General features: G+C 66.9%; 64 protein-coding genes and 2 tRNA genes (2 of these 66 only partly in view). 44 read left to right on the top strand and 22 right to left on the bottom strand.

Annotation, left to right across the window (positions count from 1 at the left end; genetic code table 11):
* On the bottom strand, positions 1 to 240 hold the 5' portion of the coding sequence (locus tag AC3WLD_RS01460) for a GFA family protein (RefSeq protein ID WP_492555122.1). The gene continues 99 nt to the left of window position 1, outside the view; only the first 240 of its 339 coding nucleotides appear in the window; it begins with the start codon at positions 238 to 240; the stop codon falls past the left edge of the window.
* Complete coding sequence (locus AC3WLD_RS01455) at positions 237 to 935, bottom strand: NAD-dependent deacylase (RefSeq protein WP_492555121.1); 699 nt, start codon at positions 933 to 935, stop codon at positions 237 to 239. The genes AC3WLD_RS01460 and AC3WLD_RS01455 overlap by 4 nt, the downstream gene beginning before the upstream one ends.
* A 104-nt stretch (positions 936 to 1039) precedes the next feature.
* On the opposite strand from AC3WLD_RS01455, the gene dapB reads away from it, so the two are divergent.
* From dapB to AC3WLD_RS01435, 4 genes are all read left to right on the top strand, one after another.
* Positions 1040 to 1786, top strand: coding sequence for a 4-hydroxy-tetrahydrodipicolinate reductase (gene dapB, locus AC3WLD_RS01450; RefSeq protein WP_492555120.1), 747 nt, complete (start codon positions 1040 to 1042; stop codon positions 1784 to 1786).
* Positions 1787 to 1896: 110 nt separating this feature from the next.
* Positions 1897 to 3087 (top strand): M48 family metalloprotease, encoded by a 1191-nt coding sequence (locus tag AC3WLD_RS01445; protein ID WP_492555119.1) that lies wholly within the window; start codon positions 1897 to 1899, stop codon positions 3085 to 3087.
* A complete protein-coding gene (gene nth, locus AC3WLD_RS01440) occupies positions 3084 to 3809 on the top strand; it encodes an endonuclease III (protein WP_492555118.1) in 726 nt (241 codons plus the stop codon). Before AC3WLD_RS01445 ends, nth begins: the two co-directional genes overlap by 4 nt.
* On the top strand, positions 3806 to 4207 hold the full coding sequence (locus AC3WLD_RS01435) for a hypothetical protein (protein WP_492555117.1): 402 nt from the start codon (positions 3806 to 3808) through the stop codon (positions 4205 to 4207). The genes nth and AC3WLD_RS01435 overlap by 4 nt, the downstream gene beginning before the upstream one ends.
* 10 nt (positions 4208 to 4217) lie before the next feature.
* On the opposite strand, the gene AC3WLD_RS01430 is transcribed toward AC3WLD_RS01435, so the two are convergent.
* Together AC3WLD_RS01430 and aroC are read right to left on the bottom strand one after the other, a co-directional pair.
* Complete coding sequence (locus AC3WLD_RS01430) at positions 4218 to 5519, bottom strand: dicarboxylate/amino acid:cation symporter (RefSeq protein WP_492555116.1); 1302 nt, start codon at positions 5517 to 5519, stop codon at positions 4218 to 4220.
* 187 nt (positions 5520 to 5706) lie between these two features.
* Positions 5707 to 6774 carry a chorismate synthase gene (gene aroC, locus AC3WLD_RS01425; RefSeq protein ID WP_492555115.1) on the bottom strand — a complete coding sequence of 356 codons (1068 nt, stop codon included), beginning with the start codon at positions 6772 to 6774 and terminating at the stop codon, positions 5707 to 5709.
* Positions 6775 to 6961: 187 nt separating this feature from the next.
* Between aroC and AC3WLD_RS01420 the strand changes: the two genes are divergently transcribed.
* From AC3WLD_RS01420 to AC3WLD_RS01410, 3 genes are read left to right on the top strand one after another with little or no spacing between them, the layout of a single operon-like run.
* Positions 6962 to 7273: an antibiotic biosynthesis monooxygenase family protein gene (locus AC3WLD_RS01420; RefSeq protein WP_492555114.1), complete on the top strand. Its 312-nt coding sequence runs from the start codon at positions 6962 to 6964 to the stop codon at positions 7271 to 7273.
* Entirely contained in the window at positions 7270 to 7641 is a 372-nt protein-coding gene (locus AC3WLD_RS01415; RefSeq protein ID WP_492555113.1) for an ArsC family reductase, read from the top strand. Before AC3WLD_RS01420 ends, AC3WLD_RS01415 begins: the two co-directional genes overlap by 4 nt.
* Positions 7642 to 7684: 43 nt before the next feature.
* A complete protein-coding gene (locus tag AC3WLD_RS01410; protein ID WP_492555112.1) occupies positions 7685 to 8098 on the top strand; it encodes an acyl-CoA thioesterase in 414 nt (137 codons plus the stop codon).
* On the opposite strand, the gene AC3WLD_RS01405 is transcribed toward AC3WLD_RS01410, so the two are convergent.
* On the bottom strand, positions 8086 to 8373 hold the full coding sequence (locus AC3WLD_RS01405) for a TM2 domain-containing protein (RefSeq protein ID WP_492555111.1): 288 nt from the start codon (positions 8371 to 8373) through the stop codon (positions 8086 to 8088). The genes AC3WLD_RS01410 and AC3WLD_RS01405 overlap by 13 nt on opposite strands.
* A 4-nt stretch (positions 8374 to 8377) precedes the next feature.
* The gene (ubiG, locus tag AC3WLD_RS01400) at positions 8378 to 9238 is read right to left on the bottom strand and encodes a bifunctional 2-polyprenyl-6-hydroxyphenol methylase/3-demethylubiquinol 3-O-methyltransferase UbiG (protein WP_492555110.1); all 861 of its coding nucleotides are present in this window, start codon (positions 9236 to 9238) and stop codon (positions 8378 to 8380) included.
* A gap of 79 nt (positions 9239 to 9317) precedes the next feature.
* Between ubiG and AC3WLD_RS01395 the strand changes: the two genes are divergently transcribed.
* Together AC3WLD_RS01395 and AC3WLD_RS01390 are read left to right on the top strand one after the other, a co-directional pair.
* Positions 9318 to 10574, top strand: a complete 1257-nt coding sequence (locus AC3WLD_RS01395; protein WP_492555109.1) for an aspartate kinase — start codon at positions 9318 to 9320, stop codon at positions 10572 to 10574.
* A gap of 199 nt (positions 10575 to 10773) precedes the next feature.
* Positions 10774 to 11784: an NAD(P)H-dependent flavin oxidoreductase gene (locus AC3WLD_RS01390; RefSeq protein ID WP_492555108.1), complete on the top strand. Its 1011-nt coding sequence runs from the start codon at positions 10774 to 10776 to the stop codon at positions 11782 to 11784.
* Here AC3WLD_RS01390 and AC3WLD_RS01385 read toward each other — a convergent pair.
* The 3 genes from AC3WLD_RS01385 to AC3WLD_RS01375 all read right to left on the bottom strand — a co-directional run bounded on the left by AC3WLD_RS01385 (position 11781) and on the right by AC3WLD_RS01375 (position 13838).
* A complete protein-coding gene (locus tag AC3WLD_RS01385) occupies positions 11781 to 12473 on the bottom strand; it encodes a hypothetical protein (protein ID WP_492555107.1) in 693 nt (230 codons plus the stop codon). The genes AC3WLD_RS01390 and AC3WLD_RS01385 overlap by 4 nt on opposite strands.
* Positions 12470 to 13078, bottom strand: coding sequence for an HNH endonuclease (locus AC3WLD_RS01380; protein WP_492555106.1), 609 nt, complete (start codon positions 13076 to 13078; stop codon positions 12470 to 12472). Before AC3WLD_RS01380 ends, AC3WLD_RS01385 begins: the two co-directional genes overlap by 4 nt.
* Positions 13079 to 13202: 124 nt before the next feature.
* Positions 13203 to 13838 carry an SOS response-associated peptidase gene (locus AC3WLD_RS01375; protein WP_492555105.1) on the bottom strand — a complete coding sequence of 212 codons (636 nt, stop codon included), beginning with the start codon at positions 13836 to 13838 and terminating at the stop codon, positions 13203 to 13205.
* 28 nt (positions 13839 to 13866) lie between these two features.
* Here AC3WLD_RS01375 and AC3WLD_RS01370 point away from each other — a divergent pair, with 28 nt between their 5' ends.
* Entirely contained in the window at positions 13867 to 14628 is a 762-nt protein-coding gene (locus AC3WLD_RS01370; protein WP_492555104.1) for a class II aldolase/adducin family protein, read from the top strand.
* A gap of 142 nt (positions 14629 to 14770) precedes the next feature.
* Positions 14771 to 15328, top strand: a complete 558-nt coding sequence (locus AC3WLD_RS01365) for a (2Fe-2S)-binding protein (RefSeq protein ID WP_492555103.1) — start codon at positions 14771 to 14773, stop codon at positions 15326 to 15328.
* On the opposite strand, the gene AC3WLD_RS01360 is transcribed toward AC3WLD_RS01365, so the two are convergent.
* Positions 15306 to 17378, bottom strand: coding sequence for a TonB-dependent receptor (locus AC3WLD_RS01360; RefSeq protein ID WP_492555102.1), 2073 nt, complete (start codon positions 17376 to 17378; stop codon positions 15306 to 15308). The genes AC3WLD_RS01365 and AC3WLD_RS01360 overlap by 23 nt on opposite strands.
* A gap of 136 nt (positions 17379 to 17514) precedes the next feature.
* Here AC3WLD_RS01360 and arsC point away from each other — a divergent pair, with 136 nt between their 5' ends.
* Entirely contained in the window at positions 17515 to 17859 is a 345-nt protein-coding gene (gene arsC / locus AC3WLD_RS01355; RefSeq protein ID WP_492555332.1) for an arsenate reductase (glutaredoxin), read from the top strand.
* Between the two features lie 187 nt (positions 17860 to 18046).
* Here arsC and AC3WLD_RS01350 read toward each other — a convergent pair whose 3' ends face one another.
* The 3 genes from AC3WLD_RS01350 to AC3WLD_RS01340 are packed head-to-tail and all read right to left on the bottom strand — an operon-like array spanning position 18047 to position 19949.
* Positions 18047 to 18172, bottom strand: coding sequence for a hypothetical protein (locus AC3WLD_RS01350; protein ID WP_492555101.1), 126 nt, complete (start codon positions 18170 to 18172; stop codon positions 18047 to 18049).
* Between the two features lie 41 nt (positions 18173 to 18213).
* The gene (locus tag AC3WLD_RS01345) at positions 18214 to 19356 is read right to left on the bottom strand and encodes a M14 family metallopeptidase (protein WP_492555100.1); all 1143 of its coding nucleotides are present in this window, start codon (positions 19354 to 19356) and stop codon (positions 18214 to 18216) included.
* Positions 19353 to 19949 (bottom strand): DUF4136 domain-containing protein, encoded by a 597-nt coding sequence (locus AC3WLD_RS01340; RefSeq protein ID WP_492555099.1) that lies wholly within the window; start codon positions 19947 to 19949, stop codon positions 19353 to 19355. Before AC3WLD_RS01340 ends, AC3WLD_RS01345 begins: the two co-directional genes overlap by 4 nt.
* 212 nt (positions 19950 to 20161) lie before the next feature.
* Between AC3WLD_RS01340 and galE the strand changes: the two genes are divergently transcribed.
* Positions 20162 to 21163: a UDP-glucose 4-epimerase GalE gene (galE, locus tag AC3WLD_RS01335; RefSeq protein WP_492555098.1), complete on the top strand. Its 1002-nt coding sequence runs from the start codon at positions 20162 to 20164 to the stop codon at positions 21161 to 21163.
* Here galE and AC3WLD_RS01330 read toward each other — a convergent pair.
* A complete protein-coding gene (locus AC3WLD_RS01330) occupies positions 21157 to 21912 on the bottom strand; it encodes a hypothetical protein (RefSeq protein ID WP_492555097.1) in 756 nt (251 codons plus the stop codon). The two genes, galE and AC3WLD_RS01330, sit on opposite strands and share 7 nt — an antisense overlap.
* A 168-nt stretch (positions 21913 to 22080) precedes the next feature.
* Between AC3WLD_RS01330 and ykgO the strand changes: the two genes are divergently transcribed.
* The 4 genes from ykgO (at position 22081) to AC3WLD_RS01310 (ending at position 24547) form a co-directional block, all read left to right on the top strand.
* Positions 22081 to 22206 (top strand): type B 50S ribosomal protein L36, encoded by a 126-nt coding sequence (gene ykgO, locus AC3WLD_RS01325; RefSeq protein ID WP_003046794.1) that lies wholly within the window; start codon positions 22081 to 22083, stop codon positions 22204 to 22206.
* A 126-nt stretch (positions 22207 to 22332) separates the two neighbouring features.
* Positions 22333 to 22947 carry an HAD family hydrolase gene (locus AC3WLD_RS01320; RefSeq protein WP_492555096.1) on the top strand — a complete coding sequence of 205 codons (615 nt, stop codon included), beginning with the start codon at positions 22333 to 22335 and terminating at the stop codon, positions 22945 to 22947.
* The gene (trmB, locus tag AC3WLD_RS01315) at positions 22944 to 23663 is read left to right on the top strand and encodes a tRNA (guanine(46)-N(7))-methyltransferase TrmB (RefSeq protein WP_492555095.1); all 720 of its coding nucleotides are present in this window, start codon (positions 22944 to 22946) and stop codon (positions 23661 to 23663) included. Before AC3WLD_RS01320 ends, trmB begins: the two co-directional genes overlap by 4 nt.
* Positions 23664 to 23779: 116 nt before the next feature.
* Positions 23780 to 24547 (top strand): sulfite exporter TauE/SafE family protein, encoded by a 768-nt coding sequence (locus AC3WLD_RS01310; RefSeq protein WP_492555094.1) that lies wholly within the window; start codon positions 23780 to 23782, stop codon positions 24545 to 24547.
* A 1-nt stretch (position 24548) separates the two neighbouring features.
* On the opposite strand, the gene AC3WLD_RS01305 is transcribed toward AC3WLD_RS01310, so the two are convergent.
* The 3 genes from AC3WLD_RS01305 to AC3WLD_RS01295 all read right to left on the bottom strand — a co-directional run bounded on the left by AC3WLD_RS01305 (position 24549) and on the right by AC3WLD_RS01295 (position 28975).
* Positions 24549 to 24998 (bottom strand): protein tyrosine phosphatase family protein, encoded by a 450-nt coding sequence (locus AC3WLD_RS01305; protein ID WP_492555093.1) that lies wholly within the window; start codon positions 24996 to 24998, stop codon positions 24549 to 24551.
* 4 nt (positions 24999 to 25002) lie between these two features.
* Entirely contained in the window at positions 25003 to 27264 is a 2262-nt protein-coding gene (locus AC3WLD_RS01300; protein WP_492555092.1) for an NADP-dependent malic enzyme, read from the bottom strand.
* 94 nt (positions 27265 to 27358) lie between these two features.
* A complete protein-coding gene (locus AC3WLD_RS01295; RefSeq protein ID WP_492555091.1) occupies positions 27359 to 28975 on the bottom strand; it encodes a hypothetical protein in 1617 nt (538 codons plus the stop codon).
* 108 nt (positions 28976 to 29083) lie between these two features.
* On the opposite strand from AC3WLD_RS01295, the gene mutS reads away from it, so the two are divergent.
* Positions 29084 to 31660, top strand: a complete 2577-nt coding sequence (gene mutS / locus AC3WLD_RS01290; protein WP_492555331.1) for a DNA mismatch repair protein MutS — start codon at positions 29084 to 29086, stop codon at positions 31658 to 31660.
* 29 nt (positions 31661 to 31689) lie between these two features.
* Here mutS and AC3WLD_RS01285 read toward each other — a convergent pair whose 3' ends face one another.
* Positions 31690 to 32949 carry a NupC/NupG family nucleoside CNT transporter gene (locus tag AC3WLD_RS01285; protein ID WP_492555090.1) on the bottom strand — a complete coding sequence of 420 codons (1260 nt, stop codon included), beginning with the start codon at positions 32947 to 32949 and terminating at the stop codon, positions 31690 to 31692.
* An 88-nt stretch (positions 32950 to 33037) separates the two neighbouring features.
* On the opposite strand from AC3WLD_RS01285, the gene AC3WLD_RS01280 reads away from it, so the two are divergent.
* The 7 genes from AC3WLD_RS01280 (at position 33038) to AC3WLD_RS01250 (ending at position 37924) form a co-directional block, all read left to right on the top strand.
* Positions 33038 to 33706: a queuosine precursor transporter gene (locus AC3WLD_RS01280; protein WP_492555089.1), complete on the top strand. Its 669-nt coding sequence runs from the start codon at positions 33038 to 33040 to the stop codon at positions 33704 to 33706.
* 70 nt (positions 33707 to 33776) lie between these two features.
* Positions 33777 to 34682 carry an acetylglutamate kinase gene (argB, locus tag AC3WLD_RS01275; protein ID WP_492555088.1) on the top strand — a complete coding sequence of 302 codons (906 nt, stop codon included), beginning with the start codon at positions 33777 to 33779 and terminating at the stop codon, positions 34680 to 34682.
* Positions 34683 to 34720: 38 nt separating this feature from the next.
* Positions 34721 to 35254 carry a hypothetical protein gene (locus tag AC3WLD_RS01270; RefSeq protein WP_492555087.1) on the top strand — a complete coding sequence of 178 codons (534 nt, stop codon included), beginning with the start codon at positions 34721 to 34723 and terminating at the stop codon, positions 35252 to 35254.
* 145 nt (positions 35255 to 35399) lie between these two features.
* Positions 35400 to 35690 (top strand): YggT family protein, encoded by a 291-nt coding sequence (locus tag AC3WLD_RS01265; RefSeq protein ID WP_492555086.1) that lies wholly within the window; start codon positions 35400 to 35402, stop codon positions 35688 to 35690.
* The gene (gene folD / locus AC3WLD_RS01260; protein WP_492555085.1) at positions 35687 to 36577 is read left to right on the top strand and encodes a bifunctional methylenetetrahydrofolate dehydrogenase/methenyltetrahydrofolate cyclohydrolase FolD; all 891 of its coding nucleotides are present in this window, start codon (positions 35687 to 35689) and stop codon (positions 36575 to 36577) included. The genes AC3WLD_RS01265 and folD overlap by 4 nt, the downstream gene beginning before the upstream one ends.
* Positions 36578 to 36617: 40 nt before the next feature.
* Entirely contained in the window at positions 36618 to 37307 is a 690-nt protein-coding gene (locus AC3WLD_RS01255) for a YybH family protein (protein WP_492555084.1), read from the top strand.
* Positions 37307 to 37924, top strand: a complete 618-nt coding sequence (locus AC3WLD_RS01250) for a MarC family protein (protein ID WP_492555083.1) — start codon at positions 37307 to 37309, stop codon at positions 37922 to 37924. Before AC3WLD_RS01255 ends, AC3WLD_RS01250 begins: the two co-directional genes overlap by 1 nt.
* An 85-nt stretch (positions 37925 to 38009) precedes the next feature.
* Here AC3WLD_RS01250 and AC3WLD_RS01245 read toward each other — a convergent pair whose 3' ends face one another.
* Together AC3WLD_RS01245 and AC3WLD_RS01240 are read right to left on the bottom strand one after the other, a co-directional pair.
* The gene (locus AC3WLD_RS01245) at positions 38010 to 38636 is read right to left on the bottom strand and encodes an LON peptidase substrate-binding domain-containing protein (protein WP_492555330.1); all 627 of its coding nucleotides are present in this window, start codon (positions 38634 to 38636) and stop codon (positions 38010 to 38012) included.
* A gap of 5 nt (positions 38637 to 38641) precedes the next feature.
* A complete protein-coding gene (locus AC3WLD_RS01240; RefSeq protein WP_492555082.1) occupies positions 38642 to 39550 on the bottom strand; it encodes a tetratricopeptide repeat protein in 909 nt (302 codons plus the stop codon).
* A gap of 178 nt (positions 39551 to 39728) precedes the next feature.
* Here AC3WLD_RS01240 and AC3WLD_RS01235 point away from each other — a divergent pair.
* The 12 genes from AC3WLD_RS01235 to AC3WLD_RS01180 all read left to right on the top strand — a co-directional run bounded on the left by AC3WLD_RS01235 (position 39729) and on the right by AC3WLD_RS01180 (position 47340).
* Positions 39729 to 39803: transfer RNA gene (locus AC3WLD_RS01235), tRNA-Gly, on the top strand.
* A 210-nt stretch (positions 39804 to 40013) separates the two neighbouring features.
* Positions 40014 to 41189: an acetyl-CoA C-acyltransferase gene (locus AC3WLD_RS01230; protein WP_492555081.1), complete on the top strand. Its 1176-nt coding sequence runs from the start codon at positions 40014 to 40016 to the stop codon at positions 41187 to 41189.
* A 379-nt stretch (positions 41190 to 41568) separates the two neighbouring features.
* Positions 41569 to 42723: a tyrosine-type recombinase/integrase gene (locus AC3WLD_RS01225; protein ID WP_492555080.1), complete on the top strand. Its 1155-nt coding sequence runs from the start codon at positions 41569 to 41571 to the stop codon at positions 42721 to 42723.
* Between the two features lie 344 nt (positions 42724 to 43067).
* On the top strand, positions 43068 to 43559 hold the full coding sequence (locus AC3WLD_RS01220) for a hypothetical protein (protein WP_492555079.1): 492 nt from the start codon (positions 43068 to 43070) through the stop codon (positions 43557 to 43559).
* Between the two features lie 100 nt (positions 43560 to 43659).
* Positions 43660 to 43848 carry a helix-turn-helix domain-containing protein gene (locus AC3WLD_RS01215; protein ID WP_492555329.1) on the top strand — a complete coding sequence of 63 codons (189 nt, stop codon included), beginning with the start codon at positions 43660 to 43662 and terminating at the stop codon, positions 43846 to 43848.
* Positions 43849 to 44032: 184 nt separating this feature from the next.
* The gene (locus tag AC3WLD_RS01210; protein WP_492555078.1) at positions 44033 to 44236 is read left to right on the top strand and encodes a hypothetical protein; all 204 of its coding nucleotides are present in this window, start codon (positions 44033 to 44035) and stop codon (positions 44234 to 44236) included.
* On the top strand, positions 44233 to 44523 hold the full coding sequence (locus AC3WLD_RS01205) for a hypothetical protein (protein WP_492555077.1): 291 nt from the start codon (positions 44233 to 44235) through the stop codon (positions 44521 to 44523). The genes AC3WLD_RS01210 and AC3WLD_RS01205 overlap by 4 nt, the downstream gene beginning before the upstream one ends.
* A 148-nt stretch (positions 44524 to 44671) precedes the next feature.
* Positions 44672 to 45319: a hypothetical protein gene (locus AC3WLD_RS01200; RefSeq protein WP_492555076.1), complete on the top strand. Its 648-nt coding sequence runs from the start codon at positions 44672 to 44674 to the stop codon at positions 45317 to 45319.
* Positions 45320 to 45321: 2 nt separating this feature from the next.
* Entirely contained in the window at positions 45322 to 46011 is a 690-nt protein-coding gene (locus tag AC3WLD_RS01195; protein ID WP_492555075.1) for a hypothetical protein, read from the top strand.
* Positions 45956 to 46102 carry a hypothetical protein gene (locus AC3WLD_RS01190; RefSeq protein ID WP_492555328.1) on the top strand — a complete coding sequence of 49 codons (147 nt, stop codon included), beginning with the start codon at positions 45956 to 45958 and terminating at the stop codon, positions 46100 to 46102. The genes AC3WLD_RS01195 and AC3WLD_RS01190 overlap by 56 nt, the downstream gene beginning before the upstream one ends.
* An 84-nt stretch (positions 46103 to 46186) precedes the next feature.
* The gene (locus AC3WLD_RS01185) at positions 46187 to 46876 is read left to right on the top strand and encodes a MerR family transcriptional regulator (RefSeq protein ID WP_492555074.1); all 690 of its coding nucleotides are present in this window, start codon (positions 46187 to 46189) and stop codon (positions 46874 to 46876) included.
* Positions 46873 to 47340, top strand: coding sequence for a PIN-like domain-containing protein (locus AC3WLD_RS01180; RefSeq protein WP_492555073.1), 468 nt, complete (start codon positions 46873 to 46875; stop codon positions 47338 to 47340). The genes AC3WLD_RS01185 and AC3WLD_RS01180 overlap by 4 nt, the downstream gene beginning before the upstream one ends.
* A gap of 377 nt (positions 47341 to 47717) precedes the next feature.
* Here the strand turns inward: AC3WLD_RS01180 and AC3WLD_RS01175 are convergent.
* Positions 47718 to 47794, bottom strand: a tRNA-Arg gene (locus tag AC3WLD_RS01175).
* A gap of 110 nt (positions 47795 to 47904) precedes the next feature.
* Between AC3WLD_RS01175 and AC3WLD_RS01170 the strand changes: the two genes are divergently transcribed.
* From AC3WLD_RS01170 to AC3WLD_RS01160, 3 genes are all read left to right on the top strand, one after another.
* Positions 47905 to 48336 carry a hypothetical protein gene (locus AC3WLD_RS01170; protein WP_492555072.1) on the top strand — a complete coding sequence of 144 codons (432 nt, stop codon included), beginning with the start codon at positions 47905 to 47907 and terminating at the stop codon, positions 48334 to 48336.
* 237 nt (positions 48337 to 48573) lie between these two features.
* The gene (locus AC3WLD_RS01165; RefSeq protein WP_492555071.1) at positions 48574 to 49080 is read left to right on the top strand and encodes an MmcB family DNA repair protein; all 507 of its coding nucleotides are present in this window, start codon (positions 48574 to 48576) and stop codon (positions 49078 to 49080) included.
* 2 nt (positions 49081 to 49082) lie between these two features.
* Positions 49083 to 49448: a YkvA family protein gene (locus AC3WLD_RS01160; RefSeq protein WP_492555327.1), complete on the top strand. Its 366-nt coding sequence runs from the start codon at positions 49083 to 49085 to the stop codon at positions 49446 to 49448.
* Between the two features lie 110 nt (positions 49449 to 49558).
* On the opposite strand, the gene AC3WLD_RS01155 is transcribed toward AC3WLD_RS01160, so the two are convergent.
* On the bottom strand, positions 49559 to 49717 hold the full coding sequence (locus tag AC3WLD_RS01155) for a DUF1289 domain-containing protein (protein WP_492555326.1): 159 nt from the start codon (positions 49715 to 49717) through the stop codon (positions 49559 to 49561).
* A 274-nt stretch (positions 49718 to 49991) separates the two neighbouring features.
* On the opposite strand from AC3WLD_RS01155, the gene AC3WLD_RS01150 reads away from it, so the two are divergent.
* The 4 genes from AC3WLD_RS01150 to AC3WLD_RS01135 form a co-directional block, all read left to right on the top strand.
* Positions 49992 to 51500, top strand: coding sequence for a DEAD/DEAH box helicase (locus AC3WLD_RS01150; RefSeq protein ID WP_492555070.1), 1509 nt, complete (start codon positions 49992 to 49994; stop codon positions 51498 to 51500).
* A gap of 164 nt (positions 51501 to 51664) precedes the next feature.
* Positions 51665 to 52393 (top strand): sterol desaturase family protein, encoded by a 729-nt coding sequence (locus AC3WLD_RS01145; protein WP_492555069.1) that lies wholly within the window; start codon positions 51665 to 51667, stop codon positions 52391 to 52393.
* Positions 52342 to 52800, top strand: a complete 459-nt coding sequence (locus AC3WLD_RS01140; protein WP_492555068.1) for a DUF2141 domain-containing protein — start codon at positions 52342 to 52344, stop codon at positions 52798 to 52800. Before AC3WLD_RS01145 ends, AC3WLD_RS01140 begins: the two co-directional genes overlap by 52 nt.
* Before the next feature lie 49 nt (positions 52801 to 52849).
* On the top strand, positions 52850 to 53521 hold the 5' portion of the coding sequence (locus AC3WLD_RS01135; protein WP_492555067.1) for an MFS transporter. Its footprint extends 609 nt past the window's final position; only the first 672 of its 1281 coding nucleotides appear in the window; it begins with the start codon at positions 52850 to 52852; the stop codon falls past the right edge of the window.

The raw sequence follows: 53521 nt of genomic DNA, 5'->3' as shown, positions 1-53521 counted from the left end.
CACCGCCGTCCAGTGCGTGGTGCAGGCACAGACCGGGCAATGCCAGGTGTCGAGCGCGCCATCGCCTTGCCGGTACGCGACCTCGGCCCCCGCGGCGGAGAACAGCGCCGGATCGGTGTAATGCCAAAGTCCGGCGATGCGCCGGCAGATCGAGCAGTTGCACTCGGCCGCCTCGACCGGCGTGTCATCGAGCACGAGGCGAACGTGGCCGCAGTGGCAGCTGCCGTGGTGCGCGCTCATCGCAGCACTTCCTCGACCCATTGCGGCACGACCTGCGTCGCCGGGCCCAGCCGGCTCTCGTGGAACCAGCGCGAGCCCTGGCTTTCCTCGAGATTGAGTTCGAGCGTCCGCGCGCCGAGGTCCCGCGCGTTGCGGACGAAGCCCGCCGCCGGATAGACCGCGCCCGAGGTGCCGATCGAGACGAACAGGTCGGCCCGGCGCAGCGCGGCGAAAATCTCGTCCATCCGGTAGGGCATCTCGCCGAACCACACGACGTCGGGGCGCAGCGTGCGCGCGCTGCACACCGGGCAGGCCGGGCGGTGGATCAGCGGCGCGGTCCAGCGGCTACGCTCGTCGCAGGTCGTGCACCACGCGTTGAGGTGCTCGCCGTGCATGTGAAGCACGCGGGCAGCCCCGGCGCGCTCGTGGAGGTCGTCGACGTTCTGGGTGACGATCAGCAGTTCGCCGTCCCATTCGCGGTCGAGCTTCGCGAGCGCGTAGTGCGCCTCGTTCGGGGCCTTGGTCTGGATCGCCTCGCGGCGCATGTCGTAGAAGCGCAGGACGAGGTCGGGATCGCGCGCGAATGCCTCGGGCGTCGCCACGTCCTCGACCTTGTGCTGCTCCCACAGCCCACCGGCGCTGCGGAAGGTGTCGATCCCCGATTCGGCCGAGATGCCGGCGCCTGTCAGGATCACGATGTTGCGGAGTGAACTCACTTTGCCCGTCCGTCCTGAGCTTGTCGAAGGACCGCTTTTGGTTCAAGCGGCGCAGCAAGGGAAGGGCGGCCCTTCGACAAGCTCAGGGCGAACGGAGATTATCTGTGGCCAGGATTGGGATCATCGGGAGCGAGGGCCGCATGGGCCACGCGCTGGCAGAGGCGATCGCGGCGGCAGGCGAGACGTTGTCCGGCGGTATCGACAAGGGCGGTGATCCTCTCACGCTCGCTCGTGCCAGCGACGTTCTCGTCGATTTCTCCAGCCCGCACGCGCTCGAAGCCAACCTCGACGCGGCGGCCGAGGCCGGCATTCCGATCCTCGTCGGCACGACCGGGTTGGAAGAGCGCCATCATTTCCTTTGCGACGACGCGGCGCTGCGGACCGCGGTGCTCCAGACCGGCAACACCTCGCTCGGCGTCAACATGCTCGCACACCTCGTGCAGGAAGCCGCCGCCCGGCTGGGCGAGGATTGGGACATCGAGATCGCCGAGACGCACCACCGGATGAAGGTCGATGCGCCGTCCGGCACCGCGCTGCTGCTGGGCGAGGCGGCAGCGAAAGGGCGGGGAATCGCGCTCACCGACAATTCGGAGCGCGGCCGCGACGGAATTACCGGCAAGCGGGGGATCGGGGCCATCGGCTTCGCCTCGCTTCGCGGCGGCACGGTTGCCGGGGACCATACGGTCCATTTCCTCGCCGACAACGAACGGATCGCGCTCTCCCACCACGCCGAAAGCCGGATGATCTTCGCGCGCGGGGCGGTCCGCGCCTGCCAGTGGCTGCTGGGCAAGCCGGCCGGGCGGTACAAGATGGCGCAGGTCCTCGGCTTCTCGGAAGGCAGCCCGGGTTAGCCGCCCTGCCTCACGGCGAAGCACAATACCCGGCGGTTACCTCGGAATCCGAGCGAAACTGTTGAACCCGGGCATTCCCGTTGTATCAAGCCCCGAACAGTGAGGGGCCAATGCAGCGTTTCGATCCCGCGGGGGCAACCGCGCGGTTAGTCGACAGTCTCGGACCCTTGGCGCTCGACCGTGCCGAGGCCTATACCCGCAGTTCGAACCTGTTGCTGGTCATCGGTGCCGCAATCTGGGTCGCCGCGGCGTGGGCCATCGCCCGCTGGGGGCTGCTCGACCGGCTGGCGGAGCGCTGGTCGCGCCGCCCGCTGTGGCTGGCGACCTTCGGGGTCGCGGCGGTGTTCTTCGTCCTTGTCGACCTCATCCGCCTGCCGTGGATCGTCTTTGCCGACTGGTGGCACGAGCGCCGCTATGGCCTGTCGAGCCAGCCGCTCACCGACTTTCTCGGCCAAGCCGAGCTGAGCAGCATCGCCGAAGCGGTGATCGGCGGTGTCGTGATCGCGATCCTGTTCGGGGTGATCCGCCGCGCACCCCGGCGCTGGTGGGTGCCGGCGGGCGGGCTCACCGCGCTCAGCATCCTCGTCATGCTCCTGCTCGGGCCCACGCTGATCCAGGCGATGTTCAACCGCTACCAGCCCGTCCCGCCGGGGCCGGCCCGGGTCGAGCTTGAGCGGATCGCCGACCGCACCGGGATCCCGCACGACCGGATTTTCCAGTACGACGGCTCGCGCCAGAGCCAGACGTTCAGCGCCAACGTATCCGGGCTCGGATCTTCGGCGCGGATCGCGATTTCGGACGTGGCGCTGAAGCGCGCGACCATTCCGGAAATTCGCGTCCTGATCGCGCACGAGGCGGGGCATTACGTGCTGGGCCATATCTGGCGGCTGGTCCTGGTGCTGCCTCTGGTCGCGATGCTGGCGCTGGCCATCATCGACCAGGTGTACCCACGCATTGCCCGGTGGTTCGGGACCTCCGTGCCGCTGGGCCACCCCGCCAGCATCGCGGTGTTTGCCGCGCTCGTCCAGGTGCTGACGATGGTGCTCTCGCCGATCCCCAACACCATCACCCGACGGAGCGAAACCGCGGCCGACCGCTATGCGCTGGCCGCCACCAACGATCCCGACGCACTGGCCAGCGCGCTGCTGAAGACCGCCGAGTACCGCTATCCGCGCCCGTCGCCGTTCGAGGAAATGCTGTTCTACGACCATCCTTCGCTCGAACGGCGGATACGCATGGCGATGGAGTGGAAGGCCGCGCACTTGCCAGCCGGAGAGGCGCAGTCCACCACCGCGCCATGACCCGCGCCGAAATCTTCGAGTTCTTCCGCCGCCTCGCCGAGGCCAACCCGGACCCGCAGACCGAACTGGAATTCGGCAACACCTACCAGCTGCTGGTCGCAGTGGTGCTTTCCGCCCAGTCGACCGACGTGGGCGTGAACAAGGCAACGCGGGCACTGTTCCGCGATGTGCAGACCCCGGTGCAAATGGTCGCGCTGGGCGAGGAGGGGCTGAAGGACCACATCAAGACCATCGGGCTGTTCAACTCGAAGGCGAAGAACGTCATCGCCTTGTCCGACATTCTCGTGCGCGACTATGGCGGCGAGGTTCCGGCGGACCGCGACGTGCTCACGCAGCTCCCCGGCGTCGGCCGCAAGACCGCCAACGTGGTGATGAACTGCGCGTTCGGGGCAGAAACCTTCGCGGTCGACACGCACATCTTCCGCGTCGGGAACCGCACCGGCCTGGCGAAGGGCAAGACCCCGCTGGCGGTGGAGAAGCAGCTCGAGAAAAAGGTCCCCGAACCCTTCCGGGTCGGCGCGCACCACTGGCTGATCCTCCATGGCCGCTACGTCTGCAAGGCGCGCACGCCCGAATGCTGGCGCTGTGCCGTCGCCGACATTTGCCGCTACAAGGACAAGACCCCGGAACCGGGCAGTCCCGAGTCGGTTGCGAAGAAGGCCGCGGCGAAAGCGAAGGCAGCGATTGCCTCCAGACGCCCGGCCAAGGAGAGGTTGGCATGAACAAAGCCAGGATCGCCGCCGGAGCCAGCGCGCTCCTTCTCGCCAGCGGCTGCAGCATGCAGGAAGGCACAGGCCGCAATGGCCATGCCGAGGATGTTCCCGCAGCCAGGGTGCTCGGCGCGGCCGAGAGTTGCATCCCGATCGCATCGATCCAGGAAAGCCGCGTCCGCGACGACTGGACGATCGATTTCCGCACCGGCGGTAACAAGTGGTATCGCAACACCCTGCCGCACCGCTGCAACAGCCTCGGCTTCGAAAAGGCGTTTTCCTATTCGACCTCGCTCAGTCAGCTGTGCAGCACCGACATCATCACGGTGATTGCTAACACCGGCGGCGGGATCGACAGCCGCGGTTCGTGCGGCCTCGGCCAGTTCGTGCCGGTCGAACCGGCCAGGTAACGCACACCGCCTAGACCGTCGGGTCGAGATCCAGCCCCTGCTTGCCGCCGGCCGGGGTATGGCTCGGCATGTGGGGCGGCTCGATGGCATCGGGTTCGGGCTTTTCGAGCATGCCTTCCCACTTGGTGATGACCGAGGTCGCCACCGCGTTGCCGACGACGTTGGTGGCTGAGCGGCCCATGTCGAGGAACTGGTCGATCCCGAGGATCAGCGCGATTCCCTCCACCGGCAGGCCGAACTGGCTGAGCGTCGCCGCGATCACGACGAGGCTCGCGCGCGGTACGCCGGCGATGCCCTTGCTCGTCACCATCAGCGTCAGCAGCATCAGCATCTGCGTGCCAAGCGACAGGTCGATGCCGTACGCCTGCGCGATGAAGATTGCGGCAAAGCTCATGTACATCATCGAGCCGTCGAGGTTGAAGCTGTAGCCCAGCGGCAGGATGAAGCCGGAAACGCGCCGCGGCACGCCGAATCGGTCAAGCTGCTCGAACAGCTTGGGCAGCGCAGCTTCCGAGCTCGCGGTCGAGAACGCCAGCAGCAGTGGCTCGCGGATGTAGCGGACCAGCGTGACGATCCGCCCGCGCAGGAACACTGCGCCGATCCCGATCAGCAGGACCCACAGCAGGAACAGCCCGAAATAGAACTCGCCGATCAGCACGCCATAGGTGACGACGATCCCCAGCCCCTTGGTCGCGACGACCGAGGCGATGGCTCCGAAAACGGCAAAGGGGGCAAAGCGCATCACGTAGTCGGTGATCTGGAGCATGACCTCGGTCAGCGCCTCGCACCCGCGCACCAGCACCGCGCCCTTCTCTCCGATCGCGGAGAGGGCGACGCCGACGAACAGCGAGAACACCAGGATTTGGAGGATATGATTCTGCGCCATCGCGTCGAACGCGCTGGTCGGGAAGATCTCGAGCACGAAGTGGCGGAACGTGAACTCCCCGGTGGCCAGCTCGCCGACCTTGGCCGCGTCGTGCAGTTCTAGGCCGACACCGGGCTTGAACAGGTTGACCAGTACCAGGCCGAGACTGAGCGAGAGCAGGCTGGCGGTGACGAACCACGCCAGAGCCTTGCCGCCGATCCGCCCGAGCACGGTCGAATCGCCCATTCCGGCGATGCCCGTGACGATCGTCGCAAACACCAGCGGGGCGATGATCATCTTGATCAGCTTGAGGAACACGTCGGGCAGCAGCTTCAGGTAATCCGCCGTGCGGGGGATATCGAGGCTGGTCGAGACGTTGAGGAAGTAACCGACGACGAGGCCCAGGACCATGCCGACAAGGATGTAAAGGGTCAGGCGCCGCGCCACGTATTGCTCCCAAGCGAAACTTTGTTGCAGGGGAGACTAAACGGCCCGGAGGGATCGGGCAATGCCACCCGCCAATCAAAGCCGCCCGTCCTGAGCTTGTCGAAGGACTGTCCTTTTTCCTTGCCCGCCATTCCAAGAAGTGCGGTGCTTCGACAAGCTCAGCACAGACGGAAATGGGGTCGAATGCCTACCCGCATTGCGCCTTGTGCAGCAGCTTCTGGTCGGCGAGCACCAGCGCCATCATCGCCTCGACCACCGGCACCCCGCGAATGCCGACGCAGGGGTCGTGGCGGCCCTTGGTGAACAGCTCGGCCGCGTTGCCATCGCGGTCGATGGTCGGCATCGGGGTGAGGATCGAGCTGGTCGGCTTGAACGCGACGCGGACCACCACCGGCTGCCCGGTCGAGATGCCCCCGGCGATCCCGCCGGCGTGGTTTTCGGTGAAGACCGGACCGTTATCGCCGGGGCGCATCGGGTCGGCATTGCACTCCCCGGTGTTCGCGGCGGCGGCGAACCCGTCGCCGATCTCGACGCCCTTGACCGCATTGATCCCCATCATGGCGTGGGCGAGCTCGGCATCGAGCTTGGCATAGAGCGGCGCGCCCCAGCCGGCGGGGACGCCGGTCGCCGCGCATTCGACGACGGCCCCCAGCGAGGAGCCGGCCTTGCGGGCGTCGTCGACGAGCTTCTCCCACCGGGCCGCGGCCGCCGCATCCGGGCAGAAGAACGGGTTGCGGGCGATCTCCGCGGCGTCGAAATTCGCAGGATCGATTCCATCGCCGCCGATCGCGCTGACGTAGCCGAGGATCGACACCTCCGGGATCACCAGCCGCGCCACCGCGCCCGCCGCGACCCGGCTGGCCGTTTCGCGCGCCGAGGACCGCCCGCCGCCGCGATAGTCGCGAAAGCCGTACTTGGCGTCATAGGCGTAGTCGGCGTGGCCCGGGCGATAAGCCTTGGCGACGTCGCCATAGTCCTTGGAGCGTTGGTCGACGTTCTCGATCATCAGGCTGATCGGCGTGCCGGTGGTCCGGCCCTCGAACACGCCCGAGAGGATGCGGACCTGGTCGGGCTCCTGCCGCTGGGTAGTGAAGCGCGACTGGCCGGGGCGGCGCGCGTCGAGGAACGGCTGGATCTCCGCTTCCGACAGCATCAGGCCCGGCGGGCACCCGTCGACCACCGCGCCGATCGCGGGGCCGTGACTTTCCCCCCAGGTGGTGAAGCGGAAGACGTGTCCGAAGCTGTTCAGGCTCATGGGGGTGCGCTTTGTCGGATTGGCGCGGAAAAGTCTACAATTGCGCCTTGCCCACCCCTAACCCCTCCCGCCTGCGGGAGGGGGACCGGGTGCGCGACCTGGCGAGATAGTGCGTAATTGCTCCCCTCCCGCAGGCGGGAGGGGTCGGGGGTGGGCCCGAGGTTCACGCAGCGCTATAGGGTGTCCGATGTTCCTCGTCGTCTTCCGCAACCGCAAGCGCGCCGACATCGACGCCGCCGCCTACGCCGCCGATGCCGAGGCGATGGAAGCGCTTGCCTGGACCCAGCCCGGGTTCCGCGCGTTCAAGAGCTACACGGCCGAGGACGGTGAAGTCGTCGCGATCTCCGAATGGGACAGCGAGGACGCCGCGCTCGGCTGGCGGCGCGTCGCCGCCCACGCCGCGGTTCAGGCGAAAGGGCGCGAGGCCTATTACGAAAGCTACACCCTGTTCGCAGGGACCCCGACCCGCATCCACCATTTCCCGGACGACACGCAATGAGCATCACCCTCTACGGCATCCCCAACTGCGACACGGTCAAGAAGGCGCGCAACTGGTTGGACGCATTGCGGCTCGACTACACCTTTTACGACTACAAGAAGTCGGGCGCCGACGAGGCGCACCTGCGCCGCTGGATCGACGAGGCGGGCTGGGAGAAGGTGCTCAACCGCGCCGGCACCACGTTCCGCAAGCTGCCGGAGGCCGACAAGCTGGACCTTGATGCCGACAAGGCCATCGCGCTGATGCTGGCCCAGCCGTCGATGATCAAGCGGCCGATCGCGGAGTATGGCAATGAGGATGGCCGCGGCCTGCTCGTCGGTTTCGACGAACAGCGCTGGTCTACCGCGCTTTCGGGTGAGTTGACCTGACCGGCGCTATCGCGCACCCGCGAATCGTGTTACTGACACTTTTGTGAGCAAGCCGCATCTTTTCGCCATCGCCGTCGATCCCGCCGACATCGACTTCATGGGGCATGTCAACAATGCCAGCTACTTGCGCTGGGTGCAGGACGCGGTGATCGATCACTGGCGCGCGCTCGCGCCGGCCGAGGCGGTCGCGGCCCACCTGTGGGTCGCGCTCAAGCACGAGATCACCTACCGCCGTCCGACCTTCCTCGACGACGTGGTGATCGCCCACGTCATCCTCGAAAAGGTCCAGGGCGCGCGGGCGTTCTATGAAACCGTGATCAAGCGCGGCGAGGAAGTGCTCGCCGAGGTCAAGTCGAGCTGGTGCTGCGTCGATGCCCAGACGCTTCGCCCCGCCCGGCTTGCCCGGGACCTGATCGACCGCTTCCTTCCCGGCGCGGAGGCTGCTCAGCCGGGATAACCGGCCAGCTGCATCATCACGTCGCTGCGCACCTGGTTCTGCTTCTCGCGGACCATCCCGGGGATCCGGAACGCATCGATCACCACCCAGACGAACCCGACCAGTACGAAGTACGACAGGATCTGGAGGATCGCGGTCCCCGGCTTGCCGAGGTAGAAGCGGTGCGCGCTGACGAACCACAGGAAGAACCACAGGACATAGGCCGCGCCGGTGCTCGGCGTCTCGTTGGCGACGCGCGCCTCGACGAGAGTCAGTTCGGCGGTGGTCAGTGCCATCGGTTCAGTCCCCTTTGCGCGTTGCCGTGACGATGTAGTTGAGCGCGGTGTTGTCCGACAAGTGCAGTCCCTTGCCCGGGGTCCAGGCGATGCCCATCGGGTTGCCCATGACCAGCCCCGCATCGCCCAAGAGGTCATGCAGTTCGACCGGCGTCACAAAGTCGTCCCAGTGATGGGTGCCGCGCGGGATCATGCCGGTGCGCTCCGCCCCCTCGACCATCAGCAGGCGCGAAGCGGTGGTGCGGTTGGGGGTGGAGAGGATCATCATCCCACCCGGCGCGAGCGACGCCGCAAGCGCGGCGATGAAGGCGGGCTTGTCGGCGACGTGCTCGATCACCTCCATCGCGGTGACGAGGTCGAACTGGCCGAGCCCGAGCGCGGCGAGGTCGCCGTGGATGTAGAAGACTGTGCCCGAAAGCCCCTCCCCTTCAGGGGAGGGGTTGGGGTGGGGGCTGTCGGTTGTCGCAGCGCTTGCCGGAGAAACCCCGCCCCCGGCCCCTCCCCTGAAGGGGAGGGGGGAAAGCAGCCCCGCGCCATCAGCGTGGACCTTGGCCGCGGCAATGTTTTCCGCCGCGGCATCCACCCCGGTGACCGACGCGCCGAGCCGGGCCAGCGGCTCGCACAGCAGCCCTGCGCCGCAGCCGACGTCGAGCGCGCGCTTGCCCGAAAGCGGCCGAACAGACGTCGCCGCATCCGGCCAGTGCATGTCGATCGCCTCGCGGACAAAACCCAGCCGCACCGGGTTGAGCCGGTGGAGCATCGCAGAGGAACCCTTCGGATCCCACCACTCCGCGGCGAGCTTGCCGAAGTGCGCGGCCTCCTCCGGGCGGATCGTCGCCGGGCTCATCGTGGTTGCATTGCTCATGCGACGTTCCTAAAGCGCCCACGCCGCGCGGTCGAGGGCCGGGCGGGCAAGATTCTTTCGTTGTTTGGGAGCCTTTCGCGTGGCCCGCATCGTGATGAAGTTCGGCGGCACCTCGATGGCGGGGACGGAGCGCATCCGCCGCGTCGCGCGGATCGTCCAGCGCCAGCAGGCCGCCGGGCACGAAGTTGCGGTGGTCGTCTCGGCCATGGCCGGCGAGACCGACCGGCTGGTCAACTTCTGCCGCGAGGCCCACGCGCTCTACGATCCCGCCGAATACGACGTGGTCGTGGCGAGCGGCGAACAGGTCACCTCGGGCCTCCTCGCGCTCCACCTCCAGGCGCTCGGCTGCAAGGCGCGCTCGTGGCTCGGCTGGCAGCTGCCGATCCGGACCAGCGAGAGCCACGCCAAGGCACGGATCGACGATATCGATTCCGAAGCGCTGATGGCCTCTATGGCGCGCGGCGAGATCGCGGTGATCCCCGGCTTCCAGGGCCTGTCCGACGACAACCGCGTCACGACGCTCGGCCGCGGCGGCTCCGACACTTCGGCGGTCGCGGTGGCGGCTGCGGTCAAGGCCGATCGCTGCGACATCTACACCGACGTCGACGGCGTCTACACCACCGATCCCCGCATCGTCGCCAAGGCGAAGAAGCTGAAGCAGGTTACCTACGAGGAAATGCTCGAGCTGGCCTCGGTCGGCTCGAAGGTCCTGCAGACCCGCTCGGTCAGCCTCGCCATGAAGGAAGGCGTGCGCGTGCAGGTGCTCTCATCATTCATCGACGACGATGCCCCGGCGGCGGATACCATCCCCGGCACGATGATCGTCAGCGACGAGGAACTGGAAGGAAGCGACATGGAACGCCAGCTGATCACCGGCATCGCCGCCGACAAGAACGAGGCGAAGATCACGCTGACCCGCGTGGCCGACCGTCCCGGCGCGGTTGCCTCGGTGTTCGGCCCGCTTGCGGCGGCCTCGATCAACGTCGACATGATCATCCAGAACGTCGCCAAGGACAAGGGCGAGACCGACGTCACCTTCACCGTCCCTGCCGCCGACCTTGCGCGCAGCCAGGCGCTGCTCGAAGGGCACAAGGAAACGATCGGCTATTACCGGATGATCGCCGACAGCAAGGTCGCCAAGATCAGCGTCGTGGGTGTGGGCATGCGCAGCCACGCCGGGGTCGCCAGCACGATGTTCAAGGCGCTGGCGGACCGGGGCATCAACATCCTCGCCATCTCGACCAGCGAGATCAAGGTTTCGGTGCTGATCGACGAGGACGCCACCGAACTCGCGGTGCGCGTGCTCCACACCGCTTACGGGCTCGACGGGGAATAAAAGGAAACCCCGCCTCTGCGAGAAAGCGGAGGCGGGGTCCCTGCGACCCGAAGGGCTGGAGCCCCTTCGAGAAATGAACTTTGGATAAGCCCCCTACCTGATGGTAGCGCGCCGCGAAAGAGCATGTTTCGGGTCACTGTCAGCGGCTGATCCGATCAATGCTTGCCGCCCGCCCGGTGCTCGCCTAAGCGCGCCGGCCATGACCAGCACGCCCAAGACGAGCCACCTGATGCAACGCGGCGCCGAATTTCTCGGCAGCGAGCACGCGATCCTCTGCGGCGCGATGAGTTGGGTGTCGGAGCGCAACCTCGTCGCCGCGATCAGCAACGCCGGCGGTTTCGGGGTGATCGCCTGCGGGGCGATGACGCCCGAATTGCTCGACCAGGAGATTGCCGGGACCAAGGCGCTGACGAGCAAGCCGTTCGGCGTCAACCTCATCACCATGCACCCGCAGCTGTTCGATCTGATCGCGGTCTGCGCCCGCCACCGGGTCGGCCACGTCGTGCTCGCGGGCGGCATCCCGCCCAAGGGTTCGGTCGAGGCGCTCAAGGCGTTCGACGCGAAAGTGATCGTCTTCGCGCCGACGCTGGCGCTCGCCAAGAAGCTGTTCCGCTCGGGCGCCGACGCGCTCGTCATCGAGGGTTCGGAAGCCGGCGGGCACATCGGCCCCGTCGCGACGAGCGTGCTCGCGCAGGAATTCCTGCCCGAACTGGCCGCCGACCATCTCGTCTTCGTCGCCGGCGGGATCGGCCGCGGCGAGGCTATCGCCGGCTATCTCGAGATGGGTGCGGCGGGGGTCCAGCTCGGCACCCGCTTTGCCTGCGCCAGCGAATCGATCGCTCACCCGGCCTTCAAGAAGATGTTCTTCCGCGCCAACGCCCGCGACGCCGTCGCCAGCGTCCAAGTCGACCCGCGCCTGCCGGTGATCCCGGTCCGCGCGCTCAAGAACAAGGGCACCGAGGAGTTCACCGCCAAGCAGATCGAGGTCGCCCGCCTGCTCGACGAGGGCGCGGTCGACATGGCGGCCGCCCAGCTCGAGATCGAGCACTTCTGGGCCGGCGCGCTTCGCCGCGCGGTCATCGACGGCGATGTCGAGAACGGCTCGGTCATGGCCGGGCAGTCTGTCGGCATGGTCACGAAGGAAGAGCCCGTCGCGGCGATCATCGCCGAACTGCTGGCCGAGAGCGAAGCCGCGCTGTCGCGGCGCTAGTCTTCGGGGATCGGACGCGGCGGCCTGATCGCGAGAAACAGGCTCAGCGCGATCAGCGTGCCCCACGCGATCGTGTTCGGATAGACGAGGCCATGCGGCGCGACCACCGTCGCCACCGTTGCCCAGGCCGCGCTTACGGCAATGATCGCGCCCGCGAGTCGGCGGATACCGCCTGCGCGCATGTGCAGCGCGCCGAGCATGGTCATCACGAACCCCAGCAGCAGGAACTTGACCCGCACCGCCGGGTACAGCTGGCCGATCAGCTCCACCGTGCCGGGATAAGTGTCGGCGAGGATGGCGAGGCGGCTGTTCTCCCACCAGTCGGCCAGCATCGCCGTGCCAACCATCGCCGCCAGCACCTGGATCGCCCGTGCCGTCCTCCGGCTGCGCTCGCCCAACTGGGCATAGAGCGCGAGGATGAGGAACAGCCCGTACGCCGGGATGAACGCGAGGTTGTCGAGACGGAGCGCTTCGCGCTGCGCCACGAGCTGGGCGTCGCGGCAGTCCGGAGGGAACAGCGATGCGGCCTGCGAGGGACGCGCGACCAGCTCGAACGCGAGGATCGGGTCCTCGTGGGACTTGCACGCATCGATCCCCTCGATCCTGCCGAAGCTCAGGGAGATCAGCGCGACGGCTAGCCCCGCCGCGCCAGCCAGCCGCCACAGCCAGATGCGCCGGTCACCGCTCATGCTTCGAGCTCGATGTCCCAGTACAGCCAGTCGCGCCAAGAATCGTGAAGGTAGTTCGGCGGGAAGCTGCGCCCGCGTTCCTGGAGTTGCCAGTTGGTCGGACGGATCGGCTCGACCCCAAGCTGCATTCCGGCCTGGCGCGGCGTGCGCCCGCCTTTCTTGAGGTTGCACGGCGCGCAGGCGGCGGCGACGTTTTCCCAGGTGGTGCGTCCGCCGAGCCTGCGCGGGACGACATGGTCGAAGGTCAGGTTGTCGGGGCTGCCGCAGTACTGGCAGGCGAAACGGTCGCGCAGGAACAGGTTGAAGCGGGTGAAGGCGGGAAACTCGCTCGGCTTCACGTACTGGCGCAGCGCGATGACCGAGGGAATCTTCATGTCGAGCGAGGGGCTGTGCACCTCGCGCTCATACGTCGCGACGATGTCCACCCTCTCGAGGAACACCGCCTTGATCGCGGTCTGCCACGGCCACAGGCTCAGCGGATAATAGCTGAGCGGGGTGTAATCGGCGTTGAGGACCAGCGCCGGACAACTGGAAAGATGGCGACTCTCGTCGCCCGGATTGGCCCGCGCCGCGGCGGCCCGCTCGATCAGCGCCTTATGGTACATGGCTCCGCCCGGTCATCGACCGGGATGTGGCAGCGCGGCGTGACGACTTGGTGACGCATGGCCGGGAAAGGACCACCAAGGCCCGGTTGCGTCAAGGGGGAGCCATACGGGGTTTCCACAGGGCTTACAGCAGCGAGCCTTGCGCCGGTGGCGGATCGGACACTTCGACCTCGTGCATCAGCGCGTCGGCCAGCGCACACTGCATCGCCGCCGCGGCCGGGCCGTCGGCGGTCATCCAGCGGTTCGCGGCCTCGGCGTCCGCGAGGATCACCGGCATCGCCTTGGGATGGACCCGCCCGACCACGCCGTTGGCCTCGCACGTGAGGAAGGCATAGCGCGGCCCGTCCGTGGTCGGCCGCCACAGCCCGGCAAAGGCGAACAGCGGCTGATCCCGCAGCGCGAACCAGTGCTTTGTCTTGCGCCCCGTCGCCGGATCGGGCGCCGCAGACCATTCGGAGAACTCCGTCACCGGGACCAAGCACCGCCGCGCCGGATCGGCCAGCGCATGTCGCCACATCGGCGAGGCAAGGTTGCGGATGTTGGTGATCGGCCGCTTCACTTCGCCGAACCCCGGCCAGCCCCAGCGCATCATCTCCAGTCGCCGCGGTGCGCCGGCCTCCGCGCCTGCAACGAGCACCGGGGCGCTGTAGTCCGGGAAAATCTCGTGGAAGGCCGGCAGGTTGAGCCCGCCCGTCGCCACCGGCGCGAACAGCTGCGCGATGGCTTGCGGGTTGCTGGTCATGCGATACAAGTTGCACATAGCAATGGACTCGCGTGGAGAGAGAACGATGGCCACCCAGCTCAAGCGCAATATCGACTGCAGCGAAGCCGAATGGAAGGTCCGCCAGGAACTGGCCGCCTGCTACCGCATCTTCGACATGCTCGGCTGGTCGGAATCGATCTACAACCACATCTCGGTGAAGGTTCCGGACGAGGAAGGCGCGTTCCTCATCAACCCCTACGGCCTGCTCTATTCCGAGGTCTGCGCCTCGAACCTCGTCAAGATCGACATCGAGGGCAACAACCTCGACGGCAGCCCTTATCCGGTGAACAAGGCGGGCTTTACCCAGCATTCCTATTTCCACGACAAGGTGCCGTGGGCCCACGCGATCTGCCACACCCACACGACCGCGACGATGGCGGTGTGCTCGCTGGAAGGCGGGCTCCAGCCGCTGAACTTCTACGCCTGCAACTTCGCCGGGCGGCTCGGCTATCATGACTTCGAGGGGGTCACCGTGCGCTCGGAAGAGGCCGAGCGGCTGCTCGAGAACCTTGGCGACAAGCGCATCCTGATGCTGAAGAACCACGGCCCGGTCATCCTCGGGCGCTCGATCCCCGAAATCTTCCTGATGCACTGGAGCCTGCAGCGCGCGTGCGAGATCCAGCTGGCGACGATGGCCGCGGGCCAGCCGCTGGTCGTCCCGGACGAGGTCATCGAGGTCCACCAGCGCGACCTGAACCAGGTCTCACTCCCCGGCGGCCCCGGCGCGGCCGACTTCGCCGCCTGGACCCGCAAGCTCGACCGGGTGGACCGCAGCTGGCGCGATTGATGTTCCTGCAAGCCACCTTCGTCATTGCGAGGAGCGTAGCGACGAAGCAATCCAGCGGTTTCCGCAACCTCTCTGGGTTGCTTCGGCCTGCGGCCTCGCAATGACGATTCCGGTGCGCGGTGAATTGCTCTAGGACAGGTCCATGAGCCGCCTCACCGTCAACGACCGGCCCGTCCAGTTCCGCATGGACGCGGACACGCCGCTCCTGTTCGCGCTGCGCGATGCGGCAAACCTCACCGGGACCAAGTACGGCTGCGGCACCGGTGACTGCGGCGCCTGCACCGTGATCGTCGATGGCGAGGCGCTGCATTCGTGCACGCTGACGCTGGCCGAGGCCGAAGGCCGCTACGTCACCACGATCGAGGCGCTGTCGGCAGACCGCTCGCACCCCGTCCAGCAGGCGCTGGTGGCGGAGCAGGCGATCCAGTGCGGGTTCTGCACGCCCGGGATCGTCATGACCGCCGCCGCGCTGCTCGCGCGCAACGCCAATCCCTCGGACGATGAGATCCGGCAGGCGCTGACCAACCTGTGCCGCTGCGGGGTCTACCCGCGGCTCGTTCGCGCCGTCCAGCGCGCCGGGCGGATCATGCGGCGCGAGGAGACGGTCGATGCCGCCCCGCCGCCGCGGGTCGACCGGAACGACGCAGCCCGCGCCGTTCCGGCCATCGCGCCACGCCCTATATCTTCAGCTTCACCGTAAGCCGCGCATTCAGCGGCTCGCCGGTGGAGATGTTGTTGTCGGTGTGGGCGGCCGGGAAGTAGTCCTCGTCCAGCAGGTTCTCGACATTGAGCTGTAGCGAGAGCCGGTCGGAGAGGTCGAAAAACACCGCGGCATCGACCCGCGTATAGGCGGGCAGGGTCACCCCGTTGCTGATCGTGGCGAAGCTCGACGACTGGTGGGTCACGCCAAGGCCCAAGCCCAGGCGCGGGGTCAGGTCATAGCGGCTCCATGCGGAGAACTGGTGCTTGGGCAGCTGGGCCAGCCGGCGTCCGGCAGGCGCGGCGGTCGTTGCCGAGCGAACCTCACCGTCCTGGCGGGTGTAACCGAGGCTGACCTGCCATTGCGGGAGGATGCGGCCGGCCACTTGCAGCTCGACGCCTTTCGTCCGGGTCTTGCCCGATAGCTCGGCGAACCCGGTCACCGGATTGTTGAAGCGCGAATTCTCGCGGTCGAGCTGGTAGACGGCGGCAGTCAGCGCTAGTTGCGGAACCGGCTCCCACTTCACGCCCGCTTCCAGGTTCTCGAACTGCTCGGGTGCCAGGGTGGCTTGGGTCGCGTCGAGCCCGCCGAACTGGTCGCCCGACTGCGGCAGGAAAGTGCGGGTGAAGCTGCCGTAGAGGCTCAGGTTCGCCTGCGGTTTCAGCACCACCCCGAAGCGCGGCGACCATTTGCGGTCGGTGCGTGTGGCGCCGACTCCGTTGATGGCATTGCGCCCGGTGATGCGGAACTCGTCGTAGCGGACCCCGGCGATGACCTGGAGGAACTCGGCCAGTTCGACCTGGTCCTGGATATAGGCGGACAGCGTGGTCACCCCGGTGCGGTTGTCCGTCACCAATGGGCCGAAGGTGAAGGCGGGCGGGCTGATCCGCTCGGCCAGGTCGACCGAGCCGTTGTTGGTGTTGCGGCGGGTGTTGTGGGTGTCCTGGTCGCTGGCCTCGATCCCGGCGAGCAGGGTGTGGCCGATGCCGCCGGTATCACCGGTCCAGACGAGGTTCGCTTGGCCGACCCAGCTATCCCGCAAGGTGCCGCTCTGGTAGCCGGACAGCGGCACCGTGCGCGGGCCCGAGGCAGGGATGACGACCGCGCCGCCGGGATAGATGTTGGCATAGAACTTGTCGGTGTGGCTGTACTGGCCGAGCACGTTGAACGACAGGTTGTCGCTCAGTTCGTGGTCGATCCGCGCCTGCCCGATATGCGCTTCGACTTTCGCGGTGTTGATGTCGGCGCGGCCGAAGAAGGTGTCGTCGAAACCGGTCAGCGGCCGCCCGGCGAGCGACGGCACGCCGCGGTCGGTGACCCGGCGATCGTCGTCGTAGTTGTAGGACAGCTCGATGCGGGTGGCCTCGCCCGGTTCGATGGCCACAGTCGGATTGAGGCCGATAAAGCGACCTTCGAAGTCCTGGCGGTGGTTGTCGAATTCCTCGTAGGTCGCGTTGAGCCGGGCGGCGGCATTGGCGGCCAGCGGCTGGTTCCAGTCGGCCGCGAGTGCGAAGGCGCCGAAGCTGTCGACGTTGCCGGTGAGCAGGCCCTTGGCTTCGTCGAAATCAGGGGTCTTGCTCACCCGGTTGATCACCCCGCCGCCGCCGCCCCGGCCGAACAGCAGGGCATTGGGGCCCTTGAGCACTTCGACCCGTTCGATGTTGTAGAGCGAGCGGTAGTACTGCGTGTCGTCGCGCAGCCCGTCGAGGTAGAAGTCGGCGGTGGTGTTCTGGCCGCGCAGGTTGATCTGGTCGCGGTGCCCCTCGCCTTGGCCGAGCACGACGCCCGGGACATAGCGCAGCGCCTCGCCGAGCTGGGTGATGCCCTGGTCGTCGAGCTGTTCGCGGGTCAGCACGGTGACGCTCTGGGGGACGTCGATCAGCGGGGTCGGGGTCTTGGTGCCATTGGCATCGATGGCGCGGTAGCCGTCGTTCTGGCCGGTCACGACGATCACGGGTTCGGCGGCAGCATCTTCGGCCTGCGCGGCCACGGGGATCAGTGCGGCACCGCTCAGCAGGGCAAGGGCGAGCGGGCGGTGGAATGACGACAAGACAGATCCCCTAATTGCGAACAACTCTCAATAGCGAATTGGCTGCTATTGCGAATCGTTCGCATTGACAAGGATCAAATTGAGAAAAAATATCGCCGCGCTAGAGCGATGGCGCATTCTCACGGTGGAGCAGGGCATGAAGGCGACGATCTGGCACAACCCGAACTGCGGCACTTCGCGCAAGACGCTGGCAATCCTCGAGGAAACGCCGGGGGTGGACGTGACCGTGGTCGAATACCTGAAGAACCCGCCCAGCGCCGAAAAGCTCGCCCAGCTCTATCGCGATGCCGGGATCACCCCGCAGCAGGGCCTGCGCACCCGCGGCACGGATGCGACCGAGCGCGGGTTGCCGGAAGCCGATGATGCCACCGTGCTCGCCGCGATGGCCGCGGAGCCGATTCTCATCGAGCGCCCGCTGGTCGAAACCGACAAGGGCGTGCGCCTCTGCCGGCCGCAGGAGGTGGTGCGGGAGATCCTGTAAACGCTGTCCTACACGCGCCGGATTTGCGATGACGGCCTGCGACGCTCTTTCCCATCGTCGATCACCGGTCCTACGCGGGGAGAGGGCGTTTTCCTCGCCCGTGTAACCTACCCGGCTTACGGCAAGCTCTTGGAATTGTGAAAAAGATGCAGGTGACACGGTGTCACCCAGTGTCACCCGGCAAACGTCAGAAGGGCAGCAGCGGCCCCGCGAAGATCAGCGCCAGCGCACAGCCGAGCACCGTCCCGGCGCGCAGGATTTCCTCCAGCGGCGGAAGCTCGGGCATGTGGAATCGGGCGAGCGCGAGGTCCATGGCGCGAGAGTGCGCCGCGAGGTCCTAACACCGGGTAAAGATCAGCCGCGTTCCGCCAGCCACTCGTCGAGCGCGGCGAGGCACTCGCGGGCAAGCAGCATCGACCGCTCCGGGCTCCAGCCCTGCGCGGCGCAGGGCAAGTCGTCGTTGTCCTTGAACGGCATTTCCAGCGTCATCGACACCGCGCCGAAGCGCTCGGCGAGCTGGTTGGTGCTCATTGCCAGGTTGGCCCGACCGGCGGGCGCCACCGGATAGCCGCGCCGGGTCTGGAAGTCAGGCGTGCGCCGCTCGAGGATCGCCTTGTAGCGGTCGTATCCGCCCTGCAGCGCCTCGCTCCACGACGGAATGCCCTCGAACCCGGCGAGGAACACGTGCGGGATAGCCTCGTCGCCGTGCACGTCCATCGCGAAGTCGACGCCGGTCTGGTCCATCGCATCGCGGATCGCCACCACTTCGGGCGAGCGCCCGTGGGTCGGCTCGGCCCACTCGCGATTTAGGTTCACTCCCGCGGCGTTGGTCCGCAGATGCCCGCGCCGCGAGCCGTCGGGGTTGGCGTTGGGGACCACGTGGAAGCGGCACTTCTGCCGGAGCCGCCGGGCGTGCGGGTCGGCCGGATCGGTCAGCATCTCGAGCGCGCCTTCCATCCACCACTCGGCCATCGTCTCGCCGGGGTGCTGGCGGGCATAGAGCCAGACCTGGAACGGCCCCTCGCCAAGCTCGAGGCAGTCGATCGGCTGGCCATCGAGGCTGGTCCCGAGCCTGCGATAGGTAACCCCCTCGCTCCCCGCCGCGTCGGCGACGAGGTCGTGGTGCCGCTCCATCGAGTACGGCGCGAAATAGGCGAACCACGCCGAATCGCCCGCGGGAGTGCAGGTGATGGTCAGCGTTCCGCCATCTTCGCCGCGGTCATAGGCAGTGTCGCACCGCCCCCAGAACTCGCGGTCCTCGGACACCACCGCACGGTAGCCGGGCCAACCGTCGGGATAGGCAGAGCGGCCCAGCCCGGTAATCTTCAGCGTCAGTGTCCGCCCCGCTGCCCCGGAGACGCGGAAGTGGAACCACTGGAAGAAGTCCGATTCGTTGTCCTTGCGGATCGCGAGGCGCGCGGTGGCACCTTCGACCGAGAGAACTTCGATGTTGCCGGCGTCGAACGCGGCGTCGATGGCGATGAGGCTTTCGGTCATTTGACCGAGATAGTGTCACCCGACTTGCCGGGGAAGCCCGCAAACAGCGCGCGCGCCAGCTTGTCCGCCGCAACGTCCGGATCGGCGTCCTTCGACTTGGACTTCACGGTCTGCTCCGCCCGGCCTTCCCACAGCGGCTGGCCGGTCGTCTTGTCGCGGATGGTCACGAACAGGGTCGTCTCGGTCAACTCGGCCGGCTTGCCCGACAGGTCGATGCCGATGCCAAGCCCGACGCCGCTGCCATAGCCGCCCGTCGAGCCGCCGACGCCGACGCTGACCCCGCCGCGGTTGCGCTCCGGCCGCCACGAACGGCGCTCGACCCGGACTTCGGCAATCTTGTCGGAGGCGCCGTCGGCAGCGGCGGTGAAGCCGGGACCGGGCAGAGCCCGCTCCACGGCGCTCAGCCATACCCGGCTTTCGAGCGATGCGGCATCGCTGCCCGGTGCGGGCACCACCGCGATCGCGGCGCGGTCGAGGCGGGCCAGGGTCTCGGGCGTATGGAAACGGGTGACTTCGACGCCCTTGGCTGCGGCCGGAGCCGCTGATGCCAGCAGCGCCGCGCCGGCGAGAAGCGGAAGATGGGCAAAACGCATCGTCTGGGTTCCTGTTGCAGTTCACCGGTCTCGCGCAGTTGCACGGGTGCCGCAATGTCATTTGGTCGGGAAGGTGGAGGCGATTTAGCCGCCAGTGGCTTGAGGGGCGCTGAACGGGCATGAAAATTCCGCCATTGCGGACTATGCCGCTGCCAAACTGCCATGCGCTGCTGCTAGGCAGCGAGCGACCACTCCTCTCCCAAGGTGATTCGATGCCCGTTCCCGTCCTCGTTACCGGCGGCGCCGGCTACATCGGCAGCCACGCCGTCCTCGCGCTCAAGGATGCCGGGTGGCCGGTCGCGGTGATCGACAATCTCGTCACCGGCTTCCGCTGGGCGGTGCCCGATGACGTGCCGTTCTACCAGGGCGACATCGAAGACGGCGACCTCCTCGCCCGGATCTTTGCCGAACAGGGGACGAAGGCGGTCATGCACTTCGCCGGATCGATCATCGTGCCGGAATCGGTGTCCGACCCGCTCAAGTACTACCACAACAATACCGCCAAGAGCCGGGCGCTGATCGCGGCGGCGGTGGCGGCGGGAGTGCCGCACTTCATCTTCAGCTCGACCGCCGCGACGTACGGGATCCCGGAAGTCTCGCCGGTGACCGAGGACAGCCCGAAGTCGCCGATCAATCCCTATGGCATGTCCAAGCTGATGACCGAGACGATGCTCGCCGACGTCGCCCGGGCCCATCCGCTCAACTACTGCGCGCTGCGGTATTTCAATGTCGCCGGGGCCGACCCGCGAGCCCGCAGCGGCCAGTCGACGGAGGGGGCAACGCACCTGATCAAGGTCGCGGTCGAGGCGGCGCTGGGCAAGCGCAGTCACGTGTCGGTGTTCGGGACCGACTACGACACGCCGGACGGAACCGGAGTGCGCGACTATATCCACGTCTCCGACCTCGCCGCTGCGCACGTCCTGGCGCTGGAAGGCCTGATCGAACAGCCCGGTCGCTCGCTCACCATGAACTGCGGATACGGCAAGGGTTTCTCGGTGATGGAGGTGCTCGACGCGGTCGATCGCGTCACCAACATGAAGATCGACCGCCGGATCGAAGGCCGCCGCGCCGGCGACCCCGATTCGCTGATTTCCGACAACAGCCGGATCAAGGCGACCGTGCCGTGGGTGCCGCAGTACGCCGACCTCGACACCATCGTGAACCACGCGCTCGCGTGGGAGCGGCGGCTTTCGGAAATCCGCGGCGCTCAATAGCGGCGCGTCTGGCCTGTCGTCGCCTCCCAGTCGGCGCGATGGATGAAGCTGCCGTCGGGCTGGCGGAAGAAATCGCCCTGGGTCCCGGTCGTTCGCGCCAGTTCCGGCCAGTGCTCCATGCGGTCGGTGCCGAAATTCATGCACAGGAAGACCGCGCGCTCGTCCAGTCGTCCCACCGAAGTGGAATGGCAGAACCGGGAACCGAAAACGAGGCCTTTGCCGACGCGGTAGGTGAAGTCCGCGTGTCGGCGGTGCAGGGTTTCGTAGGTCATACCCAGTCCGCCGGCATTGTCGGTCAAGGGAGCCATCAGCGTGAAAGCGTGATTTTCGGATCCGAGCCAATCGTAATGCATGTCGAGAGCGTCGCACCACGAACGGGTCACGAAGAAGCCGGCATAGAGCCGGATCGCGCGGTCGTGGGGGACGTAAGGCGCTACCGCTTCGGCGAGTCCGAGCCCTCGATAGATGTTTTCGAACCAGCGATAGGTCGGCTCGTCGGCATGACTTATCCAGCAGATATCGCTCCGCCATTCGCGCGGCCGTTCGACATAAAGCCGAAGGCCATGGCCGAGCCGATGGGTCTCGCCCCGTTCCTCTAGGTCCCGCACCTGGGCGGCGATCGGACGCAGCGCGGCGATGACGGGTTCCGGGATATCGATCTCGAAAGCGTTGATGGCCATCAGCCGGGTATTGAGGAAGCTTGGTGCCCCGGCCTGATGGACGATCCCGGATTCGGCGTCAGATTGCATGCAGGACATTCATCGCGATCCCTCCGCCGCTTGCATTCCACCTGGCAACCGGCAACGCAAGGACCTAACGATCCGGGACGAGGTCCGTTTTGCTTGACTTGGCGTAGTCGCGACACTAACCGCGCCACTTCAATTTGAGGCCCGGTCGCTTCGGGCAAAGGATTCGTCATGAAGATTCGCAACAGCCTGAAGTCGCTCAAGGACCGCCACCGGGACAACCGCGTGATCCGTCGCCGTGGCCGGACCTACGTGATCAACAAGACCAACCGCCGCTTCAAGGCGCGCCAGGGCTGATTTGCCGCGTCCCCGCGAGAGCGGGGACCTCGTGCAGCCTGCACCGCCTCGAAGGAGGCACGCGGCCCCCGCCATCGCGGGGGCTCAGTCGTTTCTGGACATGTCGTATCTGGAGCTCGTGACATCGTGCAACCGGTCCATGCGGTCGTCTGGGACATCGGCAAGGTCCTCGTACAGTGGGACCTCTCGCGCATCTACCGCGACGCCATTCCCGACGAAGGCGAGCGCGCGCTGTTCTGCAGCACCGTGGTGACCGAGGCCTGGCATTTCCGCCATGACGCCGGCGAGTCGATCGATGCGCTGGTCGAAGAGCGCAAGGCCGAGTTTCCTGAGCACGCCGACCTGATCGAGCTTTATCGGACCCATTGGCTCGATTCGGTGCCCGGCCCCGTGGAGGGTACGCACGCGCTGGTCGAGCAGCTTTCGGCCCGGGGCATGGCGCAGTATGCGGTCACCAATTTCGGGCATGACACCTGGGCTATGTTCCGCCCGACGTTCCCGATCCTCGACCACATGGACGACATCGTGGTGTCGGGGACCGAGAAGCTCGCCAAGCCCGATCCGGCCATCTTCGAACTGGCGGCAGCGCGCTTCGGACGCGATCCGCAGGCGATGCTGTTCATCGACGACAACTTCGCCAACATCGCCGCCGCCGAAGCGCTCGGCTGGCAGGTGCATCACTTCCTTGGTGATGCGGCGGTGCTCGCGGCCGACCTTGCCGAACGGGGGCTGATCCGGTGACCGCGCACAAGCCCGGCGATCCGACCACGCTCAACCGGCTCTATGGCCGCGCCAAGGGCAAGCCGCTGCGCGCCGCGCAGCAGTCGCTGGTCGATGAGCTGCTCCCGCAGATCGCGGTGCCTGCGGACGGCGAGGTGACGGCCGAGCGCCTGTTCGGCGAACCCCGCCCGCTGCACTTCGAGATCGGCTTCGGCGGCGGCGAGCACATGGCGGCGCGGGCCGACATGCTCCCCGACCACGGCTTCATCGGCGCGGAGCCGTTCCTCAACGGGGTGGCGCAGGCGCTGACCCATGTCGCGGGCGACAACGGGGCCCACCCGCCGATCGGCAACGTCCGCATCCACCATGGCGACGCGCTCGAAGTGCTGCGGCGCATCCCCGACGGATCGCTTTCGTTCCTCTATCTGCTCCATCCCGATCCCTGGCCCAAGGCCCGCCACGCCAAGCGGCGGATGATGAACGACGGCCCGGTCGACCTGTTCGCGGCGAAGCTGCGGCCCGGCGGGGAGTTCCGCTTTGGGACCGACCATGCCGTCTACCTGCGCCACGCGCTGATGGTCATGCGCCGTCATTCTCACCAGTTCGAGTGGCTGTGCGAAAAGCCGGGCGACTTCCAGAAACGTCCCGGCGGCTGGCCCGAGACGCGCTACGAGCACAAGGCGCGGACCGTTTACGGTCATGAGGTCTGGTATTTCCGCTACCGCCGCAAAGGCTGAACTCCGCCGCCCGGCGCGAATCAGGTGCGCTTTGGCGCGCGCATGAAAATCTTTATGGCGCCGTTGTCGATCTAACTCTACCCGCCAAGTGGAGTTTGATTCGCGAAGGTGGGGCAATGGATATCTTCGGCACTTTCGATTTCTATTCCCTGCTCCCCTACATCGCCGTCGGCTTTGCCGCCCAGATGGTCGACGGCGCGCTCGGCATGGCGTTCGGCGTGATCTCGAACACGTTGCTGGTCGGGTTCCTTGGCGTGCCCCCGGCGCTGGCTTCGCAGCGGGTTCACCTGGTCGAGTGCTTCACCACGGCCACTTCGGGGATCAGCCACCTGCTTCACGGCAACGTCGAGAAAGGCCTTTTCTTCCGTCTCCTCATTCCGGGCGTCATCGGCGGCGTCCTTGGCGCGTATGTCCTGTCGTCGCTGGATGCCGGCGTGGTGAAGCCCTTTGTCATGCTCTACCTGACTGGCATCGGCTTCTACATCCTGATCCGCGGGATCATGTATCCCCCGAAAATCAAGGAGGCGAAGTACGTTGCCCCACTCGGGCTGTTTGGCGGCTTCCTTGATGCGGCAGGTGGGGGCGGCTGGGGGCCGGTGGTCACCTCGAACCTCCTGATCCAGGGCGCTGACCCGCGCAAGGTCGTGGGCACGGTCAACACGGTCGAGTTTTTCCTGACGCTGACGGTCTCGGCGGCGTTCATCTATCACCTGGGCATCGCCGATGTGGCCGGCGCAACGCTGGGCCTGCTGATCGGCGGCCTGCTCGCTGCGCCTCTGGGCGCCTGGGCGGCCAAGCACTTTCCGGCCAAGACCATGCTGATCCTGGTCGGCATCGTGCTGACCCTGACCAGCGCCTACAGCGTCTGGAAGGCCTGGGGCTGAGCTAGGCGGGCTTTGGCCCGACGAACCCGGCCCACGCCGGGTTGTCCCATGGGTCCCATATGGCAAGCATGTCCGCCCGTGCGGCTGGTTCGTCTTCGCCCAGCACGTCGCGTTTCCAGCGATAGACGAAGGCGGAGACGCGCCAGTTCATGATGCAGTGGACGTGCACCGGCCCGTCCGCGTTCTTGGCCATGGCCGCGCAGAACGCTGTGAAGTGACTGTCGTCCGGTGCGTCGAACGGGACAGGGATATTCACGTAATCCATCCCCAGCCCGGCAACGCTGTCCGCCTCGTCGGGCAGCGCCCGCTCGTGGCTGTGCAGGCCGAGGTTGATGACGGTCCGCACGCCTAGCGCCGCGATCCGGGCAAGCTCGTCCTCGCCCGGTTGGCCCGAGGTGGTCAGGCGGTCGTCCAGCCTCCGCCAGTTGGTGACGGAGGCCGGATCGTCCATTTCGTCAGCCCGCGATGCCCGCGGCGGCAAGCACCGCCAGCGTCAGGATGTCGGGCGCGATCGAGGTCATCGGCGCAATCTGCACCGGCTTTTCCATGCCCAGCAGCATAGGCCCGATCACCGCGTTGCCAGCCAGCTCGCGCAGCAGCTTGGCCGAGATATTGGCCGACTGCAGCCCCGGCATGACCAGCACGTTGGCCGGTCCCGACAGCCGGCTGAACGGATAGTTTTCCATGACCCGCGGATTGAGTGCGGCGTCGGGCGCGAGTTCGCCCTCGTACTCGAAGCCGGGATTTTTGGCATCGAGGATCGCCACCGCGCCGCGGATCGGATCGAGCCAGCGGCCCATCGGGTTGCCGAAGGTCGAGAAAGAAAGAAACGCGACGCGCGGTTCGTGACCCATGCGGCGGGCGACGTCGGCGGTTTCGATCGCGATGTGCGCGAGGTCTTCCGCGCTCGGGCGCTCGTTCACGGTCGTGTCGGCGAGGAACACCGTATAGTTCTTTGCCACCATCAGGTGGACGCCGAACGGCAGGTGATCTGGCTTCGGGTCGAGGACCTGGCGCACTTCCTTCATCGTCTGCGAGAAGGTGCGGGTCATGCCGGTGATCATCGCGTCGGCATGGCCGAGCTTGACCAGCGCCGAGGCGAAGACGTTGCGGTCCTGGTTGACCATGCGCTTGACGTCGCGCTCGAGGAAGCCGCGACGCTGCATCCGATCATAGAGCAGTTCGACCATCGCCGGCACGTGCGGGCTGATCGCCGAGTTGTGGATCTCGAAGCTGTCGGGATCCTCGATGCCGAGTTCGACCAGCTTGTCGCGGACCACCTGATCGCGCCCGACCAGCACCGGGGTGCCGTAGCCAAAGTCGCGGAACTGGATCGCCGCGCGCAACACCACTTCGTTTTCCGCCTCGGCGAAGACCACCCGCTTGGGGTTCTGCTTGACCTTGGCATAGACGTTGGTGAGCACCGAGGTTGTCGGGTTGAGCCGCGCCTTGAGGCTGTGGCGGTATTCGTCGAAATCGGCGATCGGCTTCTGGGCGACGCCGGTTTCCATCGCCGCCTTGGCGACCGCGGAGGAAACCACTTCCATCAGGCGCGGATCGAACGGGGCGGGGATGATGTAGTCGAGCCCGAACTGGTGGTTGATTCCGTATGCGGCGGAGACTTCCTCCGGCACCGGCTCGCGCGCGAGTTCGGCGATCGCGGTGGCGGCGGCGATCTTCATCTCCTCGTTGATTGCGGTCGCCCGTACGTCGAGCGCGCCGCGGAAGATGAAGGGGAAGCCGAGCACGTTGTTGACCTGGTTCGGATAGTCCGAACGCCCGGTGGCGATCACGCAGTCCGGCCGGATCGCCTTGGCGTCGGGCGGGGTGATTTCCGGATCAGGGTTGGCCATGGCGAAGATGATCGGCTGGGGCGCCATCTTCTCCATCATTTCGGGCTTGAGTGCGCCCTTGGCCGAGAGGCCAAGGAAGATGTCGGCCCCGACCAGCGCTTCGGCCAGGGTGCGGGTGTCGGTCACTGCGGCATGGGCCGACTTGAACTGGTCGATCCCCGGACGACCGACATAGATCACGCCCTTGGAATCGCACATGATGACGTTTTCGTTGCGCACGCCCATCGACTTGACGAGCGAGGTGCAGGCAATCGCCGCAGCGCCGGCGCCGTTGACCACGACCTTGACGTCTTCCAGCTTGCGCCCGGTGAGGAAGCAGGCGTTGAGCAGGCCGGCCGCGGAAATGATCGCGGTGCCGTGCTGGTCGTCATGCATGATCGGGATCTTGAGGCGTTCTTTCAGCGCCTGCTCGATGATGAAGCACTCCGGCGCCTTGATATCCTCAAGGTTGATGCCGCCGAAGCTCGGCTCCATCAGGGTCACCGCGTCGATGAAGGCCTGCGGGTCTTCGGTGTCGAGCTCGATATCGATCGAATCGACGTCGGCGAAGCGCTTGAACAGCACCGCCTTGCCTTCCATCACCGGCTTCGAGGCCAGCGCGCCGAGGTTGCCCATGCCGAGAATGGCCGTGCCGTTGGAGATGACCGCGACGAGGTTGCCCTTGGCGGTATAGTCATAGGCGGTGGCGGGATCGTCGGCGATAGCCTGGACCGGGACCGCGACGCCGGGGGAATAGGCGAGGCTGAGATCGCGCTGCGTCGCCATCGGCTTCGAGGCGATGATCTCGATCTTACCCGGGCGGATCGTGTTGTGATAGAAAAGCGCCTCGCGCTCCGTAAACCGGACGTTGCTGTCTTCCGCCATTTTCCCCAACTCCTTGTTCTTGCCCCCCGGTCAGGTCGCCCGCGCCCGTTCGGGTCGCCCTGCCAGAACAATGTCCATGCCGATTCTGCCGACTTCACTCCTTGCTAGGCCGGTGCTTCGGAAAACCCAAGTGCTCGACCGCAAATAACAGGCTTCGCCCGTCGCGCCAGACCAGCCGCATGCGGTTGTCGACCTTGGCGGGAATGCCGGTGTCGATCAGCCAGACGTAATCGACCTTGTCGATCGGCGCACGCTTCAGCGCCCCGCCGATGGTGCGCAGGCGCCGGCCGCACCTGGGCGTCCACACGAACTCCGACGGATCGGCCGAGAAGTATTTCGCCGGCTTGAACTTGGTCTGCAGCATGTGCAGCCCCGGCACCGCCCAGTTGTCGTTCACCCACGACTCGCGGTAGATGCTGGCGAGGCTGGCAATGTGGTCGCGCCGGGTGTTGCGCCAGTCGATCTGCAGGCACGAGTGCTGGACGAAGACCATGATCCGGCTGCCGGGCTCGACGTGGTTCAGCGCGGCGAGCTGGCGTGCATAGTCGTCGCGGTATTCGACGAACCCTGCGCCGATCACCAGCAGCCGCGCCGCCAGCACGACCGATCCGGCGAGCGCCACGGTGCGGGCGAGGCGGGGCCGGGCCTTGCTCCAGTCCTGCAGGCCGAGCGCGATCAGGAATGCGATCGGCAGAAGGCGGATGTCGACCAGCGCGCTGCCCTGGATGTCGCTGGGGATCGCCACGAACATCAGCAGGATCGCGAGCGGCGGCAGCCCCCGCCGCCAGTTCCACCGCGCGCCCACGAACACGCCGAGCAGGACGATCAGGATGCACGCGACCATCGTCGCGATGTCGAGCTCATAGACCTGGTCGCGCAGGGTCAGGACGAACGACCAGCCCTTCTGCGCCCAGCGCCACTTGAGCCCGCCCTTGGCGCCCTGGTCGCTGCTGAGGACCTTCCAGACGAGGATCGTCAGCACCGTCATCGCCAGCGGCCAGCAGGCGATCACCAGGCGGCGGACGATCTCCCGGGGGCTCTTCACCTTCTCGTCGATCAGCTTGCCCAGCTCATATGTCGCGACCGTGATCGGCAGCAGCAGTCCACCGATGGCGTGGCACAGCAGCGCCACCGGCTGGATGGCCATGAGCAGGATCGCGCGTTTCCTCGGCTGCTTCTCGAACCACACCGATGCGGCGAACGCGCACAGCGAAAGCCCGGTCGCGAGGATGTAGTTGAGGAATCCGGTCAGCAGCGGGAACGAATAGATGAACACCAGCGCCCAACTTGCGCCGTGGCCGCCACGCGGGTTGAGCACGCGGATCATCGCCAGCGCCCCGAACGCAAACAGCGCGGTGGCGATCACGGTGCTCCACCATCCCGCCGCCAGCACCCCGAACGGGTAGGAGAGCAGCTTCATCAGCACTTCGCCGCCGAGGTTCAGCGTCAGCAGCCATTCCCAGCCGAAATAGTCGTGAAGCGGGCTCCCCGGGGGTGCGGCCTCGATTCCCGCGGCGCCGGTGTGGCCGGGAATGTCGACCAGCGGCGGGATCTCGACGAGGAAATAGGGGAAGATGATGGCCAGGACGATCAGCACCACCGCCGGCGTGCGCAGCCACGGCAGGGCGGGGCCGTGCCAGTCCCACAGCGTGCTGCGCCAGTCGTCGCCCCAGCGGCCCGGCAAGCTCCACAGCGAAGGACGGTCACGCAACGTGGAAGGATCCCGGAGCCAAGGTGTCGATAAGGCGGGGGCGGCGGTTTGAGAAACGTGGTCGCATTGGCTACCCGTCCACCCGTGACTGCAAATGCCGCAACTCCGATGATGGCGCAATATCTTGCGCTGAAACAGCAGGCAGGAGACTGCCTGCTGTTCTACCGGATGGGCGATTTCTTCGAACTGTTTTTCGACGATGCGAAAGTGGCTGCACAGGTACTCGACATCGCGCTGACCAGCCGGGGCGAGCACGCCGGGGCGCCGATCCCGATGTGCGGCGTGCCGGTCCACTCGGCGGAGGGCTACCTCGCCCGGCTGATCAAGGCCGGCTGCCGCGTCGCCATCGCCGAACAGGTCGAAACGCCCGAAGAAGCGAAGAGGCGCGGCGGATCGAAGGCGCTGGTCGCCCGCGACATCGTCCGCTTCGTCACCGCCGGGACCTTGACCGAAGAGGCCTTGCTCGAGCCGCGCCGGGCCAACGTGCTCGCTGCCGTGTGCGAGGTGCGCGGGGCGATCGGGATCGCCGCCTGCGACATCTCGACCGGTCGGATGGAGCTGGAGGAATGTGCGACCACTGACATGGCCGCCGCGCTGGCCCGGCTCGGCGCAAGCGAACTGGTCTGCCCGGAAGCCTGGGAGGCGGCACCCGATTCGGCGATTCCCCGCCCCGCGTCCGGTTTCGCCAGCAGCGAGGGCGAATCGCGGCTGAAGGCGGTCCATGCGGTGGCGACGCTCGACGGGTTCGGGCAGTTCACCCGGGCGATGCTCGCGGCGGCGGGCGGACTGGTGGCCTACCTCGACCATGTCGGACGCGGCCGCCTGCCGCTGCTGCTGCCACCCGTCGCGCGCGAAAGCGGCGGCCACATGGCGATGGACGAGGCGACGCGCGCCAGCCTCGAAATCCTCGTCTCCTCCGCCGGAACCCGCAAGGGCAGCCTGGTCGAGGCGATCGACCGCTGCGTGACGGGAGCGGGCGCTCGCCTGCTCGCCGAGGACCTGTCCGCCCCGCTCACCGATGCCGGCGCTATCCGGGCGCGGCTCGAACTGGTCAGCTGGCTGCACGACGACCCGCTGCTGCGCGGCGACCTGCGCGCGATCCTGCGCTCGCTGCCCGATGTCGGGCGGGCACTCGGCCGGGTGGTGGCGGGACGCGGCTCGCCCCGCGATCTCGGCCAGCTCCGCGATGGCCTGAGCGAAGCATGGCGGCTGCGGCAGTTGTTCGAGGAGCGCGGCGATCGCCCGGCTCTGCTCGACTCGCTGCTGCCCGCGCTCAGCGGCCATGCCGCGCTGGTCGATCATCTCGCCCATGCGCTGGTGCCGGCCCCGCCGACCGAGCGATCGCAGGGTGGCTACATCGCCGAAGGGTACGACCACGGTCTGGACGAGTTGCGCCGCGTTTCGGGCAACGCCCGCCGCGCCATCGCCGCGCTCGAGGCGAAATATCGCGACGAGACCGGGGTCTCTGCCCTCAAGATCCGCCACAACGGCGTGCTCGGCTACTTCATCGAGGTTCCGGCGCGCCATGCCGACCGGCTGATGGAGCCCGAATCGGGCTTCACCCACCGCCAGACGATGGCCGGGGCGGTGCGGTTCAACGCGCTGGCGCTGCACGAGGAAGCGAGCCGGATCGCCGAATCGGGCGGCCATGCCCTCGCCGCCGAGGAAGCGCACTTCGAAACACTGGTGGGCGAAGCTGTCGCCCGCAAGACCGAGATCGCCGCGACCGCCGCGGCCCTCGCCCGGATCGACGTCGCCGCCGGCCAGGCCGAGCGCGCCGCCGAAGGCCGCTGGGCGCTGCCACGGGTGATCGACGAACCCTGCCTCGACATTGCCGGCGGGCGCCATCCGGTGGTCGAGGCCGCGCTCGCGGGGCGCGGCGAGCGCTTCGTCGCCAACGACTGCCGGCTATCCCTGAGCGATCGGCTCTGGCTGGTCGGCGGGCCGAATATGGGCGGCAAGTCGACTTTCCTGCGCCAGAACGCGCTGGTCGTCCTGCTGGCGCAGGCCGGCGGGTTCGTGCCCGCGGATAGCGCCACGGTCGGCATGGTCGACCGCCTGTTCAGCCGGGTCGGCGCGAGCGACAACCTCGCGCGCGGGCGTTCGACCTTCATGGTCGAGATGGTCGAAACCGCCGCGATCCTCAGCCAGGCGACCGAGCGCAGCTTCGTGATCCTCGACGAGGTCGGCCGCGGAACCTCGACCTACGACGGGCTGGCGCTGGCGTGGGCGGTGGTCGAGGCGGTGCACGAGGTCAACAAGTGCCGCTGCCTGTTCGCCACGCACTACCACGAACTCGCGCGGCTGGCGGAATCCTGCGATTCGCTTTCGCTGCACCATGTCCGGGCGACCGAATGGAAGGGCGACCTCGTCCTGCTTCACGAGCTGGCCGAGGGACCGGCGGACAAGTCGTATGGCCTGGCCGTCGCGCGCCTCGCGGGAGTGCCCGCGCCGGTGGTGCGGCGGGCCAAGGCGGTGCTCGACAAGCTCGAAAAGGGCCGTGCCGCGACCGGCGGGCTCGCCGCCGGGCTCGACGACCTGCCGCTGTTCGCGGCGGCGTTGCAGGCCGAAGAAGAGCAGCGCGACGACCTGCGCGAGCGGCTGAAGGGCCTTGACGTCGATGCGCTCAGCCCGCGCGAGGCGCTCGAGGAGCTGTACCGGCTGAAGAGGGAAGCAGAAGGCTGAACCCCCGCGCAGGCGGGGACGCGAGTGCGTTACGCCAGCCCCAGGAACAACCCCGCGAGCGCCGCGCTCATCAGGTTGCTCAAGCTCCCCGCCGCCAGCGCGCGGATGCCCAGCTTGGCAATCATCGGGCGCTGATTCGGGGCGAGGCCGCCGGTCACCGCCATCTGGATCGCGATCGAGCTGAAGTTGGCGAAACCGCAAAGGCCAAAGGTCACGATCGCGCGAGTCGCCTCGGACAGCGAGGTGTCCTTGCCCAGCTCGATGAACGCGACGAATTCGTTGAGCACCAGCTTGGAGCCGAACAGCCCGCCGGCATGCATCGCCTCGGCCCAGTTCGGCGCGCCGAGCAGGTAGAACACGGGAGCGAAGACGTAGCCGAGCACCAACTGGAACGAGAGGTCGGGGGCGCGGAACCAGCTGCCCACCCAGCCGAACAGCCCATTCGCGAGCGCGACCAGCGCGACGAACGCCAGCACCATCGCGCCGACCGCGACCGCCAGCTTGACGCCGGTCTGCGCGCCCTGGCTCGCCGCCATGATGATGTTGGCGGGGCGCTCTTCCTCGTCGGAGGCGAGGCTCGGCTTGACGTGCGGGTTGGGCAAGGCCTCGTCCGCGACCTCCGCCGGGGCGGGCGGTTCGTCGGGCATCATCAGCTTGGCCATGAGAATGCCGCCCGGTGCAGACATGAAGGCGGCGGCGACGAGGTAGTCGATGCGGATGCCCATGCTGGCATAGGCGGCGAGGATCGTGCCCGCGACGCCTGCCATGCCCACCGTCATCACGCAGAACAGTTGCGACGGGGTCAGTGCGGCGAGATAGGGCCGGATCACCAGCGGTGCCTCGCTCTGCCCGACAAAGATGTTCGAGGCGGCGCACAGCGATTCGATTCGGCTGATGCCGGTGATCTTCTCGAGCCCGCCGCCGATCCAGCGGATCACCAGCTGCATGATCCCGAGGTAGTAGAGGATCGAGATCAGCGCGGCGAAGAACACGATCACCGGCAGCGCGGCGATGGCGAAGCTGGTCCCGCCGATTTCCGGCTTGGCCAGCGGGCCGAACAGGAACTCCACGCCGGCATGGGCATAGCCGAGCAGTCCGGCAACCCCGGCGGCTGCGCCCTGCAGCGCCGCGTTGCCCCACGACGAATAGAGCACCAGCGCCGCGAATCCGGCCTGCAGCGCGAAAGCGGAGGCCACCACCCGCGGGCGGATCGCGCGGCGATTCGCGGAAAGCAGAAAGGCGACAAGCAGGATGAGGGCCATCCCGACGAGGCTGAGTACGACGCGCATCGGGTGAGTTGTCCCTGATCCAAGCTGGTTTCACCCGTTCCTAATCGCGAATTGGCGAGCGGTCAAAATGCGGCTAACCGTGGCGCGCATGAACCAGACCGCACCGGCCGCACGCACCATCCCGACATCGCTGTTCGCCTTCTCGCTGCTTTACGGCGGGCTGTGCGTGCTCGCCGGGGTGCTGGGGACGAAGCTCGCCTCGCTCGGCCACTGGCCGGTGCTCGGCGATCTGGCTGTGGAGAGCGGGATCTTCGCGTTCCTGCTGCTGGTGGTGATGTCGAGCGCGGTTGCCGAACTGTTCGGGCAGGACATGGCCAACCGCCTCGTCCGCTTCGGGTTCGTGCCGCTGATCGTGTCGATGATCCTGCTCACGGTGGTGATCAACGTCGTCCCGCCGGCCTCGTTCTGGACCGACCAGGACGCGTTCGCCCGCCTGCTCGGGCAGGGCGCGCGGATGCAGTTCGCCGGGCTGATCTCCTACGGCACCTCGCAGACGCTCAACGTCTACCTGTTCAGCCGCATCGCCGGCGGGCAGGGACGGTTGCTGATGCTGCGGGCGTGGATCGCCTCGATGCTCAGCCAGACCGTGGACACCGTGCTGTTCATCACCATCTCGTTCTATGGGCAGGACATGCCGCTTGTGCAGATCATGGAAGGGCAGATCATCTCCAAGCTGGTGCTTTCGACGATCATGGTGCCGCCGCTGATCTGGTTGTTCGTCCGGCTGGGGCGCTGGCTGGACCGCGAGGAAGCCTGAGTCCCCGCCCTCGCGGGGGAACGCGTATTTATTGCGAAAATGCGCCGCCTCGTTCAAAGGCGCGGCCATCATGACCCAGAACCACGACCCGCTCATGCTCGCCAAGGCCGAGACCCTTACCGAGGCGCTGCCGTACCTGCAGCGCTACGCCGGGCGCACCTTCGTGGTGAAGTACGGCGGCCACGCGATGGGCGATCCCGAACTGGCGCACGACTTTGCCGAGGACATCGTGCTGCTGAAGGCGGTCGGGATCAATCCGGTGGTCGTCCACGGCGGCGGGCCGCAGATCGGGCGGATGCTCAAGGCGCTGGGCATCGAATCGCGTTTCGTCGACGGCCTGCGCGTCACCGACAAGCAGACCGCAGAAGTCGCCGAGATGGTCCTCGCCGGGGCGATCAACAAGGAACTGGTCGGGTGGATCGCGAAGGCCGGCGGCAAGGCGATCGGCATCTCCGGCAAGGACGGCGGCATGGTGATCGCCAGCAAGGTCGAGGCCAAGGCGCCCAAGTCGGTGCCGGGCGACGACGGCGATCCGGTGGTGGTCGACCTCGGCTTCGTCGGCGAGCCCTCCAAGATCGACACGACCGTCATCGACACGATCTGCGCCGCCGGGATGATCCCGGTCATCGCCCCGATCGGCGTGGGCGAGGACGGCGCGACCTATAACATCAACGCCGACACCATGGCGGGATCGATCGCCGCAGCGCTCGGCGCGGCGCGGCTGTTCCTGCTGACCGACGTGCCGGGCGTGCTCGACAAGCAGGGCAACCTGCTTACCGACCTGACCCCGGCGGACATCGCCCGGCTGGCCGATGACGGTACGATCAGCGGCGGGATGATCCCCAAGCTCGAAACCTGTGTTCACGCGGTCGAGGCCGGGTGCGAGGCGACGGTCGTGCTCGACGGGCGGGTGCCGCACGCGATGCTGCTGGAAATCTTCACCCAGCGCGGCGCCGGCACGCTGATCCGGGCCTGAGCCGGGAACATCGCGGCGGTCCGGGCGTCATGCTTGCGATGATCCGCCTTGCCGTCCTTTCTGCCGCGCTGTCCGCGCTCGCCATCAACCTCGCGGGGTGCGATCAGCAGGCGCCGGTGCCGGCGGCGTCCGAGGCGCCCGTGAGCGAGGCGGTGCTCGACCCAGGTCCGGCTCCCAGCCCCTCCGCCACCCCGACCGCGGAAGTGAGCGAACCCGCCGTCCCCAGCGCTTCGCGTGATCCGCAGGACGTGCTCGCCGCCTGGGCCAAGGCGGTCGAACTGCGCGACTGGCGGACGGTTCGCAGCTATTGGGGCGACTCCGGCAAGGTCAGCGGGATGGACGATGCCGCGTTCGCCGCGAAATGGGCGGACCTTATCGCGCCGAAGGTGACCGTCGGCCCCGGCCAGCAGGAAGGCGCGGCCGGTTCGCTTTATTACACCGCGCCGGTCACGATTCTCGACGGCAGCCGCACCCTGAAGGGCGAGGTCACCATGCGCCGGGCCAACGACGTCCCCGGGGCTACGCCGGAGCAGCTAAGGTGGCATATCGAGCGCACGACGCTGAAGTGGTGATCGGATAAGCCTGAGTGCGTCCTCGCGAAGGCGGGGACCTCCAACAATCAAGCGGACCATTAGCGGCACGAGGCCCCGCTTTCGCGGTGGTGCGCCCTGTATTATCCGGGTAGCACGGTTCCGCCGCCTCGGCTAAACGGCGGCCATGCTCATAAACATCCTCTACCAGATCTTCTCGATGCTCGGGTCGGTCGTTTCGACCGTTGTCATCGTCCAGTTCATCATCAGCCTGCTGATGGCGTTCAACGTGGTGAACTACACCAACAAGGTGGTCTACGCGATCTGGACCTCGCTCAACGCGATCCTCGATCCGATCCTGCGGCCGATCCGCCGCCACATGCCTGACACCGGCGCGATCGATTTCTCGCCGCTGGTCCTGCTGCTGGGAATCAACGTCATCCTGATCATCCTCGGCAACCTTGCGAGCGGGATGTGAGCGCCGAGGTTATCGACGGCAAGGCGTTCGCGGCTGGCCTGCGCGCCAAGGTCGGTGATCTGGCCGCCTCGTTCGAGGCCGCGGCCGGGCGCAAGGCCGGGCTTGCCGTGGTGCTGGTGGGCGAGGATCCGGCGAGCCAGGTCTATGTCCGCTCCAAGGGCAAGCAGACTCTCGAGGCCGGGATGGCGAGCTTCGAGCACAAGCTCCCCGCCGAAACCGCCGAGGCCGACCTGCTCGAGTTGGTCGATCAGCTGAATGCCGATCCCGCGGTCGACGGCATTCTCGTCCAGTTGCCGCTTCCCTCGCACATCGACGAGCAGAAGGTCATCGCCGCGATCAATCCGGACAAGGACGTCGACGGCTTTCACGTGATCAATGCGGGCCGCCTCGCGGTCGGCCAGCCGGGCTTCGTGCCCTGCACGCCGCTCGGCTGCTTGATGCTGCTCAAGGACCGGCTGGGGAGCCTCTCCGGCCTCGACGCGGTGGTGATCGGGCGCTCGAACATCGTCGGCAAGCCGATGGCGCAGCTCCTCCTTGCCGAAAGCTGCACGGTGACCATTGCGCACAGCCGGACGAAAGACCTGCCCGAGTTGGTGCGCCGCGCCGACATCGTCGTCGCCGCGGTCGGCCGTCCCGAAATGGTCAAGGGCGACTGGCTGATGCCCGGCGCGACCGTGATCGACGTCGGCATCAACCGCGTTCCCGCCGCCGAGGGCAAGACCCGGTTGGTCGGCGACGTCGATTATGCCTCGGCCAGCGAAGTGTCGGGGGCGATCACCCCGGTTCCGGGCGGCGTCGGGCCGATGACCATCGCGGTCCTCCTGCGCAACACGCTGGTCGCGGCGCACCGCAATGCGGGTGTCGCGCTGGCGGACGGGGCGATCTGATACGGGTGGCGTTCAGCGCCGCGGTGCTTATGCTTGGCGTATGAAGCGCCTGATCCCCATCGTTCTCCTCGCCCTCGCCGCAACGCCGTCGCTCGCTCGCGAGCGCGGCCCGCAGCTGCGGCCCGCCGCCAACCCCAGCGCGGTCATCGCGCGCGAGCTGGAGTTCGCGCAGGCGGCCAAGGACAAGGGCCAGTGGACCGCCTTCCGCGCCTTCGCCGCCGAAGACGCGGTCATGTTCGTGCCGCAGATGGTCTTCGCGCAAGGCTGGCTGAAAGACCGCGCCAACCCCCCGGTGGCGGTGAGCTGGCAACCCACCGAAGTCTGGTCGAGCTGTGACGGCTCGCTGGTGGTCAGCCACGGCGCATGGCAGCGTCCGAACTCGGTCGGCTATTTCACCACGATCTGGCAGCGCCAGGACGATGGCAAGTACAAGTGGGTGTTCGACCACGGCGATGAACTGAAAGAGGCCGTGGCCGTGCCCGACCTCATCCCGGCGCACGTCGCCGATTGCGCTGAAAAGCGCGGTCCGGGGCCGGGCAAGAAGGTGAAGAAGGGCAAGCCCGCCCCGCTCGACCCGGCGCGCCGCGCGGGCAAGTCCGACGACGGGACGATCGCGTGGGAGGTCACCGCCACCCCCGAGGGTGCGCACAACCTCTCGGTCGAATGGGTGAAGGACGGCAGCCTCGTTCCCCTGACGATCGAGGAAGTCGCCGCGCCGGAGACCAAGTGATGCAGGAGCTGTTCCTCTCCGCCTTCGTCACCCTGTTCCTCGTCATCGACCCGCCGGGCTGCGCGCCGATATATGCAGGCCTCGTCAGCGGGGCGACTGCCCAACAGGCCCGCACCATGGCGATCAAGGCGACGCTGATCGCCACCGCGATCCTGTTCGTCTTCGCGCTGTTCGGCGAGGCGTTGCTTGGTGCGCTGCACATCGAACTCGACGCATTCCGCATTGCCGGCGGGATCATGCTGTTCTTCATCGCCCTCGACATGGTGTTCGAGAAGCGCACCGAACGCCGCGAGCAGCGCGCGGAAAAGGTCCGGGCGACCCCGGAGGTGGAGGACGTATCGGTCTTCCCGATGGCAATGCCGATGCTCGCCGGGCCGGGCTCGATTGCCACGATCATGCTGCTGATGAGCCGCAGCGAGGGCACCGAGCAGACGCTGGTCGTGCTGGCCGCGCTTGCCGCGGTGATGGTCCTCTCGCTCCTCGCCCTGATCGCCGCCAAGCCGCTGATGCGCCTGCTCGGCAAGCAGAGCGAAGCGGTGATCACGCGGCTGCTGGGGGTGCTGCTGGCGGCCTTGGCGGCGCAGTACGTGATCGACGGGCTCAAGGCGCAGTTCTAGGCGCGAGTCGCCGAAGCCCACCCCGCTGCGACTGACGCTTGCTGCGCAAGTGCATGTCTCGCTCTCCTCCCGCATGCGGGAGCGGCTACTGCAACGTCACCCGGCCATCGTCCGAATCGTGCCGTCCGAAAAACTGCATCAGCTGGACCAGCAGCTCGCACCGCGCCGACAGCGTCTCCGCCTCCAGCAATGCCTGCTTGGCCGCCGCGTCGAACGGGGCGATCTGCGAGACGCCGTTGATGAGCGACACGTCGTCGAGCCGCGCCACTGACTCCCAGTCGACCCGGTAACCCTGCGCGTCGGCAAAGCGGCGCGCCTCGCGTTCAAAGCCGGCGCGCTCGATCGCGCTCAGCGCCTCGCCCTCGTCGTCGGGAAGCAGTTCGGCCTCGACCTGGCGGAACGGCGTGACGACTTCCAGTTCGCGCAGGATGCGGAAGCGCGAGACCCCTTCGAGCACCAGGTTGAAGCGCCCGTCGTCGAGCGCCTCGATCTCGCCGATGTGGCCGACGCAGCCGACCTGGAACAGTGGCGCGCCCTCGACCGGGGCCTGCGGCTGGATCATCGCGATCCGCCTGTCACGGGCGAGCGCATCTGAGACCATCGCGCGGTAGCGCGGCTCGAAGATGTGCAGCGGCAGTTGCAGCCCGGGGAACAGGATCGCCCCCGGCAGCGGGAAGATCGACAGGCGCGTCGTCTGGATCGTCCCGCCCATGACCGTCAGCCGAAAAGCACGGTGGACAGCTTGCGCCGGGTCGCCGCGACCCACGGATCCTCCAGCCCTGTCGCCTCGAAGATCTGGAGAAGGCGGGCCTTCGCCGCGCCCTCGTTCCATTCGCGGTCGGCGGCAACCATCGCCAGCAGCTTCGCCGCCGCCCCGTCGCGGTCGCCGCTCGCATAGAGCGCGTTGGCGAAGGCGAGCTGGGCGTCCATGTCCGCCGGGCGCTCGGCCGCCGCGGCGCGCAGCGCGGCGAGCTCGCCTTCCTCGGGCGCGTCCTCGGCCAGCGCGAGTCCGGCGCGGGCCTGCGCCAGAGCGGGGTCGGCGGCCAGCTTGGGGTCGAGCGAATCGAGCGCGGCCTGCGCCTCCTCGCGGTGGCCGGAGAGCGTCAGCGCACGGATCAGGCCGGCCTGCGCGGCGGCATTGTCGGGCGCGATCTCGACGATCTGGGCGAAGATCCCGGCGGCGCGCTCGCCATCGCCGCTATCCAGCACCTCTTCGCCCATCGCGATCAGCGGGGCGATGTCCTGCTTGGGCTCGCCGCCCGGCTGGATCGGCAGCTTGGCGAGCAGCTGGTCGAGAAGGCCCTTCAGCTGCGATTCGCTGCGCGCCTGAGTCAGGTCGGCGACCGGCTGGCCCTGGAACAGCGCATAGACCGTGGGGATCGAGCGCACCTGGAACTGCGCGGCGATGAACTGCTCTTCATCGACGTTGACCTTGGCAAGGATCACGCCCTTGTCGGCATAGTCCGCCGCGACCTTTTCGAGCACCGGGGTCAGCGCCTTGCACGGCCCGCACCACTCCGCCCAGAAGTCGAGAATGACGAGATTGGTCATCGACGGTTCGACCACATTCGTGCGGAAGCGGTCGACCGCCTTCTGTTCGTCGATGCTGAGGCCGAGGCTTGCCAAGTGTCTGTCTCCGAGTGTCGCTTTGCCGCACCATGTGGGAACCCCGGCGCATTCGGCAAGGGGAAACGGCGCAACGATCGGCGCAACGCATTTTCCCGTTGCACGGCCCGGGGGGCGATGCTAACGGCGCGCCTCACCCCGGCCCGAGGGGCTTGTCTCCCGGGTCCGAAACGCACGAGCGGGCGTAGCTCAGGGGTAGAGCACAACCTTGCCAAGGTTGGGGTCGAGGGTTCGAATCCCTTCGCCCGCTCCAGTTTCCTTCCATCGCGATCGCCGGATAATCGCCCGACCGGGCCGCGCCTGGTGGCGTTCGGGCGGCATGGCCCGCTTGACGCTACGGCAAAGCCGGGTCTCCTTTCGGCGCGTGGCAGTTCCGGGAAATCCGTTGTTTTGCCCGGCTTCGGAGACTAGGAATCGCGCCCTGTTTCCGGCGCGGACCCTCGCGCCCATCGGGAGAGAATCCATGCGTGATGCCGTCATCGTCAGCACCGCCCGCACGCCGATCGGGCGTGCCTATCGCGGCGCGTTCAACGCCACCGCCGGGGCGACGCTCGGCTCGTTCTCGGTCGCCGAGGCGGTCCGCCGCGCCGGGATCGAAGGCGGCGAGGTCGACGACCTGATCTGGGGCTCGGCGCTCCAGCAGGGCACGCAGTCGACCAACCTCGGCCGCCAGGTGGCGCTGCGCGCCGGGCTGCCGATCGAGGTCTCGGGTATAACCATCGATCGCCAGTGCTCGTCGGGCCTGATGACCATCGCCACCGCCGCCAAGCAGGTGATCGTCGACCGCATGGACGTGGTCGTCGCGGGCGGACAGGAATCGATCAGCCTGGTGCAGACGCCGGAGATGCGGGTCGCGCCGGACCGCGATCTGATGGCGATGCACCCGGACATCTACATGCCGATGCTGCAGACCGCCGAGGTCGTCGCCGCCCGCTATGGCATCAGCCGCGACGCCTGCGACGAATACGCGCTCCAGTCGCAGCAGCGTACCGCCGCCGCGCAGGCCGCGGGCAAGTTCGACGACGAGATCGTGCCGTGCACCGTCACCATGAACGTGACCGACAAGGCCACCGGCGAAACCTCGCAGAAGGAAATCACGCTCGCCAAGGACGAAGGCAACCGCGCCGATACCACGCTCGAAGGGCTGCGCTCGCTGAAGACCGTGCTGCCCGACGGCACCGTTACCGCCGGCAACGCCAGCCAGCTCTCGGACGGCTCCTCGGCCGCGGTGGTCATGGAAGCGAGCGTCGCCGAGAAGAAGGGCCTCGCCCCGCTCGGCCGCTACGTCGGCATGGCCGTGGCGGGCACCAAGCCCGACGAGATGGGCATCGGCCCGGTCTTCGCGGTGCCGAAGCTGCTCGAGCGCTTCGGGCTCTCGGTCGGCGACATCGGTCTGTGGGAGCTGAACGAGGCGTTCGCGGTGCAGGTGCTCTACTGCCGCGACCAGCTCGGGATCCCGAACGACCTGCTCAACGTCAACGGCGGCTCGATCTCGATCGGCCATCCCTATGGCATGACCGGGGCGCGCTGCGTCGGCCATGCGCTGATCGAAGGCAAGCGCCGCGGTGCCAAACACGTTGTCGTGACGATGTGCGTCGGCGGCGGCATGGGCGCGGCGGGGCTGTTCGAGGTGCTGTGAGGCCATCCAGCACGGTAAAGTGAAAAGGCGGCGCTCCCCACGGAGCGTCGCCTTTTTCGCAAGTGGCGCACCCGACAGGGTTGGCTGCGCCCTGCGGGCGCAGCCGCCTCCGCTGGCGCTCCGGCCCCGAACTTCAAATCCTGAAGAGAGCCCGCCAGCATCTCCCGCCCCTGCGGGGCAGAAGCAGCTGGCGCACCCGACAGGATTCGAACCTGTGGCCTCTGCCTTCGGAGTGCAGGGTTAGGCTCCAAGTGCGGACAGAGCCGGACACGTAAACCCGCTGAAACCCTAGGCCTTCAGTCCACACTTGTCTCGATCCATCCCCTAATGTATTCCATACGCATTCCATACGGAACGGAAAGAGGCGGCTGGCATGGCGATGGACCTGAGCAAAGTGGGAGAGCGGGACCGGCTCAAGGCACAGCGCGAACCGCACTGGCAGAGGCTTCGCGCCGGGTGTTTCCTTGGCTTCCGCCCCTCCAAGCGCGGCGGCAAGGGAACGTGGATCGCCCGCGCCTATGACGAGGACGCCGGGAAATATCGCGTGAAGTCTCTTGGCGACTTCGGAACGCTGCCGGGCAATGAAATGTTCGCTGCAGCCAGGAAGGAAGCCGAGAAACTGGCCGAGATGGTGGAGGGGGGCGGACAGGTCCGCGCCAAGATCGAAACCGTTGCCGATGCCTGCAAGGAATACGCAAAGACACGCACCGAGGCCGGGCACCGCTTCCGCCGCTATATCTATGACGATCCTATTGCCAAGGTGAAGCTCGACAAGCTGCGCCGTCGCCACGTCAAGGAATGGCGCGACCGGCTGGAGGCGCAACCGGCGCTGGTGAGCCGTCGCAAGAAAGGCGAGCCGATCCACCGGAAGCGCGCTGCTTCCACAGTCAACCGCGACATGGCGGTTTTCCGGGCGGCGCTGGCCAAGGTGCTATCGCCCGGCGCGCCGAACAGCGAGGCAGCATGGCAGGAAGCCTTGAAGGCCGCCCCGAATGCCAACGGACGGCGCACCCTCTACCTTGATCGCAGTCAGCGCCGGAAGCTGCTCGAAAAGACGGACGCGGAAGCCGCACCGTTCGTTCGGGCGCTTTGCCTGTTGCCGTTGCGCCCCGGCGCACTGGCGGCGCTCACCGCTGGCGACTTCGACAAGCGCACGGCGGAATTGACCATCGGCAAGGACAAGACGGGCAAGCCCAGGCGAATCCAGTTGCCGCAAGAAGCGGCGAAGCTGCTTGCGGCTCAGGCGAACAACAAGCTGCCGGGCGCGGCGTTGTTCATGCGCGCCAACGGCAAGGCATGGAACAAGAATAGCTGGAAACTGCCCATTGCCGCTGCCGTCGCCGCTGCCGGGCTGCCCGGCGATGCAACGGCATACACCTTGCGGCACAGCACGATTACCGACCTTGTGAGCGCGGGGCTGCCGCTGCTCACCATCGCGCAAATCTCAGGCACCAGCGCCGAAATGATCGAGCGCCATTATGGGCACCTTGCCAGCGATGCAGCCGTGAAGGCGCTGGGGGAACTGGCTTTATAGATCGGTGGGGCGCAAGCGGCCTTAAGCCAGGTAGCCGGCAACGCTTCCCAGTAACCCAAAGCCTGCACACAGCAAAAAAAGCACGCCGCACCCAGTCGCGTTCTTTGCAGCTTTCGCGGCGCGCATCGCTGCCGCATGGGCGGATGCTGCATCACTGGGTCCATTGAAGCGCGCCATAATTCCTCCGTTGCAATCCTGTTCTCAGCCGCGTGCGATAGTGGTGAAATATGCAGCTCAGCAATGTCGCGACAATAGCGTATGGTGGCTCGGGGATAGGCAGGCCAGCCGACAAGCGCGCATCCCACGCGCTTCCCCGCCCCAATGGGAACCGCTCGGGAGGCGGCATGTCGTCATATGTTTGGGCAACGCCGCGCAAGGCGTTTGAATACTATCTGGACGCAGCCGAGCGCACGCCCGCCGATCTCTGGCGAGCAGTGCATGACGGACATATCCGCGTGTCCATCATGGATGTGGAGTTTTCCGGCGATCAGGTTCGGGCATTGCTTAAGCTGATTCACTGGAACGTCCCGGAAAGCGAACAAGTGTTCGAACTGCCGATCTGGATGGCCGTGCACATGGATGATGTGGAAAGGACGCTTTGCGGCGCTTCGTTGCCAGAGAAACGGCGCGGGCGGCCTAACAAGACACGCGATCAGTCAAACCGGGATTACCGGCTCGCGGTCGAAGTCTCAAAGCTATTGGGCACTGCAAAGGCAACTTCCGTAGCGGATGCGGCGCGCGTGCTAATCGACGCCGGACAAGTGGATGGCGCCAGCTATGACGCGAAGCTGAAAAAGGTTCAGCGAGCCTATGCCGAATATTTCCGGCACGATTAAAAGTCCTTTCTTGTCCTTTGCCGGGGCGCTGAAAGGCTGACAACTGGTTGTCCCACAACGTCCGGGCAATCCCGCTCGGACCTTGCGGGTTACCCTCCCCATGCAGGCACCTATTGCAGTCACCATCCCGGACGCCGTGAAGGCAACCGGCATGTCGCGCTCCGCGCTCTATGAGGCGCTGAAACGCGGCGATCTTTCCGCGCGGAAGGCAGGGCGGCGCACGCTTCTCATGATGGCCGATCTCGAATCGTATCTGGCCGGCCTCCCGACTTTTCAGGCGGAAGCATGAGCGATGGCGGCACATATGCAAAACCCCGGCGGGCAGGCCGGGGCTTCGCGCAATCAACTTGGCGGCTGGTTGCATCCCTCCTCTACCGCATCGGACTGGCGGGCGCAAATGCTTGCGGCCCGTTTCTGCCTGTCGCCTTGGATGGCGCGGGATATGGCGCGGCTCTGCTTTGGGGAGGGCTGCAATGACTGAGCGGCCCTTTCCCGATCACCGGGCAGCGGCGCTTGCCCTGCTCAACGGCTCTAGCCGCCTAAGCCGAAAGGCCGGGCAGTTCCTTGGCCAGCTTGCCGTCGATTCCACGCCCATGAGCGAAGCGCAGGCCGATTGGCTGGCGAAGCTACTGGCCCGCGCAGGCTTGCCGCCAATGGCAAAGGGAGGAGCGGCATGAGCACTTATCCAGATGCACCGGGGCACCGGAACGTGGAAACCTCGATTGCGGCTGCCGATGCCCTTGCGCCCAAGCTGGGGCGGCTCCAGCGCATGGCAGAGGGGGCTATTCGCAATGCTGGCGCGCATGGTCTGACTGCCGATGAACTGGCGGCACGGCTCGATATGGACCGCTGGTCTATCCAGCCGCGCACCAGCGAATTGAGACGCAAGGGGCTTATTCGTGACAGCGGGCAGCGCAGGCCGAATAGCACCGGAAAGCTGGCCATTGTCTGGATTGCCGCATGATCTCTGCCGCCATGGCGGCGCTTTGAAACTCCACCGGGATTGCGGTTTCGGTGGAGTTTCAATTGCGCCGCTCCAGCCGCAATCACCCACAAATCCGCCGATTGTCCGAACTGGCACGGCACCTGCAATTAATTACCTTACCTCTGGTGTGGCAGCCCTTTCCGCTGGAGGCACTGGCAGGGGCGGCGCGCGTAACCGTGCCGACCGGGAAAGCCATGCCCTGACAGCCGCTCAAATTGGCAAACTAAAGGCCGCTGAGCGTCATGCGGAAAAAATCGGGCTGCCGTTCACCCGCATGATCTCGATTCACTGGCAGGCCGCTGGAGTGCCATTGGCGGGCATGGCGAAAGCAACCTACCGCTATACCGACCTGCTGACAAAGGCGCTGGCCCGGCATGGCAGCGGCACGGCATGGCTCTGGACGCATGAGAATGTGCCCGGCAACGGCCATGACAAAGGCGGGCACTGTCACTTGCTTGCCCATGTGCCTTCCGATTTGGTGCCGGTTGTTACGGCGCTGCAACGGGGCTGGCTTCGCCGGATCACCGGGCAGCCTTACCGGGCGCGCGTGATCCACAGCAAACCGATTGGCGGGCGGCTGGGGCTGGAGGCGGGCAATCCCGATCTCCACGCCGTCAATCTAGAGGCGGCGCTTGCCTATGTCCTGAAAGGGGCAAGTCCTGAGGCAGCGTCACAATTCGGCCTGGAGCGGCTGGAGCCGGGCGGGCGCGTGATCGGCAAGCGTTGCGGAACCTCTCAAAACATCGGCGCAAAGGCACGCAAGGCAAAGGACTGACAATGGCCAAACGAAAGAACCCGGACGGCGGCATGAAGCCGAACAACGCCCTTACAATCGAGCAAACCACGGATGAAACTGGCGCTCAGGCGATGGCGCGGAAGCTGCTCCAGCCAATCTTGAAAAACGCGGCGGCTGCATCGGCATTCACCGGCAAGATGATGGGGAGCGACTTTGAATCGCCGGGTATCGGTGACTACGCCGATCACGTTCATACTGCGGCCCGCGATGCAGCGGCGGGCGATCTCGCTATGACCAGCAAGATTCTGGCTGCTCAGGCGATCACCCTCGACAGCATGTTTGCCGAACTGGCGCGGCGGGTGGCGAACAACATGGGCGAATATATCAACGCCGCCGAACGCTATGGGCGGCTGGCGCTCAAGGCTCAGAGCAATTGCCGCGCCACGCTGGAGGCGCTGGCCAAGCTGCACCAGCCGCGCGAGCAAACCGTGCGGCATGTGCATGTAAACGAGGGCGGGCAGGCCGTTATTGCCGATCAATTCTACCACCACGCTGGGGGGCACCGAAATGCAGAATCAGCCGAACAACCCCATGCAGCCGGAACCGGCGCGGCTGGCAGCGGCTCCGCGCTGCTTGGCCATGACGCGCAGGGGAACCGCTTGCCAATCCCCGGCGATCAAGGGGGCGAAGCGATGCCGGATGCACGGCGGCAAAGGCAGCGGCGCGCCTGAGGGCAACCGCAATGCTTGGAAGCACGGCGCGCGGTCAGCCGAGGCAACTGCGACGGCTCGATACGTGCGGGAGATTGCGCGGCTGGTTTAGGGGCTAGATCGCTAGAAGCGGAACGCCCTGTGATTAAGGGGTGCCAAAGGGCAACCCAACCGTTAGGGTATTGCCATGGGCGTAATGGAAGCCATTGACCGCGACCCGTTGCTTGCGGGCTTCTACAGCATCGGGGATGCGACCCGATTGCTGGGCGTGTCTCATGCGGCAAAGCTGCGCGGCTGGATCAACGGCTGGCCAAGCAGTAAGTCCGGGCCGATTGTGGACCGCGACTTCAAGAAGTCCCCCACGGTCAGCTTTCTGGACCTGATGGAACTGCGCTTCATTGAATATTTCCGGGGCCAGGGTGTCTCGATGCAGACACTTCGCAAGGCCGCCGAAATGGCGCGCAAGGAATGGAGTGTTCAGCATCCCTTTGCCCTGTCCGATGTGAAATATCTAACCGACCGTCGCCGCGTGATTGCTCAGGCTTCCGAAGCAGTAGGCGACCGGCCAACTTGGGAATTGGTGACAGGCCAATATCTGATCTGGGATGCAATCGAAGCTTCGATTGCCAAGGGTGTCGTCTTTGATCCTGCGACGCATTTGGCGTCGCGCTGGAAACCTCGCCCCGGTGACCATCCCGATATTGTTCTCGATCCGGCGCGGGCATTCGGCAAGCCGCTGGTGGACAGTGCAGGCATTCCAACCGATGCCTTGTTTCGGCAATGGAAAGCGGAAGACGGCAACTTTGAAAGGGTGGCGCGCTGGTTCAACGTGTCACGTGGGCAGGTTGAGGGTGCCGTGCGCTTTGAGCTTGAATTGGCAAGTTGAGGATCAGGGCGGACGAGCACGTCGCAGAGGCGATTATCAAGGCGGTCCGCGAGATTGCATTGCGGGACGGCTGGACACTGGATTCCGTCGTAAGCGCCAGACAGGCTGGGAAGTCAGACGTTCACTGGATCACCGAGTTTATGGCCGATGGCGGCGATGCGATTCTTTCAGCCGACCGCGACTTTTTGGAAAATCCCCCTCAGGTTGATGCAGTCTTCCGGACTGGCGCAAAGGTGATTCATCTGCCGGCGAAATGGGGGCAGGCGAAAGGCACCATGCAATCAGCGCACATTCTCATGTGGTGGGCCAGAATCGAAGAATGCATCCTCGCCATGAAGCCCCGGCAATGCTTCCGTCCGCCGTGGAACATCAATGAGACCGGGGAGCTACAGCCGGTCGCGATTGATTTTCAGTCGGCGCAAAGGAAGCTGAAAAAGGCGGCCAAGAAGGGCAAGGCCGGATAGGCACCCATGCCATGGGCTTGTGGTTCGGCTGGTTCACGTGTCACCCGGAAATGATTTTCCGCAACTCCGCAGAAAACCGGGGCATTTGGTCGAATCCAAGTCACAAGTCACTTTTGACCGAGAAGCTGCCACCTCTCGAAACCCTCACAATCCAGCCGTTTCCACCCGCAATTTGTCGCGTTCGGTGTATATCGAACTGCATCCGCACCAGCCGAGTGAATTGCCCGAATGAGCCGCGACGGTCTGCCTTCCATTCCGGGCAGGACCGAGCGCGCGGCGCATCTTGATGCAGCCCGATCCACGGGGGCATTTCACCCCCTGTTTTCCATACTCATTCCATACGAATGAAGTTGGACGACGCTAAGTGTTTGAAAACTTGGCGCACCCGACAGGATTCGAACCTGTGACCTCTGCCTTCGGAGGGCAGCGCTCTATCCAGCTGAGCTACGGGTGCGGGCCGGGCGGCACCTAGCAGCGCCGGCGCGCCTGCGCCAGTGGCTTTGTGGCCCGCGCGCAAGCGGCCTTAGCGAATTGGTAGGGGCGTTTGCGGTAATGCTGCGGCCCATGGCGACTCACCTGCAACCTCCGGGCGGGACCGGATCGACGACTGGCACTCCGCCGTCCCTGCCGGGCGCGGGGCGGGCCGAGTTCGGCCAGGCCGCATCGAGCGCGATGAGCATGACCTGGTCGGCGCTCCACGATGCCGCGGGCGTGGTCGGGCAACTGGCCGGCCTCGCCCCTGAACCGCGCAAGCCCGACGTGCGCAATTTCCCTGCGATGATGCGCGATACCGGCGGCTGGCGATTCGAACTGGCGCGGCAGGGGGTCGACGATCTTGCCGCGATCATGGAGCCGGGCCTCGCCGCGCTGCTCGCCGCGCATTCCCGCGGGGCGGCGGTGGAGGCGGCGGCGCTGGCGCTGTGGCAGGAATTCCATTCCGCGCGCGAGGCGCTGCTGGCGCTGGTCCCACCCCTCGGGATCAAACGGCGCGCCTAGAGCGGCGCGGCGCTGAAAACTTTTCCGGATCGCGGACAAAAAAAGGCCCGGACGTTGCCGCCCGGGCCTGGAAGTTTTGGGAGAGGATGCCTGAAAGGCAGGCTCTAAGTGGCCTTTCGCGACCTATTGTGCAAGTGCGAAAGAAACCGCAGCAGTTGCAGAATACGCAATTAACTTTTGCGGCATGTCGAGTCTGGCCCGCTTGCGGCGTTTCCGGTTTGTTCGTAGTGTCGCGGCATGGCCTCGCTGCTTTCCCCCGATTCCCCGGTGCTGCCCGCCGATCCGCAAGAACGGCAGGCGCTCGCCGTCGCGCGTGGAATCTGCCGCCTGTTCGCGCGCAACGACGTGTGGTGCATTGCGGAGATGCCGCTGCGCTCGAACCGGCGAGCCGACCTCATGGGCATCGATTCGAAGGGGCGGGTGGTGATCGTCGAGATCAAGGTCAGCCGTGCCGACCTGCTCGGTGATTCGAAATGGACCGACTATCTCGATCACTGCGACCGGTTTTTCTGGGGCGTGCCGCCGCAGCTCGACCGCGCCCCGCTGGAAGGCGCGGCGTTCCTCCCCGAATCGTGCGGGGTGATCGTCGCCGACGGTTATGACGCGGAGATAGTCCGTCCCGCGCCGTCGCTCCCGCTCGCCGCGGCCCGGCGCAAGGCGGAGATCGAGCGACTCGCGCGGGCCTCGCTGCGCCGCCATCATGTCCACCTCGATCCGCACTGCGCGAGCTGGGGCGGGAATTGACCATGTTTGCCCGGCTGAAGCGCTGGGCGAAGGCGCTGAAACGCGACGTCGTTGCGCTGTGGCTGGCGGCGCGGAGCCCCGATACGCCGCTGGCCGCGCGGATCGTGGCGATGGCGGTGGCCGCCTATGCGCTGAGCCCGATCGACCTGATCCCCGATTTCGTTCCGGTGCTGGGCTATCTTGACGACGTGATCCTCGTGCCGCTGGGCATTGCGCTCGCGCTGCGGCTGGTCCCGCCGCCGCTGATGGCGCGGTTCCGGGCCGAGGCCGCAAGCATCGCCGCCCGGCCGAGAAGCACGGCGGCGATGGTGGCGATCTTGGCGGTCTGGATCGGGGCGGCGGTCTTGGCGTGGTGGCTGCTGCGGTGATCTGACCGCGTCGTCCCGGGCTCGATCCGGGACCGGTGCCAAGTGCTTGCAAGCACTGCTCGGCGTCAGACGTCAGCGGTCCCGGGTCAAGCCCGGGACGACGTCGAAGTCTAACGCCCCCTCGCTGCAGCCACGATCGCATGCTGCCGCGCCGCGCTGGCAGTCGGCCACTCGGCGATTTCCGTAAGCGTCCGCCGGCAGCCCCGGCAGAGGTCCCTTGCCGGGTCGACGGTGCATATGCGGATGCAGGGGCTGGCCGGTCGCTCCATGGCACGGGCCAAGCACGCCGCGCCGGACCATGCAACCGCTCCCGCAATTTTCTTGCTTTCCAGCGCAACCGCGCTTATGTGCGCCGCAGCGAAACCGGCGGGAGTTCCTTCCGCAACCCGGTGCCAGCGTGAGATCCGCCGCAAGACATGGCGCGATCCGCCCCGGATTTACGGTCCTTCGCAGCCCAAGCTTCCCCTTCACGCACGGGTCGCCTGACAGACCCCGGCCGCGCGCGGCCTAACCTCGCGTGCCGCCCATCGTATTGGAATACTGATGTCCTATTTCTCCGACCTTGGCCTTGCCGAGCCCATTCTCCGCGCGCTCGAAACCAAGGGCTACAGCGACCCCACCCCGATCCAGCGCCAGTCGATCCCGGCGCTGCTCGAGGGCCGCGACCTCCTGGGCATCGCCCAGACCGGGACCGGCAAGACCGCGGCGTTCGCGCTGCCTTCGCTCCACCGCCTCGCCGCCGATCCCCAGCCCAAGAAGCCGGCCTCGTGCCGGATGCTGGTGCTCTCGCCGACCCGCGAGTTGGCGGCCCAGATCGCCGAGAACATGCGCGGCTATGCCAGGTACCTGAACCTGACGGTGGACTGCATCTTCGGCGGCGTCCCCGTCGGCAAGCAGGCGCGCCGGCTGGTGCCGGGCACCGATATCCTCGTCGCCACCCCCGGCCGCCTGCTCGACCTCATTGACCAGCGCGCGCTGACCCTGAGCCGGGTCGAGATCTTCGTGCTCGACGAAGCCGACCAGATGATGGACCTCGGCTTCATCCATTCGCTGAAGCGCGTCGCCAACCTGCTCCCGGCCAAGCGCCAGAGCCTGTTCTTCTCGGCGACCATGCCCAAGGCGATCGCCGACCTCGGCAAGCAGTTCATCCACGATCCGGTCCGGGTCGAGGTGACCCCGCAGGCGAGCACCGCCGAGCGGGTCGAACAGTACGTCACCTTCATCAACCAGGCCGAAAAGCAGGCGCTGCTCTCGCTGTCCCTGCGCGAGCTGATCCGCTCGAAGCAACTCGACCGCGCGCTGGTCTTCACCCGGACCAAGCACGGCGCTGACCGGGTGGTGCGCCACCTTTCGAGCGCCGGGGTCGACGCCCGCGCGATCCACGGCAACAAGACCCAGGCCCAGCGCACCGCGGCGCTCGAGGCATTCCGCAACGGCTCGTGCCCGGTGCTGGTGGCGACCGACATCGCCGCGCGCGGGATCGACGTGACCGGGGTCAGCCACGTCTTCAACTTCGAGCTGCCCAACGTGCCCGAGCAGTACGTCCACCGCATCGGCCGCACCGCGCGCGCCGGGGCGGACGGGATCGCGATGAGCTTCTGCGCGCCCGATGAGAAGCCGTACCTCAAGGACATCGAGAAGCTGACCCGGGTCAAGCTCGACCCGCGCGGCCTGCCCGACAACTTCATGGCCGAGGCGGCGAAGCTGCCCTCGCCGAGCCGAAAGCCCGAGGAAGCTGCCCGCGATGCCCGCCGCGACGAGCGCGATGCACGCGGTCGCGGCGGTCCGGGGGCGCGTGGCCCGCGCGACAACCGCTCTGCCGGCGGCCGCGCGCAGGGACGCGACGGTCGTCCCCGCGACGCCAACCCGGCGCGTCCCGAGCACACCCGCGACGAGCGCGGTCCGGTCCGCAACCCGGTCCATGGCGAGCGTGCGCAGGGCGAGCGGACTGAAGGACAGGGCGGCGAGGGCGGCAACCGCAAGCGCCACTTCCGCCCCAAGGGCGCCCCGGGCGTCGGCCAGCACCGCAACAAGGTGCGCCGGGCCTCGTAACCGCCCCTGCAAGGGGAGGGGGACCACCGAAGGTGGTGGAGGGGCAGGCGCTGTGAACACGCGTTCGCGGCGAGGCCCCGTTCACCGCGCGTGCCCTTCCACCATGCTGCGCATGGTTCCCCTCCCCGCTTGCGGGGAGGAGCGGCGCCGCGCATAAGCCCGCCATGGACAGCCTCTGGCTCTCGGCGCTGGCGATGACCCTGATCGTGGGCGTGCGCTACCTCGTGACCAGCGGGGCGTTCGCGTGGGCGACCAGCCGCGTGCGTCCCGGCCTTTATGCCGGGCTCGATCCGCAGATCCGCCGCGAGATCGCCTGGAGCCTCGCGTCCGCGGCGATTTACGGGGTTCCCGCCGGGATCGTCGCCTGGGGCTGGCAGCAGCGCGGGTGGACGCTGATCTATACCGAGGTCGGCCGCTATCCGCTGTGGTGGCTGCCGGTTTCGCTGTTCGTGTACCTCTTCCTCCACGATACCTGGTTCTACTGGACCCACCGCTGGATGCACCGGCCGCGGCTGTTCCGGGTGGCGCACGCCGTCCACCACGCCAGCCGCCCGCCGACCGCGTGGGCGGCGATGAGCTTCCATCCATGGGAGGCGCTGACCGGCGCGTTCGTGATTCCCGCGCTGGTCTTCGTCATCCCGGTCCACGTGGCGGTGCTCGGCACCGTATTGACAGTGATGACAGTAATGGGCGTAACCAACCACATGGGGTGGGAGCTGTTTCCAAGGGCCCTTGTTCATTCGCGGTTGGGCGGCTGGCTGATAACCGCCAGCCACCACCAGCGGCATCACGAGGAATACCGATGCAACTACGGTCTCTATTTCCGGTTCTGGGACCGGCTATGCGGAACCGACCGCGGGCTCTCGCCGGCCTGGCTCTCGCCGCGGTCCTGACCGCCGGGACGATCGTGCCCGAGGCGCTGGCCGCGAACACCGGCAGCGTCAGCATCACGGTCAGCGGGCTGCGCAACGCGAAGGGTTACCTGCGCGCCTGCATCACCGCGAACGCGCGCGCCTTTCCCAACTGCGACCGCGATCCCAATGCGCAGAAGGTCTCGATCGATGCGCGCAACGGCGCCGTGCTCAACTTCACCGGGCTGGCCGCCGGACGCTATGCGATTTCCGTGCTCCATGACGAGAACGGCGACGGCAAGATGAACAAGACGCTGATGCTGCCGAAGGAAGGCTTCGGCTTTTCCCGCGACGCCCCGGTGCGGATGGGACCGCCCTCGTTCGGCGCGGCGGCGTTCGACGTGGGCACCGGCCGCGTCAACTCGACGATCCGCATCCGCTACATGTAACCCGCGCCGGAGGGTTGCGGCGGCCCAAACCGGAGCCTAGGCGGGGGGAGTGAGTTCCCCGCCGCCCATTGCCGAGGCACCGGTCCGCCTTTCCGCGCTGGCTCCGTTCCGCTACCCGGCGTTCCGGGCGATCTGGATCGCCAACCTCTTTTCCAATCTCGGCTCGCTGATCCAGTCGGTCGGCGCGGCGTGGCTGATGACCGAGCTGACCCGCTCGCACCAGCTGATCGCGCTGGTCCAGGCCTCGACCACGCTGCCAATCATGCTGCTCGGCCTGTTTGCCGGGGCGATCGCCGACAACTTCGACCGCCGCCGGGTGATGCTCGCCGCGCAGACGGGGATGCTGGTCGTCTCCGCCCTGCTCGCGGTGCTCAGCTACGAGAATGTGCTTGGCCCGCTCTCGCTGCTGGCGCTGACCTTTGCAGTCGGGGCCGGTACCGCGCTCAATGGCCCGGCGTGGCAGGCCTCGGTGCGGACGCAGGTCGCCCGCGAGGACCTGCCGCAGGCGATCACGCTCAATTCGGTTTCGTTCAACCTTGCGCGCAGCCTTGGCCCGGCGCTGGGCGGCGTGCTGATTTCGCTGTGGAACGTGACCGCGGCGTTCGCACTCAATGCGGTCAGCTACATCGGGATGATCGTGGTGCTGTGGCGCTGGCGGCCCGAGGTCGGGGCATCTCCCGCACGCCAGCCGATGCTCGCCTCGATCCGGACCGGGCTCGAC

It is taken from the genome of Novosphingobium sp. FW305-C-111 (assembly GCF_058783565.1).
The sequence above is the reverse complement of the archived record's forward strand: the minus strand, read 5'-3'. Positions and strand labels throughout refer to the sequence as shown.

Coding starts and splice junctions, on each gene's coding strand:
- AC3WLD_RS01435 (WP_492555117.1), top strand. CDS start 3,806: ATGAACAAAGCCAGGATCGCCGCCGGAGCCAGCGCGCTCCTTCTCGCC.
- AC3WLD_RS01215 (WP_492555329.1), top strand. CDS start 43,660: ATGCAGGCACCTATTGCAGTCACCATCCCGGACGCCGTGAAGGCAACC.
- ykgO (WP_003046794.1), top strand. CDS start 22,081: ATGAAGATTCGCAACAGCCTGAAGTCGCTCAAGGACCGCCACCGGGAC.
- AC3WLD_RS01345 (WP_492555100.1), bottom strand. CDS start 19,356: ATGACCGAAAGCCTCATCGCCATCGACGCCGCGTTCGACGCCGGCAAC.
- AC3WLD_RS01255 (WP_492555084.1), top strand. CDS start 36,618: ATGAAGCGCCTGATCCCCATCGTTCTCCTCGCCCTCGCCGCAACGCCG.
- AC3WLD_RS01155 (WP_492555326.1), bottom strand. CDS start 49,717: ATGGAGCGACCGGCCAGCCCCTGCATCCGCATATGCACCGTCGACCCG.
- AC3WLD_RS01270 (WP_492555087.1), top strand. CDS start 34,721: ATGATCCGCCTTGCCGTCCTTTCTGCCGCGCTGTCCGCGCTCGCCATC.
- AC3WLD_RS01375 (WP_492555105.1), bottom strand. CDS start 13,838: ATGTGCAACTTGTATCGCATGACCAGCAACCCGCAAGCCATCGCGCAG.
- AC3WLD_RS01300 (WP_492555092.1), bottom strand. CDS start 27,264: ATGGCGGAAGACAGCAACGTCCGGTTTACGGAGCGCGAGGCGCTTTTC.
- AC3WLD_RS01225 (WP_492555080.1), top strand. CDS start 41,569: ATGGACCTGAGCAAAGTGGGAGAGCGGGACCGGCTCAAGGCACAGCGC.
- AC3WLD_RS01250 (WP_492555083.1), top strand. CDS start 37,307: ATGCAGGAGCTGTTCCTCTCCGCCTTCGTCACCCTGTTCCTCGTCATC.
- mutS (WP_492555331.1), top strand. CDS start 29,084: ATGATGGCGCAATATCTTGCGCTGAAACAGCAGGCAGGAGACTGCCTG.
- AC3WLD_RS01380 (WP_492555106.1), bottom strand. CDS start 13,078: ATGTACCATAAGGCGCTGATCGAGCGGGCCGCCGCGGCGCGGGCCAAT.
- AC3WLD_RS01170 (WP_492555072.1), top strand. CDS start 47,905: ATGGCGACTCACCTGCAACCTCCGGGCGGGACCGGATCGACGACTGGC.
- AC3WLD_RS01280 (WP_492555089.1), top strand. CDS start 33,038: ATGAACCAGACCGCACCGGCCGCACGCACCATCCCGACATCGCTGTTC.
- AC3WLD_RS01365 (WP_492555103.1), top strand. CDS start 14,771: ATGAGCCGCCTCACCGTCAACGACCGGCCCGTCCAGTTCCGCATGGAC.
- AC3WLD_RS01195 (WP_492555075.1), top strand. CDS start 45,322: ATGGCCAAACGAAAGAACCCGGACGGCGGCATGAAGCCGAACAACGCC.
- ubiG (WP_492555110.1), bottom strand. CDS start 9,238: ATGAGCAATGCAACCACGATGAGCCCGGCGACGATCCGCCCGGAGGAG.
- AC3WLD_RS01445 (WP_492555119.1), top strand. CDS start 1,897: ATGCAGCGTTTCGATCCCGCGGGGGCAACCGCGCGGTTAGTCGACAGT.
- AC3WLD_RS01220 (WP_492555079.1), top strand. CDS start 43,068: ATGTCGTCATATGTTTGGGCAACGCCGCGCAAGGCGTTTGAATACTAT.
- AC3WLD_RS01210 (WP_492555078.1), top strand. CDS start 44,033: ATGACTGAGCGGCCCTTTCCCGATCACCGGGCAGCGGCGCTTGCCCTG.
- AC3WLD_RS01350 (WP_492555101.1), bottom strand. CDS start 18,172: ATGGACCTCGCGCTCGCCCGATTCCACATGCCCGAGCTTCCGCCGCTG.
- AC3WLD_RS01265 (WP_492555086.1), top strand. CDS start 35,400: ATGCTCATAAACATCCTCTACCAGATCTTCTCGATGCTCGGGTCGGTC.
- AC3WLD_RS01140 (WP_492555068.1), top strand. CDS start 52,342: ATGCGGAACCGACCGCGGGCTCTCGCCGGCCTGGCTCTCGCCGCGGTC.
- nth (WP_492555118.1), top strand. CDS start 3,084: ATGACCCGCGCCGAAATCTTCGAGTTCTTCCGCCGCCTCGCCGAGGCC.
- AC3WLD_RS01415 (WP_492555113.1), top strand. CDS start 7,270: ATGAGCATCACCCTCTACGGCATCCCCAACTGCGACACGGTCAAGAAG.
- AC3WLD_RS01285 (WP_492555090.1), bottom strand. CDS start 32,949: ATGCGCGTCGTACTCAGCCTCGTCGGGATGGCCCTCATCCTGCTTGTC.
- AC3WLD_RS01230 (WP_492555081.1), top strand. CDS start 40,014: ATGCGTGATGCCGTCATCGTCAGCACCGCCCGCACGCCGATCGGGCGT.
- AC3WLD_RS01420 (WP_492555114.1), top strand. CDS start 6,962: ATGTTCCTCGTCGTCTTCCGCAACCGCAAGCGCGCCGACATCGACGCC.
- arsC (WP_492555332.1), top strand. CDS start 17,515: ATGAAGGCGACGATCTGGCACAACCCGAACTGCGGCACTTCGCGCAAG.
- argB (WP_492555088.1), top strand. CDS start 33,777: ATGACCCAGAACCACGACCCGCTCATGCTCGCCAAGGCCGAGACCCTT.
- AC3WLD_RS01165 (WP_492555071.1), top strand. CDS start 48,574: ATGGCCTCGCTGCTTTCCCCCGATTCCCCGGTGCTGCCCGCCGATCCG.
- AC3WLD_RS01390 (WP_492555108.1), top strand. CDS start 10,774: ATGACCAGCACGCCCAAGACGAGCCACCTGATGCAACGCGGCGCCGAA.
- AC3WLD_RS01185 (WP_492555074.1), top strand. CDS start 46,187: ATGGAAGCCATTGACCGCGACCCGTTGCTTGCGGGCTTCTACAGCATC.
- AC3WLD_RS01330 (WP_492555097.1), bottom strand. CDS start 21,912: ATGCAATCTGACGCCGAATCCGGGATCGTCCATCAGGCCGGGGCACCA.
- AC3WLD_RS01370 (WP_492555104.1), top strand. CDS start 13,867: ATGGCCACCCAGCTCAAGCGCAATATCGACTGCAGCGAAGCCGAATGG.
- aroC (WP_492555115.1), bottom strand. CDS start 6,774: ATGAGCCTGAACAGCTTCGGACACGTCTTCCGCTTCACCACCTGGGGG.
- AC3WLD_RS01310 (WP_492555094.1), top strand. CDS start 23,780: ATGGATATCTTCGGCACTTTCGATTTCTATTCCCTGCTCCCCTACATC.
- AC3WLD_RS01150 (WP_492555070.1), top strand. CDS start 49,992: ATGTCCTATTTCTCCGACCTTGGCCTTGCCGAGCCCATTCTCCGCGCG.
- galE (WP_492555098.1), top strand. CDS start 20,162: ATGCCCGTTCCCGTCCTCGTTACCGGCGGCGCCGGCTACATCGGCAGC.
- AC3WLD_RS01145 (WP_492555069.1), top strand. CDS start 51,665: ATGGACAGCCTCTGGCTCTCGGCGCTGGCGATGACCCTGATCGTGGGC.
- AC3WLD_RS01205 (WP_492555077.1), top strand. CDS start 44,233: ATGAGCACTTATCCAGATGCACCGGGGCACCGGAACGTGGAAACCTCG.
- AC3WLD_RS01245 (WP_492555330.1), bottom strand. CDS start 38,636: ATGGGCGGGACGATCCAGACGACGCGCCTGTCGATCTTCCCGCTGCCG.
- AC3WLD_RS01340 (WP_492555099.1), bottom strand. CDS start 19,949: ATGCGTTTTGCCCATCTTCCGCTTCTCGCCGGCGCGGCGCTGCTGGCA.
- AC3WLD_RS01385 (WP_492555107.1), bottom strand. CDS start 12,473: ATGAGCGGTGACCGGCGCATCTGGCTGTGGCGGCTGGCTGGCGCGGCG.
- AC3WLD_RS01305 (WP_492555093.1), bottom strand. CDS start 24,998: ATGGACGATCCGGCCTCCGTCACCAACTGGCGGAGGCTGGACGACCGC.
- AC3WLD_RS01405 (WP_492555111.1), bottom strand. CDS start 8,373: ATGGCACTGACCACCGCCGAACTGACTCTCGTCGAGGCGCGCGTCGCC.
- AC3WLD_RS01160 (WP_492555327.1), top strand. CDS start 49,083: ATGTTTGCCCGGCTGAAGCGCTGGGCGAAGGCGCTGAAACGCGACGTC.